The sequence below is a fragment of the Moritella sp. PE36 genome, from assembly GCF_000170855.1.
In the GTDB taxonomy this organism is placed as follows: domain Bacteria; phylum Pseudomonadota; class Gammaproteobacteria; order Enterobacterales; family Moritellaceae; genus Moritella.
Window position 1 is genome coordinate 1 of the sequence record NZ_ABCQ01000021.1, and the last position, 57,671, is coordinate 57,671.

Sequence of the window (57,671 nt, forward strand, 5' to 3'; positions counted from 1 at the left end):
TGTTGAATCGGGCTCATTGTGCCCGGATCAATGTTAATGTAAGGGTCTAGTTTCATCATTGTGACTTTTAAGCCACGAGCTTCTAAAATAGCTGCTAATGATGCTGCCGCAATACCTTTACCTAATGAGGATACTACCCCACCAGTAACAAAAACGTACTTAGTTGTCATACATAACCTGAAGTTGTTAGGGATTAAATGTGTATTATTGAATATATACCAGAAGGGACGACATTATAAACAAATCCCCCTCATCCCACAATGTTGACAAGTATAGCATTGCCCTTTTTGTATAACTGTGCGGTAGATCATATGTTGTAATTTTATTTCACTTTTTGCCATAGGAATTCCATTTCACTTACAGAACAATCACTTAGCGACTTACCATTCTGTAATGCAAGTACTTCTACCTGTCTAAATCTTTTTTCAAACTTTTCATTTGCCTTACGAAGTGCTTGCTCAGGATCGTGTTTTAGATGGCGTGCAACGTTCACTACAGAGAACAATAAATCACCTAACTCTTCTTCGAGTTTATCATCATCAATGACCGCGGCATCGGCTTCAGCCACGACCTCCTCAACCTCCTCATAAACCTTTGATAATGCTTGCTTATAACCATTAAAATCAAAGTTTACGGTAGCGGCACGCTGCTGTATTTTCGCGGCGCGAACCAGAGCCGGAAAGGCATTAGGAATGTTGTCTAATGCACTGTGTGGAACTGCGTTTTTATGATTTTTTAAGCGCTCTTCGGATTTTTGTTTTTCCCATGCAACAATAATTTCAGATTTAGATTGTAGTTTTATTTCACCAAAAACATATGGGTGACGCCGAATTAATTTCGCTGCAAGCTGTTGAATAACGTCATCAAAGCTGAATAATGCCTGTTCCTGTCCTAATTGTGTATAATAGAGTACGTGATAAAGCAGATCGCCGATTTCACCTTCCAGGCCTTTAATATCATTACTTTCAATGCTATCAACCACTTCATATGCTTCTTCTAACGTAAACTTAGCTATCGAGGCAAAATTTTGCTGCAGGTTCCAAGGGCATCCTGTATCTGGATTACGTAATGCCTCAACCATATGGCGTAAATCATTAATCGTGTACTTTTCTTTCAAAATAAATCCTATTAATTCAATTTTTAAATAAAATCCCGAGATCTTGACCCATTAGTTTAAATGCAGCCATAAACTGAGACTAAATGATTTATCAGTGAGTATATAATGATATGCATTACGTTTGGAGGGGTAGCACTAAATGAACAGAGTTGGATTAATAACACGCTATAAGAACTTATAGCGCGTTAGGATGACAATTAAGCCGTCAATTTTTTACTTAAATCGACCTCATCGAACGGTTGTGGTTGCAGGTATTTACTTAAATCAATCTCATCGAGTTGTTCAGGCGGCAGATATTTTTGGGCATATTTAATATGCGTGCCGCTTTGTAAAAACAGCCTAAATAACTCGATATCAAAATGTTGATCCAAAGCCATCTTATACATGATATCCACGGCAACGCTGACCGGTTTGGCTTTCTTATAAGGACGGTCAGATGCCGTCAGGGCTTCGAATATATCGGCGATCACTAAGATACGCTCAGGAATAGAAAGGTCATCGCCAGTCAGTTTACGTGGGTAACCCGTACCGTTTAATGTTTCATGGTGGGTTGAAGCATAACGTGGGACACGACTTAGTTCAGGTGGAAACGGGAGATTCTCCAACATCTTAATCGTACTGATCATGTGTTCGTTGATCTTATATCTGTCTTCCGCCGTTAACGTACCGCGACTAATCGTTAAATTATAGACTTCACCTAGGTTATATTGATGCTCTGGCACGTCCATTTTAATACCAAACTTAGGATCAAATTCCACTTTGCGATCTCGCTTAACAATATGCTCAGCTTTATCTGACAGTAATTTTTCAATCACAGGCAATTGGGCATTCAACGACTCTTGTTTCACCAGTTCTTCAACCGAAGAAAGGCCTAAATTATCATCGAAATGACGTAGCCATGTTTGTTCTGATAAAACCTTCACCCGGGCAATTTTATCCTCACTCATAAACTCGCCGCCAACATTCGATGCCGCAATAAACGCAAAATCATCGGTCAGTTTTTGCTGCTTGGCCTTAAGCTCAGCATCGATCGTACTTTTATGCGCTGGTAAGACGATTTGTTTTTTTAATGCGGCGATTTCAGCATCACGCCACAACACTTCAAACCGCGTTCTAACTTCGTGAATACGGTTGTAATTTGCCTCTAACTTGGTGCCCTTATCGACAATATATTCAGGGGTCGTGATCTTGCCACAATCATGCAGCCAAGCTGCAATTCTAAATTCACGTTTCTCATCCGCGTTGGCAAATTTAAAATCTTTAAATAACGCGGAATCACATTGCTCAACAACATCCGCTAACATCATGCCAAGCTCTGGCACACGATTACAATGACCAGCCGTGTACTTCGATTTATCATCAATCGCTTGCGCAATAAGCTTAATAAACGCTTCTAAAAATTCATCTTGTGCGGTTTCATATTGTTGTAAGTCTTTAGACATCTCCAACATCGCTTCAGATAACTCCCAGATCTCTTTTATTGGCGTATCCACTAATTGCACTTCACCATACTGCCGCTCTTGTACTTTTTTCGTTTCAACGCGTAATTGTCGGATTGGTCTTACAATGGGTGCGCCAAACCACCAAGCAAAAGGCAACATCAATAAAATAAACATAACGGTCGCTAAAATAGCTATTTTTAGCTGCTCATTGACCTTCTTGTAGATCACTTTTTTGGGGATGACAACCGCGAAGAACTCTTCCGATTGAGAGCCAGCCTTAACAGGACTGATATAAACTAAACTTTCTTGCCCATCGATAACACGCTCAAGAATTTGATCATGATTACCTTGTGCTCCCGTTAGCGATACTAAGTCTTGATAAGGCACCATCATATTGTCGTATATAACGTTCTCCCCAAGCCATTTACTCGCCAGTGCAGCGCGTTGGGTATCACTAATATTTTCGATTGCAGCATTAATGATGGGAATAAGGTCGTGATTCTCTGCTTTCAACAAGATGTAAAACGCGGAAGGAAATTGCTCGGCCAGATCGATAATATCATTATGCAATTTGAGGTTTTTATAAAAGTATTGTGATAATCCCGAAATGAGTACCGGTTTAACATCCAGTAATGCGTCTGTTTGTCCCTGCGAAACAGACTTAAATGCCGCATTTCTATCCGCAAATTCAATTAACTCAATGTCAGGAAAATCTTGACGTAATTTTGCTGTAATAAACCAACCCGATAAGATAGCCACTTTCTGTCCTGTCAATTCGGCATAATTATGAATATCCGCACTACCCGTACGAGTCACTAAGGCAAAATTAAAATCATAAATAGGATCACTATATACACCTGAATATTTATTATTCTGATTTTTCTGTAACGAATGCAATCCATCGAGAGAACCATTGTTATACTTGTCGATCAACTCGAACCAAGAAAAACCATTGATAAACTCAAAATCAATGCCCGTCATTTCCTCAATCAACAACAACATATCGATAGCATACCCTTGCGGTTTTCCGGATAAAGAAAAGTCCAGCGGCGCCCAGTCATTATGATTTGAAATCTTGATTTTAGCGGTGTTGCTGATAGTGCTACGCTGCAGCGTTGTTAACGCCAACATAGCCGATTCGGGAATGACAATGTGCTTAGCCGCTTGACGACTTGACGATATCACTTCACCCGATGTTGTGTATAGATAAGACTCAATTTCGCTAGTATCATCGAAATCGAATGAATTATTCGACAATTTTTCTGCGATAGAAGACAACACAATATCAATACCTAGGATACTGCTATACGCTTGGTTATGACTATGGTTATCTTTAAATTTAAGTGAATAAGTTTGACCCGTTATTTTTAAATGTTGAAATAAATAGGGTTTAGTTTTAAATACCGAATCGGTATTAGCAGCCTCATACCAAGGTCTTTCGGTTGGGAAATAGTTACTTTTGGTCGTATTCATCTCTCGTAATACAAATTCACTATCGTAATAATAAGTTTCACGTATTCGATTCTGCCGATCACCCGTTATCTTGATAACAACCCAACGATCATCGCTATTCGCGGCAATTTTCTCTCGTACAATTGGCGATGATTCAAGGTTGATCACTTGGTAAAAGTCCTCATTTTCGGAGCCAATATAGATACTGTAAAATAATTTATTTTCGGTCATCATTTCAGCGAGAATATTACGCAGGTCTTGCTCATTCGATTGAACATCAAGAATATGGCTAATAGAAACCAATAAGCGCGCTGCATTAGAAGCATCGCGTTCTAAGGTCTGTATATATGCGGATAAATCGGACGATGCCTTAGATAAATTTTGCACCGTGTGTTCCACCGCCATTTTTTTACTGAAATGGTATTGCAAAGACACTGCTACCAAGCCAGTAATGAGGGTCGCAATTACAAACATGGTACCAACAGTAAAGCGAACTGAAAATGTCTTTCGTTTCATTAGTATTCTTCCTTGAATTTAATTACTTCATGCGGAGCTGTAACGTATAAAGATCATGCTATTAATAGGATATGCTAGTCTAAATAAATGAAACACACAGACATATTGTTGAATATAATGAGAAAAACAAAGAAAATTAGGGGTATGTCGAATTAAATATTGATAAAATTTGACTGGGTAGTCAGTTCTAAACGAATAGATATTGTTAATGCAGAGTTAGAATCGATTTTTGGTGCAGCGCTATCGGATGTGGTAATAATATAAAGCAGAGTAAATATTTGAGTTTACTCTGCTTTATATAATAAAGCAGACCTATTGATTTATTTTAAGCGCCTCGCGTAAATAACACCTTTCACTTGGCTCATACGATTAATTAAATGGCTTAAGGTATCAATATTATATAACTCGATATTGATCTCGAGTGTCGCCGTTTGCTGCTTAGAATCAGTACGGGTATTCATACCAACAACGTGAATACGATCATTGGCAAAAATAGTCGTTAAATCACGTAGCAGGCCACTGCGATCACTGGCATGCACCACTAGCGTAACACCGTAACCACCACTAAAATCCCCCCCCCAAACTGCATCAATAATACGTTCTGGTTGGCGATTACTTAAATCAGCATACTGTAAACAACCATTGCGGTGGATCGAAATTCCACGGCCTTGGGTGATATAACCGACAATGTCATCACCTGGGATAGGCTGACAACAGTTAGCAATATGGGTCATCAAGTTACCCATGCCTTCCACCACGATATGGTCTTTGCTGTGTTTTTTCTTCGGCTGATTTTGCGATTTTAGTACTTGTTGATCAACAAGCTCGAGTGCCAGCTTATCTTCCTCTTCGGCACTGGGTTGTAATAACAACACTTTAATATGGTTAATAACTTGGTTAAGACGTGCATCACCACTGCCCACCTGGGCTAATAAATCATCCATCGTATTGGCATTAAAACGTTCGAACGCACAGTTCGCATCAGACAGGTGTAACTTGAGCTTATGCAACTCGCCTTCCAACATGTCTTTGCCTGCCGCGACATTTTTATCACGATCAAGACGCTTAAAGTAAGTATTGATCTTAGCGCGGGCACGTGCAGATTTTACATAACCTAAGTTTGGTAATAACCAATCACGACTTGGGCTGGGATTTTTCTGAGTGATGATCTCAATCTGATCGCCCGTTTGCAGTTCATACGTGAACGGCACAATACGACCACTGATCTTGGCACCGATACAGCGATGACCCACCATGCTATGTACATAATAAGCAAAATCAAGCGGCGTTGAACCCTGTGGCATATCAACCACATCCCCTTTTGGGGTGAACACATAGACACGATCATCGAATACTTGACTGCGTAACTCATCGACTAAGCTACCGCTTTCCGCCATATCATCCTGCCATGCTAATAATTTACGTAACCAAGCAATTTTCTCTTCGTAGCTGCCTTTTTTGGTGGTATCAGCGCCTTCTTTATAGCGCCAATGTGCAGCGACGCCTAATTCAGCATCATCGTGCATTTGCTTGGTTCGGATCTGTACTTCAACCGCTTTACTTTCATCGCCAACTGCGACAACAGTATGGATAGACTGATAACCATTGGCTTTTGGATTTGCTACATAATCATCAAATTCACTGGGAATAGGACGGAATAAATTATGGATCACACCCAACGCGGCATAACAATCCTGTAATTCGTCCGCGATCACACGCACTGCGCGCACGTCATAAAGACCGTCGAAATCCAAGTTTTTCTTCTGCATCTTTTTCCAGATACTGTAGATATGCTTGGGACGACCGTAGACTTCGACTTTACCGCCAGCCGCTTCAACACCGGTTTTAACTTGCGCAACAAAGCGGTCGATAAATTCTTCACGATCGAGACGACGCTCAAGTAACAGCTTGGCAATTTGTTTGTAGGTATCGGGGTGAGAATAACGGAATGACAGATCTTCCAGTTCCCACTTAAGCTGACCGATACCTAAACGGTTCGCCAACGGCGAGTAGATATCTGAGATTTCTTTTGCTGCCAGTACGCGTTCTTCTTCAGATGCATTCTTTACCTGACGAAGATGACAAATACGCTCTGCTAATTTGATCACAATCGCACGCACATCGTCCACAATCGCCATTAACATGCGGCGTAAATTATCGATTTGTGCTTCAGATGGTTTTTGTGATTTTTCTTGCAGTGTACGGATCGCGTCCATTTCGACAACCGCAACTAATAGGGGTAATAACTTGCTACCAAATAACGCTTCAATTTCGTCATTATCATATAATTTGGCATCAAAAAATGGATATAACAAGGCCACCTTTAAGGTCTCCATGTCCATATCCATGGTCATTAATATTTCGATCATTTCAACCCCGTAAGCAAGCAACGGGAAACGGAAATCAGCTTCATCCTCGAGGGATTCAGCTGCTTCTTTTAATGCTAATTGAGAATATAACTCAAATAATTCATCTTGCTCTGTCGAGGTGAGTGCTAGCGAAGACGTCCAAGTCTTCGCATCAAAGTCTTCCGGGTTGGTCAAATGAGAATCACGTACCGCAACCATGTCTTAATTCCTAACAAGAATAAACCAAAATACACGTTATACCTAAGTTACTTCAAAATGTTATATCAGAACATCTTGAAGTAGCTTGGGTATATATCTAAACGCGTTCAAATAACGCCATTGATTCAACATGTCCTGTCTGTGGGAACATATCAATCATACCAAGGCGGGTTAATTTATAATGCTTTTCCATCAACAACTTCGAGTCTCGCGCTAATGTCGCTGGATTGCAAGATACATAGACAATTCTTTTCACTTTAAGTTTATGTAAATATTGCACTGTTTCAGCAGCACCAGCTCGAGCAGGATCTAATAATACTTTATCGAAACTGGTTTTTGCCCAAGGTAATTTAGAAAAATCGGAAGATAAGTCTGCTTGATAGAATTGCGCATTAGTAACATTATTGGCTATCGCATTCGCTTGCGCCTGACGCACCATCCCATCAACACCTTCAACACCAACAACCGAATGGCATAAACGTGCCAGCGGTAAGCTGAAGTTACCACCACCGCAGAACAGATCTAATACTCTATCTTCAGGAGTTAATTCCAACCAATCTATCGCTTGTTTTACCATCTGGTTATTCACCACAGGATTAACCTGAATGAAGTTACCTGGGGTAAAACTGAGCTTAAATTCGCCATCAGCCAATTGATACCATGCTGCGGGTATATCAGGGGTTAATTTAACCACTGAGTCAGGCTCAGGTTGCAGATAAATACTCAACTGATGTTCACTCGCAAAGGCTTGCAGTAAATCTTGGTCTTTATCTTTTAACGGTTTCAAGATACGGAATAAGCAAATAACGCCCGAATCTACCGAAAACAGCTCTATATGACCTAAATCACGACGTACTGTAAGCGTAGCAAGTAATTGGCGTAGTGGTTGGATCAATACTGACAAGGCTGGCTCTAATACTGGGCACTCGTTAATCGCAACCAGAGATTTACTGTTTCGTTCACGGAAGCCAAAGACTAATTGCTTGGCCTTGCGGTCAAACATCACACTTAAACGTGCAGTACGGCGATATTGCCAAGGTTGCGATAAAATCGGCTCTGCAAAATTAATATCATCATTTTTACTGAAGTGTTGCAATAAGCTAAACAACGCCGTTTGTTTATAATCAGCCTGAACTTCGCTATCGAGTATTTGCAAACTACAGCCGCCACACGTTGCATAATGCGGACACGCCGGTTCAATTCGTTGTGCTGATGGGGTTAATACTTTTCTTAAGGTCGCTTTTGCGTATTGCTTTTTTTGCTCAATAATATTCACTGATACTCGTTCACCTGGTAGTGCACCAGCAACAAATACCGCTTTGCCATCAAGACGACCCAAACCTAGACCTTGGTGATCTAGCTTATCAATAGTGATCTCGACCGCTTTACTCGTAATTTTTTGTACTTTTTTTGCTTTATAAATTTGCGCCATATTGATATACAACTATTGCCTATGTCATCATTAGGGTATTATTCTAACCTGCTTTCCCGCTTTATACTTTAAATAACTTCGTAGATGGCATTAAACCCGATACCAATAAGATGACTTTATGACTAAATACGGACTTCGTGCCAAAGTAATGGCGCTGACGATTTTACCGACAGTTTTGATCGGTACACTATTAGCCAGCTATTTCACTTTTAACCGCTATCAGCAACTAGAGACAGTGCTTATTGAACAGGGCATCAATATCATTGAACCACTGGCGATCGCGAGTGAGTACGGCATGTTACAAAACAGCCGAGAATCACTGAAAAAATTGCTCGGTTTAACCCACCGCAAGTTTGCGCCGACGATTAAAAGTATTGCCATTTTTGATAGCAATAATAAGCTGTTTGTAACCAGTAATTATCACCGTAATTTTTCCGTGCTCAAGAATCCCGACAACAGAAAGTTACCGGAAACGACCCACGTCGAAGTGCTTGATGATTACATCATCCTGCGTTCCCCCATTATTTCCGAAATTGACTATAACAGTTTCCCGTTAAACTTAGAAAACCCGGAGCAGATCCTCGGTTATTTATCTATCCAGCTGATACGAGACAAAGCGATTTTACTGCAATACCGTGATACCACGGTCTCGGTATTTATTGTGTTACTGGGCTTCTTTACCGCGCTTATTTTCTCTTGGCGACTGGTTAAAAATGTAACCCAGCCCATTACTGACATGGTGAAGGTGGTCGATCGGATCAGAGAAGGTCGACTCGATGCCCGAGTCACAGGGGATCACACAGGTGAATTAGCACTGCTCAAGAATGGTATTAATTCGATGGCCAAATCGCTATCGGCTTATCATGAAGAGATGCAACAAAATATTGATCAAGCGACCTCTGATTTACGGGAAACCTTAGAACAGATTGAGATCCAAAATATTGAATTGGATATGGCAAAAAAACGCGCGCAAGCAGCGGCACGGGTAAAATCTGAATTCTTGGCCAATATGAGTCATGAGTTAAGAACCCCGCTTAACGGGGTGATCGGTTTCTCTCGCCAGTTATTAAAAACATCGCTGAGCCCGAATCAAACCGATTACTTGCAGACCATTGAAAAATCAGCCAAGAATTTACTTAGTATCATTAATGATATTCTTGATTTCTCTAAACTTGAAGCGGGTAAACTCACGTTAGAGCAGATCCCATTCAACCTACGCGACACCATTGAAGAAGCCGCGATCTTATTAGCCCCAACCGTGCATGATAAAGGCCTGGAATTATCACTCCATGTTGATAAGAATGTACCCGATGGCATTATTGGCGACCCGTTCCGTTTCCAGCAAGTGATCACCAACCTGCTGGGCAATGCGATCAAGTTTACTGAAAACGGTAACATTGATATTCATATCGAATTACTGGAATGGACGGGTAATAGTGTCACCATCCAAACCAATATCCGTGATACCGGCATTGGTATTTCGGAGCAACAACAAGCACAATTATTTCAAGCCTTTAACCAAGCTGACACCAGTATTTCAAGGCGTTATGGCGGTACCGGTTTAGGTCTGGTTATTACCCAGCGTTTAGTTGAGTTTATGGGCGGTGAGGTCTCGCTCGATTCTGACTTAGGCCAAGGGTCTAACTTTAAATTCTCGCTAAAATTCAATGTAACCGCTAACTCATTGTCAGAACCACTGCCAATAAGTGATTTTAAAGGTAAGCAGGTATTATTGTATGAAGTCGATAACTACTCAGCTCGCTCGTTAATATCCTTGCTTAATAGCTGGGATCTGGACGTATTACATTGTGCCAATGAGGCTGAATGGCAGCACTATATCAATCAACCTTACTACTGTGTTGTTATTGCACAAAATGATGAAAGCAACTTAACCTCTATGTATGACAAGATGAGTCAGTGTCATGACATTAATGCTGCTGTCGTGGTATTAATTAATTCATCTGATCCTTGCTTACAAGAAGAGATCATTCGCGTGGGGGCAAGACATTGCCTGACTAAACCGTGTAATCATCGTAAATTAGTGAATGCATTAGCTTATTTAGAAAAACCTGATGAACAGCCAATACCACAACTGAAGATTGAGAAACCGAAAGCCAAAGTTGATCTGTCTATTTTAGCGGTTGATGATAATCCTGCAAACCTTAAACTGATTAGCGCGATGCTGGCCGATTCGGTGACTAAGATTGAAGTATGTAGCAATGGTGCGAAAGCCGTGGCGAAAGCCAATGAAATGGATTTTGATATTATCTTTATGGATATCCAAATGCCAATAATGGATGGTATCAGTGCCTGCAAAGCGATTCGTTCGGGCACGCGCAATCAATCGACGCCAATCATTGCCGTTACAGCACATGCAATGAGTGGTGAACGAGATCGCCTACTCAGTAAAGGCATGGATGATTACTTAACCAAGCCGCTGGATGAATCCATTCTAAAACGTATCTTACAACAATGGAGCAGCTTGTCGCATGATAACACCGCTGTAAAAAATCATATTTTAAATTGGCCACTGACCTTACAACGATCTATGGGTAAAGAAGACCTTGCAGTAGACATGTTAGAAATGTTTATCAATAGTCTCCCTGACATCAGCGAACACCTTGAACTTGCACTCGCACGTCGTTTATCACGCTCAGAATTTAAGAAAATAATCCATAAATTCCATGGGGGTGCGGCATGCTGTGGGGTATTACCCATTCAGAATTTAGCCGATCAGATTGAACGCGGATTACGCAAGGGTGCAGAAATTGAAGAAGTAGAACCTGAGATCTTTGAACTGCAAGAAGCCATTGAAACCGTGATTAAGGAAGCTCAGCCGTACTTGCCGAATTAGTGTATTGATTCACTAGTCAGTCTAAACAAACAAAAAAGGAGCCATTGGCTCCTTTTTTATGCTGATGTCATGTAATACGAATACCGTACAACGTTCCTAGCGGATGCTAGGTTTAGCTATTATTACGCGCTTCTTGCATAATAACTTGCATGTCTTTTACCGCTTTACCTAAACCATCAAATGCCGCACGGGCAATAATTGCATGGCCGATATTCAATTCATAAATTTCTGGAATAGCCGCAATCGGTTGCACGTTATGGTAATGCAAACCATGACCCGCATTTACTTTCAATCCTGCGTTATGCGCATAGCTCACGCCAGCTGCGATCTTCTTCAATTCAGCTTGTTGTTCGCCTTCAGACTCTGCATCGGCATAGGCTCCGGTATGCACTTCAATGTATGGCGCGCCACTGGCAACCGCAGCATCAATTTGTTCTTTATCGGCATCAATAAATAGCGAGACTAAAATACCGGCTTCGCTTAAACGTTTAACCGCTTGGGTGATCTTATCTTGTTGACCAAGTACATCTAAACCACCTTCAGTCGTCAGCTCTTCACGCTTTTCTGGCACTAAACAAACAAATTCAGGTTTTATCTCACAGGCAATATCGAGCATTTCAGCCGTCACCGCCATTTCTAGGTTCATGCGAGTTTGAATAGTTTCTTTCAATACACGTACATCACGATCTTGAATATGACGACGATCTTCACGTAAATGCACCGTAATACCGTCTGCGCCATTGAGTTCAGCGACAGCTGCAGCATGTACAGGATCAGGGTAAGTCGTGCCGCGAGCTTGGCGTAGGGTTGCGATATGGTCAATGTTGACACCTAAAAAGATCTTATTCACGTTTCATTCCCTTATTGATAAATAGTTATCTGTTTTTTAGAGGCTTGTTAATAAATGGTTATCCGCTGTTCATGGCTTATTAATAAATAGTTCTCTTCTTTTCAGCGGCTTATTAATAAACAGTTCTCTGCTTTTCAGCGGCTTGTTGCCCAAATAGGGTAACAACATTTGTCGACAAAAGCGTTTTGCCGCGGCTAAATTATCTTGGTTAAACTGTCGTTGCTCAAAGGCGAGTAAATCTGCACCTAAAAATGAGTGTCCCACTGCAACTTTATAAATAGATGGCACAATCCCAACATGTGGTACGTATTTATACATACGTTCCGGGAACACGGCATCCATGGTATCAGCACAATAGCTTAACGCACCAATGTAACCTAAACATTGCATTAAATTAAATTCAAATTCACGCAATAACGGTTCAAGGGGTTGTTGTTTGGCTAACGCTAATAATGCATTTTGATAATGGGAGAATAGTTCGGGATTCGCTTGTTCACTGGCGAGTAAGCGATAGAGTAATTCATTGAGATAAAAGCTAGCATAGAGATGCCGACCGGAGAGCGGTAATGAATTAGATACCGCCTCGACCTGACGCATGGATTTTAATCCACCTTTGCCGGCATAGGCGATATTAAGTAAGGTAAACGGCTGTAAAATTGCACTTTGACTATTTTTACGCCCTCGCCCTGCTCGTCCCACTAACGAAATTTTACCATCGTTAATGGTAAAGAAGTCGATGAGTAAACTCGACTCCTTAAAGGGACGACGGTGCAGTACAAAGGCGTTTTGTAAGTCCATGCAATAACGCTATTTACACTTCATCTCCGTAACCTAAGCTACGAAGTGCACGTTCATCATCTGCCCAACCAGATTTCACTTTCACCCAACATTCTAAGAATACTTTATTATCAAACAAAGTTTCCATATCACGTCGTGCTTCTGTACCAATGGTTTTTAACTTCGAGCCTTTGTTACCAATAACCATACGTTTTTGAGTATCACGCTCAACTAAAATTAACGCATTGATATGGTACGTACCATTTTCACTGACTTTAAACTGCTCGATCTCAACTGTGGTTGAGTAAGGCAATTCTTGACCGGTGAAACGCATCAGTTTTTCACGAATGATTTCAGATGCCATGAAACGTGAAGAACGATCGGTAACATAATCTTCAGGGAAGTAAAAATCACCTTCTTGTAACTGCTTCGAACAAATACCACGTAGCATTTCTACGTTGGTACCTTTCGTTGCAGAGATAGGGATAATCTCGGTAAATTTAAACTTCGCCGCCAATACCTGCAGATGCGGCATTAGTTCTCGATCTTTATCTTTGATCGCATCGGTTTTATTAATGGCCAAGTAAATTGGGCAGTTAATATCACGTAGCTTATTGAGTACCATCTCATCATCGTCGGTCCAACGGGTACCATCAACAACAAAGATTACGGCATCAACATTCATATCTTTTAATGAACTGCTTGCAGCACGGTTCATTAAACGGTTGATTGCACGTTTTTCATCTATGTGTAGACCCGGTGTATCAATATACACAGTCTGACGATTGTCTTCAGTATCAATACCGAGAATACGGTGACGAGTCGTTTGTGGTTTACGCGAGGTAATACTTACCTTTTGTCCCAAAATACGGTTTAGTAACGTTGATTTACCTACGTTAGGACGACCAACGATAGCAATAAAGCCGCTATAAGTCATATCACTCATTGTATTTGCTCCAATGCTTTTTGAGCTGCTTCTTGTTCTGCTTTACGACGACTAGTACCTTTACCTTCAACAGGGTGATCTAGGCCTTCAATAACGCAATGAATAGTGAACTCTTGATTATGAGCTTCACCCCTAACTTCCACCACTTGATAAAGTGGAAGTGGTTGCTTACGTCCTTGCAGCCATTCTTGTAATTGTGTTTTCGCGTCTTTCTGACCGATACCAGGTTCGATCGTGGCTAAACGTGATGCATACCAAGCCAGCACACGTTCACGCGTTTTCTCAATATCACTATCCAGATACATAGCACCAATCAGGGCTTCAACTGTGTCAGCGAGAATAGATTCACGACGGAAGCCGCCGCTTTTTAATTCACCAGGACCCAAGATTAAACATTCACTTAGTTCAAACTCACGGGCGATCTCAGCGAGCGTTAACCCTTTCACTAAGGTTGCACGCATCCGGCTTAAATCGCCTTCTGGCACCTCAGGAAACTGACGGAATAATGCATCAGAGATGATAAAGCCAAGTACCGAATCGCCTAAAAATTCAAGACGTTCGTTATGTTTATAATAAGCACTACGATGCGTCAGCGCTTGTTGCAGTAGGCCAGCGTCTTGATACTGATAACCTAATACTGTTTGTAATCTTTCTAATATAATTGTCATAATTATTTTAACTTGCCAATACGACTAAAGCGTATACCTGTTGGGATCCAACCAGGTAATAAAGAATCTGGGTCGCGTTCAAATTCGAAACTAGTCCAAATGAACACAGCCTTACCAACTAAATTTGCTTCCGGAACAAAACCCCAAAACGGCTATCAGCACTATTATCACGGTTATCACCCATCATGAAGTAATGACCATCCGGTACCACCCATTCATATTGACGGGTTGGCGGATTATCTTGCTGATAAAAATCACGCGCTAAGTCAGGACGGCTAGGGTTAATTAAAATGTTGTGTTTAACATCCCCTAGTTGCTCTGTATATTGCTGTAATTCAACCATTTGATCTTTAAATTTGCCAATTTCGACTAAACTAAGATCGAGTTTTTTAAACCCTGCGCAGTTTGTTCCGCTGCATGCTTGTTGAATGAAAACCTGCTTTCCACGATAGGCAATACGATCACCCGGTAACCCGATAACACGTTTAATGTAATCGACCGTCGGTTGTGGAGGGTATTTAAATACCGCTACATCACCGCGTTCAGGCTTACCTGTTTCGATAAGTGTAGAACGTAATACCGGATCTTTAACGCCATAACTAAATTTTTCAACCAAGATGAAGTCGCCAACCAATAGTGTTGGCATCATAGATCCGGATGGAATTTGAAATGGTTCATATATAAATGAACGTAAAATCATTACCGCCGCAATCACCGGGAAGATCGATTTTGCATTTTCAACAATAAACGATTCTTGCCCTAATTTTGCAATAGCTTCCGCGGGTAATTCCGCTTGAGATTGAGCAAACGCGACTTTTTCAGCGCGGGCTTTTTCCCAAATCAGTTTATCTAACGCCCAAATAATACCGCTAACGAAAGTAACTAATACCAATATCAGTGAAAAATAGGTTGCCATTAATCTAGTCCTTTCCGATATGCAACACAGCTAAGAAGGCTTCTTGCGGAACTTCAACATTACCAACTTGCTTCATGCGTTTCTTACCGTCTTTCTGCTTCTGGAGCAGTTTTTTCTTACGGCTAATATCACCGCCATAACACTTGGCGATCACGTTTTTACGCATTTGCTTAACGGTACTACGGGCAATCACTTGCGAACCAATAACCGCCTGGATGGCAATGTTAAACATTTGACGAGGAATAAGTTCCTTCATCTTTTCAACCAGTAAACGCCCACGATTCATCGAATTTTCACGATGCGTGATCATGGCTAATGCATCAACACGATCGGTGTTAATCAATACATCAACACGTACCATGTCAGCAGGACTAAAGTGGATGAACGAGTAATCCAGTGACGCATAACCACGGCTTGTCGATTTCAAACGGTCAAAGAAGTCCATCACTACTTCACCCATCGGGATCTCGTAAGTTAATGCCACTTGCTTACCGTGATAATCCATCTTCGTTTGTACACCACGCTTGGCAATACAAAGGGTAATTACATTACCTAGGTATTCTTGTGGTACGAGGATGTTGCATTCTGCAATGGGTTCGCGGATCTCTTCGATGTCATTGATTGCCGGTAATTTTGCTGGGCTATCAACGTAAATAACTTCACCTTTTTTGGTTTCCACTTCGTAGACAACCGTGGGTGCAGTCGTAATCAATTCAAGATCGTATTCACGCTCTAAACGCTCTTGAATGATTTCCATGTGTAATAAACCTAAGAAACCACAACGGAAACCAAAACCAAGTGCGGTTGAACTCTCTGGTTCGTAGAATAAAGACGCATCGTTGAGACTGAGTTTACCCAGTGCATCACGGAACGCTTCATAATCGTCAGAGCTAATTGGGAACATGCCCGCATAAACCTGAGGTTTAACTTTACTAAAACCCGGTACTGGCGCATCCGCAGGGTTGCGAGTCAAGGTTAGCGTATCACCAACCGGTGCCCCTAAAATATCTTTAATACCACAAATAACAAAACCTACTTCACCACAGTGAAGCACGCCAGTATCAGTCTGTTTTGGTGTGAAGATACCGACTTTATCAATCAGGTGCGATTGACCTGTCGACATCACTGTGAGCTTATCGCCTTTGCGTAATGAACCATTGCTAATACGTACTAGCGATACCACACCTTGGTAGTTATCAAACCATGAATCGATGATCAGGGCTTGCAGTGGTGCATCTTCCGAACCTTTTGATGGACATGGAATTTCTCTGACAATTGTTTCAAGTACGTCTTCGATACCTAAACCAGTCTTGGCAGAGCAACGCGTTGCTTCCATTGCATCAATACCGATGATGTCTTCGATTTCTTCTGCTACGCGATCAGGATCGGCAGCGGGTAAATCGATTTTATTAAGGATTGGCACAACTTCCAAGTCCATTTCCATCGCGGTATAACAGTTTGCGAGTGTTTGTGCCTCTACGCCTTGACCAGCGTCGACAACAAGTAAAGCACCCTCACAAGCTGCTAATGAGCGAGAAACCTCATAGCTGAAGTCCACGTGTCCAGGTGTATCAATAAAGTTAAGTTGGTAAGTTTCACCATCTTTGGCTTTATAGTTCAGGGTCACGCTTTGCGCTTTAATTGTAATGCCACGCTCGCGCTCAATATCCATTGAGTCAAGAACCTGTGCAGCCATTTCACGGTCAGATAAACCACCACAAAATGAGATCAAACGATCTGATAAAGTCGATTTACCGTGATCGATATGAGCAATAATTGAAAAATTACGAATGTGTTTCATGAGTTAGATAATATCCAATACTTAGTAGATATGACACTTAATGAGGCGGATTTTAACGGATTTAAGGGATGACTGCTATCTTTCAATTGCTTTTAATCAGCACGCCATTGCCCTATCACTTCCGATTGAGCCACGACACCTAGCATTTTAGGTTTAAAATCAAAGCGTTGATCGAATATAACGCTTAATTTTCGCGTGCAACTAAAACCAATGTAGCCACCAACAAAAGCCGCGAGAATAACCAAGCCTTCACCTTCAAATTGGAAAACTTGGGATAAATACTGACCCAGACCCAGTGACAGTAAAATTGTCGCTAATGGCAGTAAGTAAACCAGCATTGCACTGGTGACTAAATTTTTTTCACGTAAACCAATTTCGATCTTATCACCGGCAACAACATCTGCTGTTTTAGTGACGGTAAAACGGTGTGTCCGATGGGGGAATGCTTTGGCGACCATACCGGTGCCGCAGTTATCGCTGGCATGACAATGGTTACAAGCAGATTGGCTCTCGCACTGTACCGAAACCTGATCACCAATGACACTTTTAACGATAGCTGTTTCAATAATCATGCGGATAAAACCTTGTTTAAAACAATCTTGACCGACTAACACGATACCTGTTTTATATCGTTAGCCCGCCATGATTGTTAGCATAAATTAGTTATCAAGATTTCGAACGACGGAGTCAGCAATTTTTTTAGCGGTCATGCTCGGCACTTCGCCGACGACGACTATCTCAATATCATCTGTAATCTTAGATTGTAAACTAATTTGTCCCGATACACCTAATCCTTGACTTAAACTACCCGCTTTCGCATTGGTGTTGACGTAGATTGAGATATCGACAAGTCCATCAGAAAACTGCATGTAGTCAATTATCTGACCAATACCAACGATCTGGTGTTTATTGCTCACAATCTGTTTAAATCCATCTGGCATCCAAGCGGCTTTCCATTCCGATTTAGTCGGTTCAGGCAGCAATGCTTGTGTTTGTACTGCAGATAACACGGGGGGTAATTTTACCGAGTTTAGTTGCTCTAACCAAGGCGTCACATCCGGGAATTGATATAACGAAATCGCCATCACTTGGAACACCACTTCACCACTGTCTTTGATCATATCAATACGCAGCGGCAGATTGGTGGTTACATCAATCCAAATTAAATAACCAAAGCGGTATTTATCGTTTGGTACCACCCGCACAACTTGGCTTAAACGTCCTGTCACGCGTGATTTACCACCGACATAAATCGCTTGGTATAAGCTGTCATCAAGTGTCAGTTCAGTCGCCATTAAATTGAACAACAGTCCCGGAATTGCCGTTGATGATAACGAATAACCCGGCTGTTCGGCTTCAAAAAAACTAGTGATGTCACCACGACGTAAGTATTCTCGAGGATTGCCATTTAATGATAATAAATGGCCCACAGAAACATCATCAATCACCCCGTGACTGTAACGCATCGGGGTAATTCTTCCGCGTTCAATCTCGACATAAGACAAATCATAATTTAACTGTTTAAACGCCGTTTTCATGTTGTCTAACAAGGCATCCGCAGATAATTGCGGCGGCGCTGCTGCAACGTTATTCACAGCATTACTCTTTACTACCTTGTCATCACCAGCCGTAACTTCACTCCACGCGACAGGAGTAAAGAGCGCAGACAATAAGATCCACAAACCAACACTTTTTTTGAACATTACTGGCTCACTATTATTGCTGGATGCGTTTTTGTAATTGATGATCAAGCACAAATGCATTAATGCGGCGTACTTGCTCTACTTTTTCTTCATCGGTAAATTCAGGCGGTACTTGACGCGAATCTGGCGACTCAATACTCAAACTGACGGGTGAGGCAATACCGGCAAACGGCATCACATTCAACGCAGGTTCAAGCCCTGTTATCGGCGCTTCGGTATTACTATATTGCACACCCGTAATCACCATTAATGCCACTGACGCCGCAATGGCGAATTGGCCACCGGTTTTTAGCCAAGGCTGGATTACTTTTTGATAGAAAGAGCTATCGTTGGCACTTTCTTTTGGCATTATCAGTGCCGGTTCTTCAGCGATAGCCGCGGTGATAGCACGGGTTAGATCTAAATTAACCGTAGCAGGTGTTTCACCACGCATCACATCACCAATCATGTGGTAATGCTGCCAGCTCGAAGCTAATGCTTCATCCTTACCGAGTTCATCAAGTAATGCTGCATCAATATATTCATTGTCTACAATGGAAGATAAACGTTCTTTTTCTATCATAATTAATACCTAAATTTACTCATCCGTAATCTGTGTTTAACTTACTGTTGAAGTAACGGTTTTAATTTTACTTCAATCGCTTCACGTGCTCTAAAAATACGTGAGCGAACAGTACCCACTGGGCAGCTCATGACAATACTAATATCGTCATAACTCATGCCTTCCATTTCACGCAATGTTATCGCGGTACGTAATTCATCAGGTAACCCGTCAATGACTGAAAAAATAACCGCTTTCATTTCTTCAGCTAGAATAATACGCTCTGGTGTTGATGACTCACGCATGCCATCGTTACCATCGTAAAACTCCGCATCTGCGGCATCAATATCGTTAGCAGGTGGTCGTCTACTTTGCGCAATTAAATAGTTCTTAGCGGTATTACTGGCAATACGATATAGCCAAGTATAAAACGCACTATCACCTCTAAAATTCGGCAACGCGCGATACGCTTTAATAAACACTTCCTGAGTCACATCGGCAACGTCGCCACTTGCTGAAACGTAGCGTGAGATCAGGTTCGCAACTTTCTGTTGGTATTTAGTCACCAATAAATTAAATGCGGCTTTGTCACCGCCTTGAACTCGCTCAACTAATTGCAAGTCCGTCTCTTTTGCACTCATTAGTAACTCATAACCTCTTATTATTCTGATGACACTAGTATTACTAATGCGTATTTTTCAGACTACGTTATATAAATAAAGTTCGTTTTAACGCCAAATAAAGTGCGACATTAGGCCAATTAAATCAAAATAAGGTCAAATAAATCAAAATACCTTTTTATTGCCCGAGATTTAAAGCTTATAATGCCCAACTTAAAGTTATATCTTGCAGTAACTTGGCTATAGACATAACAGCATACTACAAATCGAGTGGAAACTATGAGAACAAATGCGGAATACCAAAGCGATGTACTGATTATCGGCAGTGGTGCAGCTGGACTCTCATTGGCCCTAAAACTCGCTGACCAAGCTAAAGTGATGGTGCTCAGTAAGAGCAGCTTAACAGAAGGTTCAACCCTTTATGCACAAGGTGGTATCGCTGCCGTTTTTGATGAAGCGGACAGTGTAGAAGGCCATGTTGCCGATACGCTTATCGCCGGTGCCGGTTTATGTGATGAAGATACCGTTAGCTTTACGGCCAGCAGCGCAGCCGCCAGCTTAAACTGGTTAATCGACAAAGGCGCACCGTTTGATCAGGTCGCTGACGATAATGGTGAACAGCACTATCACCTAACTAAAGAAGGCGGTCACAGTCACCGCCGAATTCTGCATGCCGCCGATGCCACAGGTAAAGTAGTACAAACCACGCTAATCGACAATGTCTCTCAACATCCTAATATCACCCTAATGGAACGCTTTAACGCGGTGGATCTGATTTCAACTAAGCAGCTTAATCAAGCGACCAACCGTATTGTCGGTGCTTATGTGTGGAATCGTGACGCCGAAAAAGTCGAAGTGATTAAAGCGCGCTTTGTTATTTTAGCCACAGGTGGCGCAAGTAAAGTTTATCAATATACCACTAACCCTGATGTCTCGAGTGGTGACGGTATTGCGATGGCATGGCGCGCAGGTTGCCGTGTGGCCAATATGGAATTCAATCAATTCCACCCTACCTGTTTGTTTCACCCCGATGCGAAAAACTTCTTATTAACAGAAGCATTACGTGGTGAAGGCGCTTATTTACGTCATGCCGATGGCACCCGCTTTATGCCCAGTTTCGATGAACGGGCAGAATTAGCACCGCGTGATATTGTTGCCCGTGCTATCGACTTTGAAATGAAACGTTTAGGTACTGATTGTGTGTATTTAGATATCAGTCATAAACCCGCGGAGTTCGTGATTAGTCATTTCCCGACTATTTATGAGCGTTGCTTGAAGTTAGGTATCGATATCACCACAGATCCTATCCCAGCAGTACCCGCGGCACATTATACCTGCGGCGGTGTAATGACTGACTTAACCGGTCAAACGGATATGCGTGGCTTATACGCGATTGGCGAAGTGGCTTATACCGGTTTACACGGTGCTAACCGTTTAGCCAGCAACTCATTATTAGAATGTATTGTGTTTGCCCACGCCGCGGCAGAAGATATCTTGTCGAAGTTACATAAAAAACGTAAAGATTACCGTATTCCAGCATGGGATGAGAGCAAAGTAACAGACTCAGATGAAGAAGTGATAATTCAACATAACTGGCATGAACTGCGGTTATTCATGTGGGATTACGTCGGTATTGTCAGAACGACCAAGCGTCTAGAGCGTGCCCAACGCCGGGTTAATCTGTTGCAACAAGAAATTGATGAGTACTACAGTAACTTCCGCGTCAGTAATAACTTATTGGAATTAAGAAACCTGGTGACGGTGGCTGATTTAATTATCCGTTGCGCACTCGAACGGAAAGAAAGTCGCGGTTTACACTATACGCTTGACTACCCAGAGCAGTTTGACGAGCCACAACCGACTATCTTACAACCTAAGGTATAGTTTGTTCGTCATTCGCCGTTAATCACAAATCAGACACAAAAAGCAGCTACTCAGCTGCTTTTTTTTTATCATGCCGCTACTTTAATATTTTAATCGTGCGCACGAGACGACGGTAATCAGCATCGTCGATGGCATCTCGCATAATGTATAACGACTGAGTGTGTCGCTGGCTTAGGCTGGTATAACTTAACTGAATAAAAAGATCGGCACTGCGAGAATCTTTGCTGAATGCAAATAACTCACCACCCGCGTCAAACTGGATGTAACCATTGGTGAAATAGACAAAGCAGGGACGGCGTAGCCAATGTTGCCAACAGAGATAACTACACAAGGCAATAATGACTACGGTATAAACCAATTGTAATGCGACAAGGGTCAGCCAATTTAATAACAAACCAAGCACCACACTATGCATTGCAATACACAGCAACAACCAGTATTTAGATGGGCGTAACGTGACGCTACACTTTAACTCTTGAGACAATTTTATCCATCATATAGGCTAACTCTGGGTCTCCACACTTTTTATGACCCATTGCCCAAGCAAATAACTCGGGATCTTCGCCTTCTAACAAGCGTTGGAAAATAAATTTATCTTCATCTGATAAATCATCATAAGCTTCATCCACAAACGGACGAAATAATACATCTAATTCCAGCATGCCACGGCGACATGCCCAACGTAAACGCGCCTTTGAATCTAACTTAGTCATTTTTTTCCCTTATCCTACAGTCCATAGGGTTATTCTATCACAAAAATAAACAAGATCTTCTAAAGACAAATGCTTGCGTTCACTCTACCATAGAGAAAACTAGCCAGAGAAGAGCAAACAATGACCCAATTTAATAAACTGACCCTAGCATCAACCGATGCATTACCAAATGTGATCGTAAGCGAACTATCGCACTGGGGATTAATGACTGCAACAGGTGAGCAGCGTTTAAGTTATTTACAAGGCCAATTGACTTGTGATCTGGTGGGTTTAGAAGATCAACAAACAACTTGGGGTGGTCATTGCGATCCAAAAGGCAAGCTGTGGTCAACATTCCAAGTTGCTAAAAAAGGCGATTCGTTTTATTTCATCATGCGTAAAGACGCACTGGCGATCACCTTGCCGGAACTAAAAAAATACGCGGTATTCTCAAAAATAGAACTGACCGACGCCTCTGCATTCTGTAACCTCTACGGTATCGCAGGCGCACAAGCTGAACAGTGGCTGAATAAGACCTTCGCAATTACCCTAGGCGAAGAAGCTGTCACTCATTTACCGAATGGTTTTGTCATGCGACTTATTGGCGATACCCCACGCTTCTTAGTATTATTACAAAAAAGCGACGCCTCACTACAACAGATCAGCCAACACTTGGCAGAAGCAGCAACCGATGACGGTTCATTCTGGGATGCTCTAGATATCCTCGCAGCAGCACCGATTGTAGGGGCAACAATGAGCAGCGTACAGATCCCACAAGCATTCAATCTACAAGCTTATGATGGCATTAGCTTTACTAAAGGGTGTTACACAGGCCAAGAAACTGTTGCTCGCGCTAAATACCGTGGCACCAACAAACGTGCAATGGCAATCTTAAGCGGTGCTACTGCAACGGAAGTAAACAGCGGTGATAGCATTGAATTACAACTGGGTGAGAACTGGCGCAGTAGCGGTAAAGTCAACTTAAGCTATCGTTATAGTGACGGTGTGCAGCTGATCTCGAGCGTTATGCCAAATAACCTTGAGGCGGATAGTGTGTTTAAAATTACCGATAACGAATCAACATTAGCCTTCATGCCATTACCGTATTCATTGGTAGAAGCAGACTAACTAATACTTAATGTCTGTAAACCACAGTGCAGGCATTAAGAACAAAACCCAGAAAATAAAAAGCCAGTCACATCACGTGACTGGCTTTTTTATCATTAAGCTTTAACTACATAACTAATAAATAGTTAACTAATTAGCTATTTGCTTGTGGACGCATTGCCGGGAATAAGATCACGTCACGAATAGTATGTGTATTAGTAAACAACATAGCTAGACGGTCGATACCAATACCTTGGCCAGCAGTTGGTGGTAAGCCGTGCTCTAGTGCAGTGATGTAATCCGCATCGTAGTACATTGCTTCATCATCACCCGCATCTTTGGCGTTAACTTGTGCTTTGAAACGTGCGTCTTGGTCTTCAGCATCGTTAAGCTCAGAGAAACCATTCGCAACTTCACGGCCACCGATGAAGAACTCAAAACGATCAGTGAAGAACGGGTTGTCATCGCTACGACGTGCTAGTGGCGAGATGTCTGCTGGGTAGCCAGTAATGAATGTTGGCTGAATAAGTTGTGGTTCAGCTGTTTCACCAAAGATCTCTTCCAGTAATTGACCACAAGTCCAGAATTTCTCTATCTTCATGTTCAGTGATTTCGCAATAGAAACCATTAACTCACGATCTTGAACACCTTCATTAGTCAATGCTTGGATAACTTCGTGCTCTGGGTTGTACTGTTTGATTGCATCTAACATGCTAATACGTGTGTATTTGCCACCGAACTCAACCATGTGGTCGCCGTAAGGCATAGCTGTCGCACCTAGCACCTCAACCGCTACCGTGCTTAGCATTTCTTCAGTGAAATCCATAAGGTCATTGTAATCAGCGTAAGCTTGGTAGAATTCCATCATTGTGAATTCTGGATTGTGACGCGGTGATAAACCTTCGTTACGGAAGTTACGGTTAATTTCGAATACACGATCAAAACCACCAACCACTAAACGCTTAAGATAAAGCTCAGGTGCTACACGTAGATACATTGCTTGATCAAGCGCGTTATGATGAGTGATAAATGGACGCGCAGTTGCACCACCCGGGATCACATGCATCATTGGCGTTTCAACTTCCATGTAATCTTTTGATACCATGAAGTTACGGATGGCTGTTACTAGCTTAGAGCGTACGATGAAGGCATTACGTGATTCTTCATTAACGATAAGATCAACATAACGTTGACGGTAACGCATTTCTTGGTCCGTTAGACCGTGGAATTTTTCTGGTAATGGACGCAGTGCTTTAGTAAGTAGCACGTAGTCAGTCATTTCAACGTAAAGGTCACCTTTACCAGATTTGTTTAGCGCACCAGTAATACCAACGATATCACCAATATCTAGACCGCCAAGGTCCGCTTTTTGGGCTTTTTGCACGTCTTTCGAGGCGTATGCTTGAATGCGACCAGCTGTATCTTGGATAGCAAGGAAAGGACCACGTTTAGCCATAATACGACCCGCGATGCTTACTAGGTGTTGCATTTCAACTAATTCTTCTTTGCTTTTCTCGCCAAATTCAGCCTGTAAATCTGCCGACTTATGTTTTACGCGGAAGTCATTAGGGTGGCCATTTGCTTTACAGTTGGTGCGGATATGATCTAATTTCGCGCGACGTTCTGCAATCAGTTTGTTTTCATCTTGTAACTGTTCAGTCATTGTTTAACCCTATTTTTTTACAGGCCTGATTTCAGGCTGGCTTCAATAAATTTGTCTAAATCACCGTCTAAAACGGCTTGTGTATTGCGTGTTTCAACACCAGTACGTAAATCTTTTATGCGTGAGTCATCCAATACGTATGAACGGATCTGACTGCCCCAACCGATATCTGACTTCGCATCTTCGGCGATTTGTTTTTCCGCGTTTTGTTTTTGCATTTCATGATCAAATAATTTTGCCCGCATTTGTTTCATTGCCGCATCTTTATTCTTATGCTGCGAGCGATCATTTTGACATTGTACAACAAGATTAGTGGGTAAGTGAGTAATACGTACCGCAGATTCCGTGGTATTTACGTGCTGACCACCCGCGCCCGAAGCACGGTAAACGTCAATACGTAAATCAGATGGATTCAAATCAATCTCGATGCTGTCATCAATTTCTGGATATACAAATATCGATGCAAACGAAGTATGACGACGGCCACTTGAATCAAACGGTGATTTACGCACTAAACGGTGAACACCGGTTTCGGTACGTAACCAACCATAAGCATATTCACCACCCAACCGGATAGTGGCACCTTTGATCCCGGCTACATCGCCAGATGATACTTCGATCAGCTCAACTTTAAATTTGTGTGCCTCACCCCATCGTAAGAACATACGTAATAGCATGTTTGCCCAATCTTGTGCTTCGGTACCACCAGAGCCAGATTGGATATCAAGATAGCAATCATTTGCATCATGTTTGCCAGAAAACATACGACGAAACTCAAGTTTAGCCAGTTGTGCTTCTAAACCGATAATTTCATGTTGTGCTTCAGCAAATGTTTCTTCGTCTTCAGCTTCAACTGCCAGTTCAACCAAGCCTTCAACGTCATCACAACCCGTGCCGAGATCATCAATCGTTTTGACGATCAATTCTAACGACGCGCGTTCTTTACCTAATTCTTGGGCGTATTTAGGGTTATTCCATACTTCCGATGACTCTAATTCCGCAGATACCTCTTCTAGACGCTCTTTACTCGCATCGTAGTCAAAGGTACCCCCGAAGCAGCTCAGCGCGTTCGCCTAGCTCCTTTAATTTATTCAGTACTGGATTTACTTCAAACATGATTCTGCTCTATTTTATTTGTATTCAGCATTTTGCTAAAGATATTGTACTCAGCATGCTGCATGCGGATATCGATATATGCATCAGCATACTGCTAAGTATATAATTCTAACTATGGGATTTTGCACAACAGCAAATTTTACCGAATTCACTCGCGGATATACAGAGGAAGATTAAGAAAACAGCAAATTAATCGATAATATAAGAAAATAAATAGGAATAAATAAAAACGAGGGGAAATCTGACGACATAAAATAGCCAAAAGCCACGCTACTGGAGCATGGCTTGAACATCATGGCAACCAACGAGGTTAGCTGACTTGACTACATTGGTTATTATTTTCTGCTAATACTTGCAGTATATCACCACGACGAATGAGACCAACCAATTGGCCACCTTCAACCACAGGGTAGACACTCAAGTTGTCTTTGGTCATGCGAATGGCAATATCAATAATACTGTCTTGTGGTGATACGCTAACGACATTTTTACTCATCACATCGTTCACAATCGCAGGTTTATCACAGTGGTAACTGCCACTAATAAGTGCTTGTAAGCAATCTGATTCAGAGACGAAGCCAATCACTTCATTTGTCGAATTCACCACCGGCACCGCATTAATCTGGTGTTTAGCAAACAAATCAACCACGGCGACCAGTGACGTACCACATGGAATACTCGGAGCATTAATTTTCATTTCATTCATTACGCGTTGCATAGTCATGGTCTATATCCTTATCTTAAAGCTGGATTGCTGTAGAAGAGGTAATAACTATAACGGCAAACAATAGATAGCTAAAGACGATTAAAACTAACACTTCAATCGCTAAAAGCTATCACTTAACGTAATGGCTGTAAATGCTCAACCATAAACTGCAAGCTGCGCTTACCACGGAACTCGTTCACATCAAGTTTGTAGGCTAACTCAATCTTCTGTACGGAGGCATCAGGCCATACTTCCAAATCAACATTAAAAGCGATCGCATCCACCAATGGTCCACCCTGCTCTGGCTCTAACATCATTTTTAAATGTTTTTTACCCACAAGACGTTGTTCACGTAATTTGAAGATGCCATCAAAGATCGGCTCAGGGAACATCTGTCCCCAGGGCGCCGCTTCTTTGATTAGTTCCGCGGTTGGTAATGACAGTTGCTCACTCAGTAGTTCGCCATCACTTAATACCACGCCTGTTAACTGCTCTTCCGTTAATAGTTCCTGCACTAAGGCGTTAAACTGTTTGGCAAACTCATCATAACAATCAAGCCGTAAAGACAAACCAGCCGCCATCGCATGGCCACCAAATTTCAAGATCATGCCCGGATTACGGATATCGAGTAACTCTAAAACATCACGTAAGTGCAAGCCAGGTATTGAACGGGCTGAGCCTTTTATTTCCCCTTCGCCAGCATCAGCAAAAGCGATAACAGGGCGGTGGAAGCGCTCTTTAATACGTGATGCAACTAAACCCACCACACCTTGGTGCCAGTCATCTTGAAATAAACAAATACCGTAAGGTACTTGTCCGGCATCAAAATCGACACTTTTGAGAATAGCCAAGGCTTCTTGCTGCATCGAACTTTCAATTTCTTTTCGCTCTTCATTCAGGCTATCCAGCTCGCCAGCAAAACGGCGCGCGTTATTGAGATCTTCACACAACAGCGTGGCAACGCCAACTGACATGTCATCGAGACGTCCCGCCGCATTCAATCTTGGTCCTAATGCAAAACCGAGATCGCTGGCGCAAAGCTGAGCTTGATTACGATTGGCAATTTCGATCAAGGCTTTAATGCCGGGGCGACATTTATCGGCGCGGATACGCTGTAAACCTTGATGCACTAAAATACGGTTATTAGCATCTAACGGCACCACATCGGCAACCGTACCCAATGCCACAATATCCAGCAGGCAAGCTAAGTTAGGCTCGGTTATACCTTGTTTAGCAAACCAATCTTGTTCACGCAATGCGCCGCGCAATGCCAACATGACGTAGAAGGCCACACCAACGCCAGCAAGATTTTTGCTTGGAAATGTACAGCCGTGTTGATTGGGGTTAACAATAGCATCTGCATCCGGTATTTCGTTGCCCGGCAGATGGTGATCGGTCACAAGCACTTTAATGCCTAACGCTTTTGCGGCAGCAACACCGGCAATACTGGAAATACCATTATCGACAGTCATGATCAATTGCGCACCATTAGTTGCAGCAAGATCAACAATCTCAGGACTTAAACCATAGCCAAACTCAAAGCGATTAGGGACTAAAAAATCAATATTACGATAACCTAGCATTTTAAAAGCAAGCATCGACAATGCCGTACTCGTGGCGCCATCCGCATCAAAATCACCAATAATGATGATCCGCTGATTTTTCACTAACGCGCTGACTAATAACTCACACGCGGCAGTCATGCCTTTAAGCTGATTGGGACGTAATAAGTTTTTAACCCCTTTCTCTAATTCTTGATCAGACTTCACACCACGACTGGCATAGATTTGACGTAATAATGCAGGTACCGCTGCTGATATACCGTCACAATCGACGTTATCGCGACGTTTAATTTGTTTTTTCAAGATTTCTCCACGCTGGCTAGAATACTAAGAAGCTGTGCAGCAGGCACATAACCCGGTTGCATTTGTCCATTTTCAAACACAATAGCAGGCGTACCGGTCACGCCTAAACGACGACCAAGTTCATATTGTTGTGCAACGGTATTGGTACAACTTTCAGGAACAACCTTGCCACCACGTTTGGCATTATTCATCGCTTGCACGCTGTCTTCAGCGCACCAAATTGACACCATATCTTGGTAAGTCTTAGAGTTGAGACCACCGCGTGGAAAGGCTAAATATTTAACGCTAATACCAAGCTGATTCAGTTGCGCGACTTCGTTATGTAACTTACGACAGTAACCGCAATTAATATCGGTAAATACCGTGATGCTGTGCTTTTCATTTTCAGCTGGGTAGTTAATTGTATCACTTGCGAATGCTTGTATTGCTTGCTGGCGTACTTTACCCATTGCTTGTTCGGTTAGATCCGTGACCCCATTATCATCAACTTGATAAAGTGAACCTTGGATAAGATTAGTGACATCCGCGTTAACATAAAAGATACCTTGGTCGGTCGCAACTTCAAACAAACCAGGAATAACACTGTCGCTTACACTCGCTACTTTAAAGTTAAGTTTTTCAGCTAATAAGCGTGAGATATCTAGCTGGTCGGCAGATAGTGCAACGTCTGTCGCTGGCGTAGTATGTATTGTTGTCGGCACAGGCGGTGTTGCTTGTTGCGGAGCACTATTAACCCCAAATACAAAACTCCCCACCAAACCTGCAGCGATTGCTGTAATCATTAATTTTTTTAACATATGTTCTCCGCTCTTATCCTTAATGGATATCTATACCCGATAAATTAACAGAATTCATTATTTATCACTAGCCCTAATCCTTGCGAATGCCGTGGCAACACTCCCAATTACGCACGAGGATGGTGTTCACTATGCAACTGCTCTAATCGTGCGGTTGCCACATGGGTATAAATTTGTGTCGTGGATAAATCACTATGACCAAGTAACATTTGTACGACACGAAGATCGGCGCCATAGTTCAATAAATGGGTGGCAAACGCATGGCGCAAAGTGTGCGGAGACAAATGCGTTGTGATCCCAGCGACTTGTGAGTAATGCTTAAGACGATGCCAGAAAGTTTGCCGTGTCATAAAATTGCCACGTCTGGAAGGAAACACCACATCAGACGTTAACCCTTTTAATAACGTCGCGCGACCTTCGGCAATAAAGCGCTCAGTCCAATACACAGCTTCTTCACCCATAGGCACTAAGCGTTCCTTACCGCCCTTACCGGTCACACGCACTAACCCTTGGCGTAAGCTCACTGACTCCATACTCAAGCCAACTAATTCTGATACCCGTAATCCTGTGGCATATAACACCTCCATCATGGCCTTATCACGTAATTGGATCGGATCGTCTAATTCTGGTGCGGCTAATAATGCATTCACTTCTGCTTCAGATAAATCGTCCGGTAAACGCTGCGGTAGTTTCGGGCTAATGAGTAAGGCGGTCGGATCATCATCGCGCATCTGCTCACGATAGAGATATTGATAGAAGCGACGGATCGCACTCAACTGGCGCGCGGTACTACTGGCTTTGTAGCCTAAATCAAAACGGCTTGCCATAAATGCTTGGATTTCAAGCCGATCTACGGTTAATAATTGCTGCTTGTGTTGCACTAACCAGTGATGATATTGGTTTAAATCATTACGATAAGAGCTCAGGGTATTGTCTGACAACCCGCGCTCGTGCCACATAATATCTAAAAACTGTTCTATAATTTCAATTTTTTCCAAGCCTGTGCCCTATGCTTTTATTTCCATTACTGTGCGACCAGTATAACAACACTGTATAAATAAACATGAATTATAGTACAATTATCTCATGCTACTATGCGTAACGATGAGCAACTGATCGCTCAGAGCATGATCAACACATCGTATTTATTAACACATAGTATGATTAGCAACACTGTCTTTGGATGTAGATAATGAAAATCGGTTTATATTACGGCTCCACCACTTTTTATACCACCATAGCTGCGGAAAAGATCCAAGCTGAAATTGGTGCAGAACTTGTCGACTTACATGACATAAAAGACTCGGGTTTTACTGACATAGAAACCTATGATGTCGTTATATTCGGTATTTCAACTTGGGATTATGGCGAACTTCAGGAAGACTGGGGCGATCTGTGGTCTGATATTGCAGGGATCAACCTGGCTGGGAAAACCGTCGCGCTATTTGGTCTTGGTGATCAAGTTAACTACAGCGAATGGTATCTGGATGCGATGGGCATGCTATTTGACGAGTTACAAGGTAAAGGCATTCACTTTATCGGCCAATGGCCAAACCAAGGTTATGAATTCGTGGCTTCAAAAGCGTTAACTGAAGATGAAAGCCAGTTTTTCGGTCTTGCCCTCGATGAAGACAGCCAGTACGATCAGACTGATGAACGGATTGCCACTTGGTCCTTACAAGTACTCGAAGAAATTGCAGCACACTATTCATAATATATAAGTCATAACACATAAGTAATTAGCATGTTATACCCAAACTACTTCAAGATGCACAATCAGCATTTTGAAGTAGCTTGGGTATATAATAAGTTAACGCCATAAAAAAGGCCGTTGCGATCTAAGATAGCAACGGCCTTTTTGTTATTCATTGACCAGCAATGGTTATTTTATTACAGCAGAACCTTTCATGTAATTAAAGAAATCACTCTCTGGAGAGATAACTAATACATCAGACTTATTACTAAAGCTCTTAGAATAAGCTTCTAGACTACGTAAGAAACCATAAAACTCGACATCTTTATTGTACGTATCAGCATAAATCTTCGCCGCGTCTGCATCACCTTCACCACGTTTTTGACGTGCTTGACGGTTGGCTTCAGCAAGCATTACGGTTACTTTCGCATCCACTTCTGCTTTTAAGATCTCAGCTTGTTCATAACCTTGCGAACGATGTTCTTTCGCTACAGCATGACGCTCTGCACTCATACGTTGGAAGATAGAGTTACTTACTTCCTGCGGTAGATTGATCTGCTTGATCCGTACATCTTCAACCAGGATACCCAGCTCAGATGAACGTGCCATACGTTTCAATGCCGTTTCCATTACTTCGCCGCGTTGGCCAGAAACGATATCTTTAATCGTACGGTTACCAATTTCATTACGTAGTCCATTGGTAATTTTACGTTGTAATAAAGACTCTGCTTGTAAGAAGTTACCGCCATTGGTTGCGAGGTAAAATTTCTCAAAGTCTTCAATACGCCATTTCACGTAAGAATCGATAATTAAATCTTTCTTTTCAGAAGTAACAAAACGATCAGCGTTGCCATCAAGCGTTTGTAAACGAGCGCTTAATACGCGAATTGAATCGATAAAAGGTACTTTAAAGTTCAGACCAGGAAGATAAATCTTCGCTTCCTCACCTGTTTTAAGTACTTTACCAAAACGCACTACTAGCGCACGTTCACCTTCGTTTATCACAAAGAAAGACGAAAAACCAAGTAATAGCACAAGTACTAAAATAACTGCTTTTAATTGATTCATAGCTTAGTTTCTCCCTGTGTTAAAACGATCAGGACGAACATTACTATTCGTATCTGGATACTGATAACGGTTATTTGATTTCGCTGGTTGTTGCGGTGCTTGTACTGTGTTTGCCGAACGAGTCGGTTTACTGTCCGCATTAGCGCTCATGATCTTATCTAATGGTAGATATAGCATGTTGCCAGTACCTTTAGTATCAACCACAATTTTCGTTGTATTTGAATAAACCGTTTCCATTGTTTCTAGGTATAAACGTTGGCGCGTTACTTCCGGTGCAAGCTGATATTGTGGCAGTAGGCTATTAAAACGTGCAACTTCACCTTGTGCTTTTAACACAATTTGCTGTTGGTAAGCTTGGGCTTCTTGCTCAATACGCTTCACTTGACCACGTGCTGTTGGTTCAATTGCACGCGCATAAGCTTCGGCTTCACGGATATAACGTTGTTCATCTTCTTGTGCCGCAATCGCATCATCGAATGCATCTTTAACTGCTTCCGGTGGGCGTGCAGACAAGAAGTTGACATCAACAAGTTCAATACCCATATGATACTCATCAATGATAGCTTCAATGTTGTCACGGGTACTTTGACGTACAACTTCACGACCTGTTGTGATCACATCATCCATTGTCGTATGACCGATAACGAAACGTAATGCACTGTCAATCGCTTGATGTAAGCTATCATCCGGATTTGTTACGCTAAACAGATATTCACGCGGATTAATAACGCGATATTGAATATCCATTTTTACGTCAACAACGTTTTCATCTTTGGTTAACATTGAACCAGCTGCAGGCATAGAGCGAATGCTTCTAACGTCAACAGGGATCACACGGTCAACAAACGTCGGTAACCAAGATAAACCCGGTTCAACTGTTTGTGAATACTGACCGAAACGTAATACCACGCCACGTTCAGCTTCTTTGATCGTATAGAAACCACTGACAGCCCAGATCACGGCAAGTACACCAAGCACCAGAGAGACACCAACTTTATTAAAGTTAGCACCACCAGTGAACTTACCGCCTTTACCGCCACCGAACTTGCTGGTTAGCTTTTTAAATACTTCGTCAAGATCAGGGGGTCCCTGCTCTTTACCTTTTTGTCCCCAAGGGTCGCGATCTTTATTACCGCCATTTCCGGGCTCATTCCAAGCCATTTGCATCTCCATTACCAGATAGTTTCGAGAAAATATTCATTATATCAGCCTAATGCTGAAGGATAAAATCTTCAATGTTATTACATTTATGTTTTTTCAAACGTTGCCAGTCAATCATAGTCATTCTAATGTCGAGTAGCCAGTCACCATTTTCAGCAAACGCTTCATGCTCAATACAATCAAGATTATAGAGATGACTGACGATATTACCCTGCATTGCCGATAACTGTAGCTTGACCACTTGCATGGTACTTGCCAATAATTCCGTCAATGCTTGATATAAAAACGCTGTACCGTCGCCTGACATTGCCGATAGCCATACGTTAACAGGCTTGCCTTCATCATCATAATCGATACGACAACGACCATCATCAAGCTTATCAACTTTGTTGTATACCATTAAAACAGGCACTTCACCGGCATCAATCTCGGTTAATACCGAATTTACTTCGATGATATTACCGCGCATGTTTTCATCTGCACAATCAATTACATGTAAAAGTAGATCTGCTTCTCGCGTTTCCGTCAATGTGGCCTTAAAAGCAGCGACTAAATCATGTGGTAAGTGACGAATAAAGCCAACGGTATCCGCTAACACCACTTCACCAACATCGGCAACCGTAAGACGACGTAATGTTGGATCTAACGTCGCAAACAATTGATCAGCGGCATACACTTTAGCATCCGTGAGACGATTAAACAGCGTCGACTTACCCGCATTGGTATAACCGACTAACGAAATTGTCGGTATTTCACGACGTTTACGTGAGCGACGGCCTTGGTCACGTTTGGTGACCACTTTGTCTAAACGACGTAAAATACTGTCCATACGCACGCGCAATAAACGGCGATCCGTTTCCAGCTGAGTTTCACCTGGACCACGCATACCGATACCGCCTTTTTGGCGTTCCAAATGCGTCCAACCACGAATTAATCGAGTCGACATGTGGCGCAGTTGCGCTAATTCAACTTGTAACTTACCTTCATGGGTACGAGCTCGTTGCGAAAATATATCTAAAATCAGGCCTGTACGGTCAACAACACGACATTCCAGTAACGCTTCTAAGTTACGTTCTTGGCGTGGCGCTAAGGCATGGTTAAAGATAACAATATCTGCTTGATAAAGCTTTACTGCTTCAGCAATTTCTTCTGCTTTACCGGTACCAACAAAATATTTAGGATGTGGTCTTGAACGCGAACCTGTTACCACAGATAACGCATTTACACCGGCAGAGGAAACCAGCATTTCTAATTCATGCAGGTCTTCTCGGTTGCCTTCATCACTAAAGTTAACGTGCACTAATATGGCACGTTCACCTGCTTCATGGCGATCAAACAACTTCACGACTCCCTATGAGTATATGACTCACAAGATTTTTTATGTTAAATTTCAAAAATTTATTTATCACTTTCACCGTCAGGTTGCAGGCCATGTTGTAACGGACGCGCCGGTACCACAGTTGAAATGGCATGTTTATATACCATTTGGCTGACGGTATTTTTGAGTAAGATAACGAATTGGTCAAATGACTCAATTTGGCCTTGTAACTTAATGCCGTTAACTAAATAAATTGCAACTGGAATCCGTTCGCGACGTAATGCATTCAAAAACGGGTCCTGTAATGATTGTCCCTTAGCCATTAATAGTTTCCTTTTAAAAATTCGATTTTTATTATAATGAAAAAAATAACCAATAATTATCAGTATACAACTTTAAAATAGACTCTAGCCAACTGATAATAAAACTTTTTCTAAATTGTCATCTGCTTTGGAGTCTAACCAAGTTAGATCGTTCCAACTTTTTAACCACGTCATTTGACGTTTTGCCAGTTGTCTTGTTGCCACTACACCACGGAACACCATCTCATCATGATCCATCTTGCCATCAAGGTATTCCCACATTTGGCGATAACCCACGCAGCGCATTGATGGTAAATCAAGGTGTAGATCGTCACGTTGATGTAACGCTTGCACTTCGGTTTCAAAACCCGCCTCTATCATCAACTTAAAACGCTGTTCTATACGCTCATGCAACACCGCTTTATCGGTTGGTGCAATCGCAAACTGGCTGACGTCATAAGGCAGTGATTCACCTTTTTGTTGGGTTAATTCAGTCAATGACTTACCCGTTAGTCGGTAAACTTCAACGGCACGGCAAACGCGTTGTGCATCATTTTTATGTAAACGCGCAGCTGATTCGGGATCATACAAAGATAATTCGTGATGTAATGATTCCCAACCACGCAGTTTTGCTTCCGCTTCAATAGCCTGTCTAATTGCAGGCACAGATGTTGGCACCGGCGATAAACCTTCCAGTAATACTTTAAAATAAAGCATAGTGCCACCAACAAGTAGCGGTATTTTTCCTGCATCTGTGATCGCTTGCATATGTTTTAGTGCATCTTCACGAAAATCAGCCGCTGAATAAGTCATTGCCGGATCAATAATATCAATTAAGCGATGCGGTGCTTGGGCAAGTTCTGCCGCTGTTGGCTTCGCAGTGCCAATATCCATGCTTTTATAAATCAACGCAGAATCCACGCTGATAATTTCACATGGCAGCTTTTTCGTTAACTCAATAGCAAGATCCGTTTTACCTGACGCCGTTGGCCCCATTAAAAAGATAGCTTTTGGTAATGGTTTAGTTTGCTGTTGAGTCACAATTAAATCTCTCTATTACAGACATATAGTCAAGTTTCTCAAATAGTTTAGAACTGTATTGCTGTTGTACACAGCTATCCTGTTCGATAAATTGGCTATATATTTGAGTCGCTTGTTCCCAAGTGAATTTGGTCAATCCGTGACTACCTTGTATTGCAAGCCAATGACACAAGGGGGCAACATCTGAGGCTGTCGCCTGCTCGGATAGATGGACTATCTGTTGCAATAACTCTGGTAACACAGCAGATAAATTCGCTTGGCGTAATTGTGCTGGCACCTTTCTAACGATAATGGTGGCGGCATTGCTATAATTCAACTCTAAACCCAGCCGATTGAGCAAATTTTGCTGGTTTTTTGCTGTTTCGACAAAGTTTTTGTCTAATTTGATCGATATTGGCAATAACAGTGGCTGCGATATAACCCCTTGTTCCCAGGTGGCCAGCAATTGTATTTTGCAGTTTACTTGCCACATTGCCAGTACATCAGCGAGCAACAGTGCATCATCATCTTGCACTAATAAATAATTATCGCTGACTAAACTGAGTAATTTAACGCGGGCAGTATGTTGCTCATTCGACTGAGTATTCGACGCAACTTGACGCCCTTGATTAACACTGGTAGTCGTGTTCCGCGCTGCTTGCTGCAATTCCGTTATTTCAGCCTTGCTGGGCTGTAACAAGTGATTGTATTGCTTGATAGCACCTGCTGAAGGCTTATCAGGCATATATTGACGCTGCTGAGCATAACTCGACGACGTTGCACTTGTACTCCCCTGGCGCTTATCTGTAACGCCATAACCATGCTTATTTTGCATCGGCATAACATCACCATATGCAGCTGTACTTATGCTTGCATTTACATTGTAGTCCGCGCTATCAGCAATCCCCGCATGCACCATACCATGCTCAGTAGTCTGCTCGCTAGCATTGCCATTACTGGTAATAGGGGCTTGCCCAGGATAACTAATCGCTTCCTGAACAGGCAACTCTGCCGCAGGCATTGATGGGCTAATACCTTCAGTAATAGCTTTAAACACACCTTGAAAAATAAAGTCATGTACCAGACGCGCTTGATGAAAACGCACTTCATGTTTAGCCGGATGTACATTTACATCGACTTCCCGTACCGACACTTCAATAAACAATACATACGCTGGCGGCGCCGCAATACCCGTCGCTTCTTCATAAGCTTGACGCAAGGCATGATTGATCAGCTTATCACGCATCATACGGCCATTAACGTAGCTGTATTGCACATCCATTGGCGCATTATCATGCGGTAAACCAATCCAGCCCCACAGTTTAATATCACTGTGTTCACAGTCCAACGCCATGCAATTGGCCATGAAATTGGTGCTAGTAATACTGGCGACACGGCGCTCTTGCTGCTCGACAGTGCTCGCGGGTCGATAACTGCGGATCACTTTACCGTTATGCTTTAAAGTGACCTGTAAATCAAAGCGACTTAACGCAATACGTTTCACCAATTCATCAATATGATTAAATTCGGTTTTATCCGTACGTAAAAATTTACGTCGGGCGGGCGTATTAAAAAATAAATCAACGACTTCAACTGTGGTACCAATCGGATGCGCAGCCGGTTTTATCTTCACCTGCATATCTCGCCCTTCGGCATAGGCTTGCCATGCTTCGGTTTGCGCTTGAGTGCGAGAGGTAAATGTAAGCCGAGACACCGAACTGATACTCGCTAATGCTTCACCACGAAAACCTAGACTATCAATCGCTTCCAGATCATCCAAGGTCGCAAGCTTACTGGTGGCATGGCGGCTTAATGCCAGACCCAGTTGGTCTTTCTCGACACCGCTACCGTTATCACGAATACGGATCAGCTTGGCGCCACCCTTCTCAATATCAATGTCAATACGCGTTGCGCCCGCATCGATACTGTTTTCAATCAGTTCTTTAACTACCGATGAAGGGCGTTCTACCACCTCCCCAGCCGCAATTTGGTTCGCTAATCGAGGTGGTAATATTTTAATTGTCATGACACACCTAACTCGTTGGTATTTTCAATTGTTGGCCAATATACACGGTATTCTTAGTTAAATTATTTAACTGTTTGATACGTGTAACCGATGTACCATAACTGTTAGCAATGACAGACAATGAGTCACCTTTTTTAACCACGTGAATACTATTGCGCATATACGCCAAATAGGTATCTTTTGGCGGTGCGTTACGGAAATACAAGTAACTACCTTGGGCAATGGCGTTAGCAATCTTACGCTGGTGACTGCGGGTGGTTAACTTTTTACCTTCTCGATAATTAGTCACAAAACCCGTTTCAACCAGCAAAGAGGGGATATCCAGTGATTTTAAGACCGCCAAGCTTTGCTCGTACGGCTTAGATTTATGCATATGTGTGACTTTGGCTAATTCATTATGGATCAGTGACGCGATGTTATAACCTGCACCTTGTGAATATTGTCGACCAAGATCGAGAAACATGTATTGTAAATCATCAGTACCATCACTGTTTTTAATCGCATCACCCACACCACCTAACAGTCCGTTGACATTATCGTTACGCAGATTTTTGTTAAATTCATAGTTCGCCCGACCTTGCGACAAGATCAGCGTTGACGCACCCGATGGTTGTGATGAGGTAAAACCGTCGGCATGCACAGACACTAACAATTCAGCTTTATACTTACGCGCAATCGCAGAGCGTTCATTCAGTGAGATATAACGGTCGTCTTTACGGATCAAGACCGCTTTAATGCCTTTTTTCTGATTTAAAATAGCGACCGTTTTTTTAGCAATCGCTAAGGTAATGTCTTTTTCAACAAACTTTTTAAAACCGATAGAACCCGGATCTTTACCACCATGCCCGGCATCAATAGCGATCACAACATCCCTTTGAGGATGCTTAATCAGCGCCTTTCTCGTGGTTTTTTTAACTGCTACAGGGCTCTTTTTCTTTATAACTGTTTTTAAAGACTTTATCGGTTTGACAGGTAAATCAATAACTAACCTGTTTTTTGCGGTCTTACTACCCGCTAATTCAAAAAATCGATAGTTAATTGGTTGAGCAAGATGAAAAATAATCCGTAAATCGCTAGATTTAGTGGATTTAGCTTGTTCAACACGGGTAATGTTACTGCTTAACCTTGCTAGCTTACTCACATAAGCCTTATTACGCGTACCTGCAAAATCCACCACGATCTGGGTCTTTTTGTTACGGTCGTAAAGGTTGAATAACGGTTTCTTTGCCAGATCAAAAACAATCCTTGTTTTATCCGCATGCTCAACAATGCGTATCGCATTCACCGTATTGGCAGCATAACTTAATGGCATAAAGCACAAGTACATTATGCTTAATAGTAAAATCCGTTTAAACATTGTTATCCTAAATTCATCTTAGCTAATTTATTGACCATTATTATCCCTAATTCACTAATGCCTTTCACCACAACTTCACGCTGTTCACCGACATAAGTAAGGGTGACTTGTAAATCTTCAACAGGTAAAAAACCTTCACCACGCTGTGGCCACTCAACTAAACACAGGCAATTATCGGTAAAATAGTCACGAATACCCATAAATTCTAATTCTTCTGGATCAGCCAGACGGTAAAGGTCAAAATGATAGACATTCCAATCGGCTAATTCATACGGTTCAACTAATGTGTAAGTTGGGCTTTTCACATTCCCTTGATGACCCAGTGCTTGTACAAAACCACGGGTGAGTGTCGTTTTACCCGCGCCCAAATCACCGTGTAAAAAAATGGTAGTAGCACTATCGCATAAACGCGAAAGGCTTGCACCAAAAGCAACGGTTTCTGATTCGTCTGCTAAGAAAACTTTTACTGTATTTGTCATCTAATTTAACTACCTTAAACATTAAAATAAAACGCTATATTGAGTTGTGCTCGCCACAGACTCATTCCCGAACCAAGAAATATCTCAGAGTGAAGACATCGACTAATGAAATTGGACAGGTATGTAGATTCTACAAATTGTCGAGCCCAAAGAAAACCACAATATGATAAACTTTACCTCAATTTACTCATAGACAGATAATAAACCATGCCTCCGATAGACTATCAACAACTTACACAAAAAATTAAAGTCTGGGGCGCAGAACTTGGTTTCCAACAAGTCGGTATTACCGATACCGATTTATCAACCTACGAACCACATTTCCAAACCTGGTTAGATAATGGTTATCATGCTGACATGGATTATATGTCGCGTTACGGCACCATGCGTACTCACCCAGAAGAACTTTATCCAGGCACGATCCGCGTTATTTCAGTACGCATGGATTATCTACCACCCGATGCATTAATGGCGACCACCTTAAAGCAGAAAGACAAAGGTTACATCAGCCGTTATGCCCTCGGGCGTGATTACCATAAAATCATCCGCAAACGCCTTAAACACTTAGGCGAAAAAATCAGTGAGCATTGTGAAACGCTCGATGCCCGGCCGTTTGTTGATACCGGCCCTTTACTCGAGCGCCCGTTAGCCGAAAAAGCCGGATTAGGCTGGACAGGTAAACACTCACTCATTTTAAACAAAGAAGCGGGTTCATGGTTTTTTCTTGGTGAGATATTAATAAACTTACCACTACCTGTTGATAAACCTATTGAAAATCAATGTGGTAAATGTACAGCGTGTTTACAGATTTGTCCAACACAAGCCATTGTCGCACCTTACAGCGTGGATGCTAATCGCTGTATTTCTTATCTGACTATTGAGCTATTTGGCGCTATTCCAGAAGAGTTTCGACCTTTAATCGGTAATCGCATCTACGGTTGTGATGATTGCCAGTTGATCTGTCCGTGGAACCGTTTTGCAGCGCTTACCGATGAACAAGACTTTCACCCGCGCTCAAATTTGCATTCGCCCGATCTATTAGCACTGTACGCATGGGAAGAAACTTATTTCTTAAAACAGACAGAAGGCTCACCGATCCGTCGCATTGGTCATGAACGTTGGTTGCGGAATATTTCCGTGGCACTGGGTAATGCCGCTTATTCAGCAGAAATTGTCGAGGCGTTAGAAACTAAATTTGTTGAAACAACTGAAATGGTGCAAGAGCATATTACCTGGGCGCTACAACAGCAACAGGCAAAAGCAGACAACATCATTCCAGTATTACAAATCGATAAGACCAAAGATAAGTTAATCCGCATGATTGAAAAAGCACTGCCACGTGATGCCTAACACAGCGGTTATACCCAAGTTACTTCAAGATGCTATATCAGAGACGAGAGTAAATAACAAAAAGCGCGCAAAGAACAAGTCCCAGCGCGCTTTAACATAGCGATGAATTAGCTATGAATTAACGATTATTTATCAGTATCCATTTTGGCTGTAATAACGTCAGCAGCCGTTTTCTTTTCCAGCTGCTCAGTTTCCCATTTTTTTGCTTTATGGATCAAGCCAGTAATACTTGAGCCTTGTACCAAAATTGAAAACACCACCACTGAGTAAGTCATCACCAAAATAATTTCTCGAACATCAATGTTCTTTTCTGGAATAATAAATACCCCAGCCGGAATTGCTAACGCCATTGCCAGCGCTAAACCGCCACGTAATCCCCCCCAAGTCAGGATCGTCACAGACAATGGGTTGTAACTGCGGAAACGGTTAAAGAAGAGATAAGAGAATTTCACACTTAAATAACGTGCGACCAATACCAATGGAATAGCAAATACCATCAAGATCCAATCTTCTTTGTGGAAGCTAAACAACAACATAGCCATACCGATCAGCAAGAATAGAATACCATTTAAGAATTCATCGACTAATTCCCAAAAGTGATCCAAGTGGTACTCACTTTCTGGCGAGAAGCCTTTTTGACGCGTCCAGTTACCAATCATAATTCCGGCAACGACCATGGCTAATGGACCAGAAACATCGATCACGTCAGCAAATACATAACCCGCGGTTGGGATAGCAATGGTCAGTAATAATTCCATTGAGTGATCATTGGTCGAACTGATTAGATAATGGAATACTAAACCAAGTACCAGCCCATAGATGATGCCACCAATCGCTTCATGCATGAATAGCTGGGCCACACTGCTCACGGTTGGCGCTTCACTACCAAATGCCACCGAAAACAGGGTCATAAAGATCACCAAACCAAAACCATCATTAAATAATGACTCACCTTCGATTTGCGTAGAGATACGCTGTGGGGCATCCAGGTTCTTAACAATCGCCAGTACAGCAATCGGATCGGTGGGCGAAATAAGCGAACCAAAGAGTAGACAGTAAATGAAGTCTAATGGAATACCGACTAGCTGACAAAAACCCCATAACACCCCACCAATAAAGGCGGTTGAGAATAAGGTGGCAACAAGCGCCAAGACCGTAATTTCCCACTTTTGGTCTTTCATGTGTGCCAATTTAATGCCTAAACCACCGGCAAACAAGAGGAAACCCAGGATGCCTTTTAATAAAAAGCTTTCGAAATTGATATTATTTAATTGCTCTGTAGCAATGGCCTCTAAATGAAACCAGCCACTTTGACCTGCAATCACAATACCTAAAGACAGTATTATTGATCCCGCAGTTATCGCAACTGTAGTTTGCATTTTGCCAATTTTGCTATTAATAAATGCAATAAAAATGGCAATTGCACCGAGAAAACATAAGGTACTGTATACCGACATGCTAAACCTCAAATTGGGGGAGTGTAGTTATAATAACTAAGGATAGTTTTGTGGGCTACACAATGTTCCTGTTGCTATAAAAAATCAAGCTTTTTGAGCCATATAGCCAGCCCCAATTCGAAATAGAATTAAAACTCTACCGTTATGTCAAAATGATATATAAATGTAGAATTTGCGCGCTTTAAAAAGCGCTATTAACGTTTTTTAGGTACCCAGGCCCAGATAAATTCAGCATTAATTGGCTCATTGCCTTCACTGTCCGTGATCACGACAGGTACCGATATATCACCTTTTTCAGTATCACGAATATGCTTGATCTGCTCGTCACTGAGTGTGGCAACCGCAGTTAAATCACCCGCAGCACGGCGAACATAATCGATATTCATATTTTTTAATAATGGAATACGGTTGTCGGGTACATGCATAGCAATTAAAAAACCCGTCGCAGACTCGCCAAGTAACGCCATTGCCGCGGCATGGATACCACCAATATGATTTTGCACGCGTTTACGGTTTTTTAAGCTAAGTTTAGAGCCAGAAAAATCTAATTTTTCGACACGTACTTTTGACGTGCCAGCAAATTTAATAACTTTGCCAAATACTAACGACAATGCAGGGGCATGGCAGCCTTTTGGAAGTAGCGTTACTTTCTTAACGATTTTACTGAGTTTATTTTCGGCTTTCATATCAATCCTTGAAGTTATATTAGTTTCCAAAACAAATACTTAACTTAGCTTATCTTAATCTAGGCAGAAAGCAGTAAGTGACTAAGTACTATAACATTGATTAAATAAGTGCTATTGGTCTAAATGACATGGGCGTAGAATTAACGGTAATGAGTGGATAGATTTTAGATTTTAGATTTTAGATTTTAAATTTTAAATTTTAAAATAATGGGAGTAGTAAATAAAGAGAGAGTAAAGAGATAATAAAGAGATAAGGAAGAAATTGGAGCGGTACAAGAGGCTCGAACTCTTGACCTCAACCTTGGCAAGGTTGCGCTCTACCAACTGAGCTAGTACCGCTTCGTTTTGCTTTTTTGTCATAAAACAGAGTTTCACAACTGTATCTCAATCATCATGGTATGAAGAAAGAAATTGGAGCGGTACAAGAGGCTCGAACTCTTGACCTCAACCTTGGCAAGGTTGCGCTCTACCAACTGAGCTAGTACCGCTTCGGTCTGATTTAAAGTTTCAGGAACTGTATCTGTCTACTCATTGGTGTGAGAAGAGAGATTGGAGCGGTACAAGAGGCTCGAACTCTTGACCTCAACCTTGGCAAGGTTGCGCTCTACCAACTGAGCTAGTACCGCATCTGTCTGATTTAAAGTTTCAGGAACTATTCGATTTATTCGAGTGAATGAACATTCAAACAAATCTGAATTTGGAGCGGTACAAGAGGCTCGAACTCTTGACCTCAACCTTGGCAAGGTTGCGCTCTACCAACTGAGCTAGTACCGCTTCATTTTGATTTAGAGTTTCTCAACTGTATCTCAATCATCATGGTATGAAGAAAGAAATTGGAGCGGTACAAGAGGCTCGAACTCTTGACCTCAACCTTGGCAAGGTTGCGCTCTACCAACTGAGCTAGTACCGCTTCATTTTGATTTATAGTTTCTCAACTGCATTTCTATCATCATGGTATGAAGAAAGAAATTGGAGCGGTACAAGAGGCTCGAACTCTTGACCTCAACCTTGGCAAGGTTGCGCTCTACCAACTGAGCTAGTACCGCTTCGTTTTGATTTAAAGTTTCTCAACTATTCGACTCACTCAAATGAATTAACATTCAAACAAATCTGAATTTGGAGCGGTACAAGAGGCTCGAACTCTTGACCTCAACCTTGGCAAGGTTGCGCTCTACCAACTGAGCTAGTACCGCTTTGATATTCTATTTGGTATTCTAAGATAAGATTGGAGCGGTACAAGAGGCTCGAACTCTTGACCTCAACCTTGGCAAGGTTGCGCTCTACCAACTGAGCTAGTACCGCATCTCATCTTAGGTGCCGAATTATATAGAACCGACTGGTTTTTGCAAGCCTAGACCGAGGCTTTATTATAAAAAAACCGGATATTGCCGAATGTTTCTACTATAAGGTCGTAAAATTATCTAACCAGTAGTATCAATGCTTAAATTTTAAACATATGTTGGCGATAATGCTGTAATTCACCAATTGATTCACGAATATCATCCAATGCTAAATGCAAACCTTGTTTGTGAAAACTCGATACAACCTCAGGGCACCAACGGCGACCTAATTCTTTAATCGTGCTCACATCGACATTACGGTAGTGAAAATAATCATTTAATTCCGTCATATATTTCACTAAGAAACGACGATCTTGGCCAATACTGTTACCACATAATGGTGATTTACCAGCTGGAACCCACTTGTGTAAGAATGCTAATGTTTGCTCAACAGCCTCTTTTTCAGTGACTTCACTCGCCAATACCCGTTTAACTAGACCTGAATTAGTGTGATGCGTTGTGCACCACTCATCCATCTTATCAAGTTCCGCTTTATCTTGATGAATAGCGAGTACAGGTCCTTCTGCAAGAATGTTCAGTTCACTATCCGTAACGATAGTGGCAATTTCAATGATCAGACATTTTTCTGGATCAAGACCGGTCATTTCTAAGTCAATCCAAACTAAATTATTTTCATTAAATTGCGTTGCATTGTCGGCAAGTGGCATAGAGGTGATCCTAATAGTTGTCGTTTAATCGTATGTTTAAGGTTATTATACCCAATCGACCTCGAAATGCGATGTTCAGCAACAGCTGTACTATAATACGCGTTGTTACAACTCAGGAATGAATTTACCCGTGGCTAAAAAGAAACATCTAACCCAAGGTCAAATACGTCGCGTACGTAGCAACCAAACTAAACGTCTAACCAAGCCAGATACACGAGAATGGGATGATGCGCTTCTCGGCAAAAAGCAAGAAGGTGTGATCATTAGCCGTTTTGGTCAACATGCTGATGTAGAAGATGAGAATGGTATCATTCATCGCTGTAATCTACGTCGTTCTATTGTGAGTTTAGTCACTGGTGATCGTGTTGTTTGGCGCTTAGGTAATGAACAGCTACAAGGCATTTCTGGTATTATCGAAGCGGTACACGAACGCAGAACCGTATTGACCCGTCCCGATTTCTACGATGGTATTAAACCGATTGCGGCGAATATCGATCAGATCGTAATTGTATCTTCCGTGGTGCCAGAATTCTCAACCAATATTATCGACCGTTATATTGTTGCTGCCGAAGATGTAAAAATTCGCCCAGTGATCTTATTGAACAAGATCGATTTATTAAGCCCCAATGAATTATTCACCATTAACCAGCAGCTCCAAACTTACCGCGATATCGGCTACGAAGTATGGCAAGTATCATCAACTGAAGGTAAAGGTTTAGGTGAATTACAAGGTCTATTGAAAGATAATACCACTATCTTTGTTGGTCAATCAGGCGTGGGTAAATCATCATTGGTGAATGCCTTAATGCCCGAATTACATATTCAGGTGGGTGATGTATCGGTAAAATCGGGTCTAGGTACCCACACCACCACCACAGCGCGTTTATATCATTTCCCATCAGGTGGTGATCTTATTGACTCACCAGGTGTACGTGAATTCTCGTTATGGCACATGAAGCCCGAAGAGATCGCCAATGGTTTTATCGAATTTAGAGATTTTTTAGGTGAATGTCGCTTCCGCGATTGTAAACACAAAAATGATCCCGGTTGTGCACTGCAAGATGCAGTCGCAAAAGGCAAGATCAAAAAAGTTCGCTTTGATAACTATGTTCGTATTTTAGAAACCATGCTCGATAATCGTCCTGAACGTCATATCCCAGTGCGTAAATAATTCGCACACATTGATGTCATAACAACACCAAATAAGTGTTATCTTGTTAGCATAAATAGCATAACAACACTTATCTGGTTAAACTCATCACGCAAATTCTGACAACAGCTAATTCTGACAACAATAGTCAAACTTGTTACAATAGCGTTAATTCTATTTAACTATCAATTATTCAACTATTTAAGAGGCTCTCAGGTGCTAGACAAGCTTAAAGTTATTGCCCAATACTGCTTTCCTCAACACGGTTTATCTCGTCTTACTGGTTTATTTGCCAATGGTGCTCACGGTAAAGTAACAACCTATGTGATCAGCTGGTTTATCAAACGTTACAATGTAAACATGGATGAAGCAAAACATTCAGATCCTGCACATTTCCAAACATTTAACGACTTCTTTACCCGTGAATTAAAAGCAGACGTACGCCCAATCAATGCTGACGACAACATGTTATGTCAACCAGTAGATGGCGCAGTAAGCCAAGCAGGTCCAATTACCCAAGGTCGCATTGTACAAGCTAAAGGTCATGACTACAGTGTGTGTGAATTACTTGGCGGCGATCGTCAATTAGCGAACAAATTTGAAGACGGTGACTTTGCAACGGTTTACTTGTCGCCACGTGATTACCACCGTATTCATATGCCAATTACCGGTACCTTAAAAGAAATGATTTTTGCACCGGGTGATCTGTTTTCAGTAAATCCACTGACGGCGCAAAATGTACCTAATTTATTTGCCCGTAACGAACGAGCTATCGCTATCTTTGATACCGAAGTTGGTCCGTTTGCCCTGGTATTAGTTGGCGCAACGATCGTCGCCTCAATTGAAACAATTTGGCACGGCACAGTAGCACCATCAAAGAATAAAGAGATCGTTCGTTGGACCTATGAAAACCAAGCGCCAATCGTGATCGAAAAAGGCGCAGAAATGGGTCGCTTTAAACTGGGCTCAACGATTGTCGCGGTGTTTGCCAAGGATGCCGTTGAATTTGTTGACGAATTACAACCAGAAGCAGCAACAGTCATGGGTGAAGCATTTGCCCGTATTAAACACAAATAAGATTACCTAAGCATAACCGCTAGGATAATATTACCCGTTACCAACGTAAGTATAGTAACGGGTACTATTCCCCTTCAGTAACATATACTAACCCTGTATATTCCGCCCGATAACCACCGCTATTGTCACTGAGTCACTACGATTAACGATGCCAATTGATCTGGCTAACCATTGCAAGGATGTAAGCAATTAATGGAACAACGTAAACAAGGGCTTTGGGCTCTCCACTCTGCGACGCTATTACTTGGCGGCACCACATTATTCTCTAAACTTATTCCCTTAACTGCGCTTGATATCACCATTCTTCGCTGCGTTATTGCCAGCACTGTGCTGTGTTTATTACTCAAAGTCACCAAACAACCACTGCGATTAAATAAATTAAGCGATTATGGCTGGGCGGTATTATTAGCCGCACTAGTGGGTGCACACTGGGTAACCTTCTTCTTAGGCATGCAATTGTCGACCATTGCGATAGGGCTTATTGCCTTCTACACTTATCCTGTCATGACAGTGTTTTTAGAGCCTTTATTTAATCGAGAAAAAATCCAAGGTCAAGATATCGTCTCGGCATTAGTGGTATTAACCGGCATAAGCTTATTGGTCCCAGAACTGTCTCTAGAGAACGATGTGACACTCGGTATTATCAGCGGTATTAGCTCTGCATTTCTGTTTACTTTAAGAAACATTCTCTACAAACGTAAGCTCTCGCATTACAGCGGACCCCATACCATGTTTTATCAAACATTATTCACCGCGTGTATGCTTTCGCCATTTTTGAGTGTAGACTTAGCGGAAATAAATAATGACAATTGGACGTTATTAGTGGTGTTAGGGATCTGCTTTACCGCAATGCCGCACACACTGCTAGTCACAGCATTACGTTACCTAAAAGCCAAAACAGTGGGTCTTATCGCCTGTTTACAACCGCTTTATGGTAGTTTGCTAGCGATCCCTTTTTTAGGTGAAGTCCCCAATGCTGCAACCATCACAGGTGGCGCATTAGTGGTCTCAGCCGCCCTCTTTGAAACATGGAATGCAGGAAAAAAATAGGTCGATTAACGCAGTTGGAAAACGGATACACCGAACGTCACTGGCATGATAACTCGACCTTATGAAATATTATGATGACTAAAAATTATGTAATTTTACTTATTCTATTTTCATTATTTATTACGCCCGTTCAGGCACAGCTTAGTTATGGTGAGATCCAGCTTAACGACACCATCTCTCAGCTGAAAGAACGCGCGCCAACGCCTTCAATTAAGTTACAACTCAAGTATTACCAACAAGCATTAAAAGCGTTAAGCGAAGACAGCGATGCGCGTCAAATAGCCTCAAATTATCAAAAGATCATTGATGACTATCCAGTAACATCGCAAACATTAAAAGCCCGGATCAGCAACTACACATCGGCCAGTTTTGCCGATGCCCGTGACTGGCCAGTCAATAAAATCGAGCAAGAGATAGCCAGACAAAACTCGAGTCAGACCGCGTTAAAAAAACAACAGCAAGCACGCAGCAGCGAACTCACTACAATTGGCATTCGGATCAGTTCATTTCAGACTGATATCGAACGCTTACGCGGTAAATTAACCACAACTCAAAAAGACCATGATAAATTAGTTGGTCGCGGTGACATTAGCTTAAACGAGGAACAAGAAGCCTTACGCATTGCCCTGCAAATCGAACAATCATCACTATCAACCCAGATCCAAATGCTGGAACTTGAACAGCTCAGCGCCAGTAACCGCAGTGAATTAGCTCAGCTCAATCGTCGTTTAAACTTGTTAGAACAAAAAGACGTCAGTAACTACTTAGCGTCGTTGACCGAGTTACGCAACAACATATTACGTAAAGAAACCGCCGACGCGATTGCGCGGAGTAAACAGATCAATGATTCATCACTGATTAGTTCACCCTTTTTACAGCTGCAGTTAGAAATCAACCAAGAACTGTCTAGCGCACTGGAAATTGTATCGGCAAGAAACGAAACCATTCAAGATAAGCAGCAAGCCGTCACCCAACAAGTTGATGCGCTCACCACCATACTCATTAATTTTAATGAACAAGTCGAATGGTTAAAAATAAGTTCCGCGTTTGGCGAGAATTTACGCGCGCAGGTAAGTAGCTTACCGACTGAACCACCGCTGGACAAATTAGAAAATGAGATTGTCGATAGCCGTTTAGCCCGTTTTCGCTACCAAAAAATGCGTACGCAATTAGACAATCTGCCATTAACCACCAAGACGCTAACGACTGAAGAGCATGCGAGCTTGTTACGTTTTATAGAATTACGTCGATTATTACTCGGTCAGCTAATTAGCAGTTTAGATAACCACATCTACGAACAAGCGAAGTTAAAAGTCAGCTATAGCAAAATGAATAGCACACTCGTGAAAATTAAACAGCAAGCGGATGAACACTTATTCTGGGTACCAAGCATTCCATTACTGGGTACGCAAAGTATTACCGAGCTCTTTACCAGTATGCTTTGGCTCACGTCAATCGAGAACAGCATTACTATCCCACAAGCCATATTTTCTTCGCCATTAGGCACGCTAAGCTTGGCCGCATTGCTTATTTTAGGTTTTACTTATTTACGCACACCACTGAATAAATTTTTCACCAAACATATTGCCGAGACATCACCGAAAGTCGGTAAAGTGACACAAGATAAGTTCGCTTATACACTACGAAACCTGGCTTATTCATTGGCAGATGCGCTGCTCTTACCTATCTCGCTATTGATCATTACCGAATTGATGATAAATGCATGGCAGTATCCGTTTGCCGTTAATATTGGCCATGCCTTACAAGACTCACTGTTTTTATTAGTCATCTATCTGTTCATCCGTAATCTGACTCGTCATAAGGGCCTATTACAGATCCACTTGAAAATAAGTAAAGAGCGCATCGCCAAGATTTGGGGCTACTACCAAGTCCTGTTTTTTATCTCTTGGCCTGCTTATATCATCCAAGTGCTGTGTTACCAATATCCAGAACAAGCGTATGACGGTTCACTCGGTCGCCTTGCCTTTGTCATCACTTGTGGTGCATTGGTGCAATTCTATTACCGTTTGTATCGTGAAAAACTGCCCCTAACCTACCAGAAAAAGAATAATGGTAAACCACATATTGTCCACCATACCATCTGGACAGCGTTTATTATCGCGCCGATAGCGTCTGCGATCATGGCGATCATGGGTTACCTTTCTACCGCCCAAGTCTTGTTAAAACAGATGGAGTCATCACTGTTAATGGGGCTGTTCTTTTTATTAAGCTATTATTTGATCCGTCGCGGCATGCATTTGCAAAAACGCCGTCTCGCCTTTGAACGTGCCAAAGCGAAACGTATCGATATAATTGCTCAGCGGGCGAAAGAAGTTGAAAAGGGCGAGCAAAATAGCAGCCAAGAAAGTCATTTTGATATCGAAGAGCCGGAAATCGATTTAGATCAAATCAGTGCGCAATCGCTGGGGCTGCTACGCACCTTGTTAACGCTATTATTTGTGGCATTAAACGCACTCTTCTGGTCCGAAATTCAACGTGCCTTTATCTTCTTAGATACCATCACTTTATGGGATGCGTCCAATACCTTAAATGGGGTTGAATATATCGATCCTATTACCTTAAAAAGCTGTTTGTTAGCCATTATTATTTTTGTACTCACGCTGGTATTAGTACGTAATTTATCGGGTGCCCTCGAACTCTTGATCTTGCAGCATCTTGACCTTTCTCCGGGTACTGGTTTTGCGATCACAACGTTGGCAAAATACATGACTATTTCGATTAGTTTTGTCGTTGGTTTTAACTTCTTAGGCGTCGACTGGGCGAAAACCCAATGGCTAGTAGCCGCATTAACCGTAGGTTTAGGGTTCGGTTTACAAGAGATTTTTGCTAACTTCGTATCCGGTTTAATTATCTTATTTGAAAAACCGATCCGGATTGGTGATACCGTTACAATCCGTGAGTTAACTGGCACTATCAGTAAAATTCAAACCCGTGCTACCACGATTGTAGATTGGGATAGAAAAGAAATTATTGTGCCGAATAAAGCCTTTATCACTGAACAATTTATTAACTGGTCACTGTCCGATTCCATTACCCGGGTGATCATTAATATTGGTGTTGAGTTTAACTCTGATATCGAGCTAGTGACAAAACTGCTATTAGAAAGTGCAGAAGAAAATAACTTAAGCCTTGATAATCCTGGGCCAGAAGTATTCTTTATTGAGTTTGGCCAACATGCATTATGCTTTGAAGTACGCTGTTATGTGGCAGAAATGGGTCATCGTTTAACCATGACACACGCACTCAATACCCGCATCAACCATGTCTTTAAAGAACACAATATTCGTATTGCATTACCACAGCTCGATCTACGTGTAAAAGATGGGTTTAAAGTCAGTGATAGTAGCCATATCATGAGTATGAAAAAAGGCAGCTTGAGATAAGTTTAAGCTGCCGGTTAGAGGCTTTATGCCCGAGGAGTTGGAAAGGCAATCACCTCATCAAGGCTATTGGCATCCGTTGCTAACATCACCAATCGATCAATACCTAACGCGACGCCAGCACAATCAGGGAAGCCAGCAGTTAGCGCATCAATCAAATGATGGTCAATAGGCTGCTCTGGTAAAGCCATCGTCTTACGTTTGCTATTATCCGCTTTAAAGCGTCTTAATTGCTCTTTCGCATCCGCTAATTCATGGAAGCCATTCGCTAGCTCAATGCCTTTAAAATACACTTCAAAGCGCTCTGCAACACGGGAGTCTTGCGGGCTAATACGCGCTAATGCCGCCTGAGATGCCGGGAAATCATAAATAAAACACGGCACATCTTGGCCAATTTGGCTCTCGACACCCACATAGAATAATAGTTGTAAGATGGTGTCTCGATCAGGTTCATTCTCTAACACGTCATAAACCCCGTACGGTTTTGCCGCTTGGCGTAATTCATCCATCGATGCGGTTAACGGGTCTAACTGTAAGAATTGCTTAAATGCATTTTGATAAGTGAAGCGCTGCTCTTTACCCGACCCTAATACCAAGGTCAGTAACTCAGACATTTCATCCATCAGTTGAAAATGATCAAAACCAAGTCGATACCATTCCAGCATAGTGAATTCGGGATTATGATGACGGCCCGCTTCTTCATTACGAAACGATTTACTTATTTGATAGATACAACCACTACCTGCTGCTAGCAATCTTTTCATGTGAAATTCAGGTGATGTTTGCAAATATAAGGTCAGACCTTGGCTATAACCTGGGCCAACAAATACCGTGCTAAATGCATCTAAATGTACATCGGTAACAGCGGCTTGACTCAGGGCTGGCGTATCAACTTCTAATACATCGCGTGTCGCAAAAAACTCACGGATGACATTTAATACCTTAGCCCGAGCACGTAATGCATTAAAACTTGCACTCGGTTGCCAATTTAATTCACTCATATCTACTCCGGTTATCATTACCTAAAACGTTTACCTGTTTTCCAAAAACTAAAATGCCAGTCATAGACTGGCATTTTATCGTTCATTAACGCTAATTAAGTTAGCGTAAAATCAACTTATTTTACACGGCTAACGTATTCGCCAGTACGTGTATCAACTTTCACTACTTCACCGATTTGGATGAATAGAGGTACACGCACAACGGCACCTGTAGTTAATGTTGCAGGTTTACCACCCGTACCCTGAGTATCGCCTTTTAGGCCAGGATCTGTTTCTGTTACTTCCAATTCAACAAAGTTTGGTGGTGTAACAGCAATTGGGTTATCGTTCCACGTAGTAATAACGCAGATATCTTGTTCAACAAGCCATTTAGCCGTATCACCAACCGCTTTTGCGTCAGCTTCAACTTGCTCAAACGAGTCATTGTTCATAAAATGGAAGTATTCGCCATCGTTATATAGATACGCTAATTCTGATTCCATTACGTCTGCTGCTTCAACAGTTTCGCCAGACTTAAATGTTTTTTCTAAAATTTTACCAGAAATTAAACGACGAACTTTAACGCGGTGAAATGCTTGGCCTTTGCCTGGTTTTACATGATCATGATCGATGATAGAGCAAGGCTCATTATCAAGCATGAATTTTAAACCACCTTTAAAGTCACTGGTTTTGTATGTTGCCATGTTATCCTCATGAAAAAATAGATTTCAATAATTAGAGTTCAATAATGCCGCAAATGATAACCCGAAATGGAGCAAAGATGCAGGAAAATTGGAAAAAAGACTTAGCAAGTGCCATTTCAGATCCTAGAAAGCTACTTTTTATACTAGAACTTCCCGAGGTATCTTTCCAATCAGATTTTGCAGCAAGGCAGTTATTTCCTATGCGCGTACCGCAATCATTTGTGGATCGCATGGAAAAAGGCAACCCGAAAGACCCGCTATTTCTGCAAGTTATGCCTAAGCAGCAAGAGTTTATCCAACAGGCAGGCTTCATTAAAGATCCGCTTGATGAACATGAAGCGGTGGTGCCAGGATTACTGCACAAATACACCAACCGAGTCCTGTTTATTGTCCGCGGCGGTTGTGCAATCAACTGTCGTTATTGTTTCCGCCGTCATTTTCCGTATCAAGACAACAGTAATAACAAGCACGAATGGCAACAAGCGATAGACTATATCCGCGCTAAACCCGAGATCATCGAGGTCATTTTTAGCGGCGGCGATCCGCTCATGGCCAATGATGAACAACTAGGTTGGCTGGTTGCACAATTAGAACAGATCCCACATCTTAAACGTCTGCGTATACATACCCGGTTACCCGTGGTGATGCCGACTCGTGTTACCGATGAATTGGTGACACTGCTAAAACAATCAAGCTTGCGTTGCAGTGTGGTCTTACACATTAACCACCCCAATGAATTAGCCGCAGAGTTACCTGCAGCATTAGCGAAATTCACCACTGCCGGGATCAGTTTATATAACCAAGCAGTGTTATTAGCAGACATTAATGACAATGCTGATGATTTAGTGGAATTACACGAGCGCCTGTTTGATAATCGAATTCAGCCTTACTATTTACATCTGCTCGATAAAGTCGAAGGTGCTAGTCACTTTGATGTGCCTGAAGAAAAAGCGGTCGCGATAATGAATGAATTATTATTACGGTTACCGGGGTTTTTAGTGCCCAAGTTAGTCCGTGAGATCGGGGGTGAGAAAAGTAAAACGCCTATTTCGATTTAGGACTGATCATTAGGTAATAAAAAAGGAATGACCACCAGGCCATTCCTTTTAACTCGCTAAACTTAAGTCTAGTGACGATTAATGCAATTTAAGTGTTGGGCGTAATACCCGATTCAAACTACCCACTAACATCATAAGTCCTGTTTTCACATAACCGTGTAAGGCAACTTGGTGCATACGGTACAGTGAAATATATACCATTCTGGCAATACGACCTTCAACCATCATGCTGCCTTTGGTTAAGTTGCCCATTAAGCTACCCACAGTACTAAAGCTACTTAACGATACCAACGAACCGTGATCATGATACACAAACGGTTTCAGTGTCGAGCCACCTTGCATCAATATCATGATGTTTTTAAATGCAATCGTTGCCATTTGGTGTGCAGCTTGTGCGCGTGGTGGTACCAATGACCCATCTGCTTGTGTGCAAGATGCCAAATCACCAATCACAAAGATACTGTCATCACGGCTGGCTTGTAAACTCTCTTGAACCACGATTTGGTTAATACGATTGGTTTCTAATCCCGCAATATCTTTCATAAAATCAGGTGCTTTAATACCTGCAGCCCATACCATTAATGATGCTGTAATTTGCTCACCATCTTTGGTTACTAAGCCTTTACTGTTCGCTTCTGTCACCATGGTTTCGGTGCGCACATCGACACCAATTTTAGTTAATTCATGGTGCGCAGCTGCAGAAATACGTGCCGGTAATGCCGGTAAAATACTCTTACCCGCTTCAACTAATGTCACGTTTAACGATTCTTGATTTACATTCGTAAAACCATAAGCCGATAATTGTGATGCGGTATTATGTAATTCAGCAGACAGTTCAACCCCCGTCGCACCCGCGCCGACAATCGCGATATTTACTTTGGCATTTTTATCTTTGCTAGCACCATGCAACAAGAATGCATTCAATAATTCTTTGTGAAAACGATGTGCTTGATCTGGACTGTCTAAGAAAATACAGTTTTCTTTAACACCTTTGGTATTAAAGTCATTACACATACTGCCTATCGCTAATACCAAGTAATCGTATTGTAAGGTACGTTCGGCAATCAGTAATTCATTACAATCATTATATAAAGGGGCAAGGATGACGGTTTTAGTATCACGGTCTAAACCTGAAAAACACCCTAGCTGAAAATCAAAACCTTGATTCTTTGCATGGGCAGCATAACTTAATGCATCGATACCGGTATCAAGTGAGCCAGTCGCCACTTCATGTAATAACGGTTTCCATAGATGGGTTTTATTACGATCCACCAGCGTAATGCTCGCGGTGCCTTTTTTACCCAATTTACGACCCAGTTGCGTAGCAAGCTCAAGGCCACCCGCACCACCTCCGATCACAAGAATTTTTTTCATCTTATTACGTCCTCATAGATATATCAGTTAACAACTGTGAGGACAGCTTTTAACTGATACAACTAAGCAGATGTGAGTCTTGCTAAATCATTCCGTTGACCAAGCATTAAAGCATAATTTTCAGGTCTAAATCTAGCAAAATTGAGCTAGATCACATTCAGAATATCAATGATCGAGTGTACCGCCATTTAATATAATTGAAAATGGAATAACCATTCTCTACATATTGTGTCTTGTTCTGATATCCCTGATCGTCTCTGATATAGCATCTTGAAGTAACTTGGGTATATAATACCGACCCATTTATCGATAAGAACCCAGCGCAATGACAAATCAACAACTTCATGAACAGCTAACTGCACAGCTTAAAGGCTTTTACCATCCAGCTATCGAAGCGGATGAGTTTTTAACGTTAATCAGCAAACGTAAACTGGGTAAGTTTAGCGCGATCTTTGCAGCTGACAGTGGCTTTAAAGCAAACTCAAACCGATTCCTACCTTATATGGAAGAATTAGTTGAAAATCAGCAAGCATTACCAAAAACAGATGAAGAAGGATTTGATGTCGCCATCGCTGCATTCCTAGGTAAATTACAACAAATGCATAATGTACTTGGTCAGTTCTCTGAGCAATTAAAAGAGAAAAAGAATACACCGAGTAATATTGGTGAATAGTTTCTGTTAATAATACTGGCTAATAGTAGCGGTGAATAATACCAGTTTCTAATGCCATTCATCTTATGAATGGCATCTTCATTTACCCTCTTTCTACGCAACCCACCCCCCCTATCGCTCGCGTAATCTGCAAATAAAAATGCAATATATAAAATATATAGTTATAAACCATTATAACAAACAATATAGATACCTCTAAATGTATACCCTTTTGTTATAACGGGTGAAAAAAACGCTATTTTATAGA

The 57,671-nt window shown here is 41.9% G+C and carries 46 protein-coding genes, 8 tRNA genes and 2 pseudogenes; 11 read left to right on the forward strand and 45 right to left on the reverse strand.

What is annotated here, in order from left to right:
• The 5 genes and pseudogenes from pyrG to rlmD all read right to left on the reverse strand — a co-directional run.
• Window positions 1–170 (reverse strand): annotated as a pseudogene (pyrG, locus tag PE36_RS24080) (CTP synthetase); the annotation flags it as partial.
• 152 nt (window positions 171–322) lie between these two features.
• Window positions 323–1,117, reverse strand: a complete 795-nt coding sequence (mazG, locus tag PE36_RS12900) for a nucleoside triphosphate pyrophosphohydrolase (protein ID WP_006032484.1) — start codon at window positions 1,115–1,117, stop codon at window positions 323–325.
• A gap of 197 nt (window positions 1,118–1,314) precedes the next feature.
• A complete protein-coding gene (locus PE36_RS12905; RefSeq protein WP_006032485.1) occupies window positions 1,315–4,527 on the reverse strand; it encodes an HD domain-containing phosphohydrolase in 3,213 nt (1,070 codons plus the stop codon).
• A 320-nt stretch (window positions 4,528–4,847) separates the two neighbouring features.
• Window positions 4,848–7,094: a GTP diphosphokinase gene (gene relA / locus PE36_RS12910; RefSeq protein ID WP_006032486.1), complete on the reverse strand. Its 2,247-nt coding sequence runs from the start codon at window positions 7,092–7,094 to the stop codon at window positions 4,848–4,850.
• 97 nt (window positions 7,095–7,191) lie between these two features.
• Window positions 7,192–8,526 carry a 23S rRNA (uracil(1939)-C(5))-methyltransferase RlmD gene (gene rlmD / locus PE36_RS12915; protein WP_006032487.1) on the reverse strand — a complete coding sequence of 445 codons (1,335 nt, stop codon included), beginning with the start codon at window positions 8,524–8,526 and terminating at the stop codon, window positions 7,192–7,194.
• 118 nt (window positions 8,527–8,644) lie between these two features.
• Between rlmD and barA the strand changes: the two genes are divergently transcribed.
• Complete coding sequence (gene barA, locus PE36_RS12920; protein WP_006032488.1) at window positions 8,645–11,380, forward strand: two-component sensor histidine kinase BarA; 2,736 nt, start codon at window positions 8,645–8,647, stop codon at window positions 11,378–11,380.
• A gap of 112 nt (window positions 11,381–11,492) precedes the next feature.
• Here the strand turns inward: barA and pdxJ are convergent, their stop codons facing one another.
• The 10 genes and pseudogenes from pdxJ to rpoE form a co-directional block, all read right to left on the reverse strand.
• Entirely contained in the window at window positions 11,493–12,230 is a 738-nt protein-coding gene (gene pdxJ / locus PE36_RS12925; protein ID WP_006032489.1) for a pyridoxine 5'-phosphate synthase, read from the reverse strand.
• 69 nt (window positions 12,231–12,299) lie between these two features.
• Window positions 12,300–13,028 carry a DNA repair protein RecO gene (recO, locus tag PE36_RS12930; RefSeq protein ID WP_006032490.1) on the reverse strand — a complete coding sequence of 243 codons (729 nt, stop codon included), beginning with the start codon at window positions 13,026–13,028 and terminating at the stop codon, window positions 12,300–12,302.
• Between the two features lie 13 nt (window positions 13,029–13,041).
• On the reverse strand, window positions 13,042–13,953 hold the full coding sequence (gene era / locus PE36_RS12935; protein WP_006032491.1) for a GTPase Era: 912 nt from the start codon (window positions 13,951–13,953) through the stop codon (window positions 13,042–13,044).
• A complete protein-coding gene (rnc, locus tag PE36_RS12940; protein WP_006032492.1) occupies window positions 13,950–14,621 on the reverse strand; it encodes a ribonuclease III in 672 nt (223 codons plus the stop codon). The genes era and rnc overlap by 4 nt, the downstream gene beginning before the upstream one ends.
• A gap of 2 nt (window positions 14,622–14,623) precedes the next feature.
• Window positions 14,624–15,537, reverse strand: a pseudogene (gene lepB, locus PE36_RS12945) (signal peptidase I).
• Window positions 15,538–15,541: 4 nt separating this feature from the next.
• A complete protein-coding gene (gene lepA / locus PE36_RS12950; protein WP_006032494.1) occupies window positions 15,542–17,338 on the reverse strand; it encodes a translation elongation factor 4 in 1,797 nt (598 codons plus the stop codon).
• 92 nt (window positions 17,339–17,430) lie between these two features.
• The gene (locus PE36_RS12955; protein ID WP_043994513.1) at window positions 17,431–17,910 is read right to left on the reverse strand and encodes a SoxR reducing system RseC family protein; all 480 of its coding nucleotides are present in this window, start codon (window positions 17,908–17,910) and stop codon (window positions 17,431–17,433) included.
• Window positions 17,911–17,997: 87 nt separating this feature from the next.
• The gene (locus PE36_RS12960) at window positions 17,998–19,041 is read right to left on the reverse strand and encodes a MucB/RseB C-terminal domain-containing protein (protein ID WP_006032496.1); all 1,044 of its coding nucleotides are present in this window, start codon (window positions 19,039–19,041) and stop codon (window positions 17,998–18,000) included.
• A 13-nt stretch (window positions 19,042–19,054) separates the two neighbouring features.
• Window positions 19,055–19,603, reverse strand: a complete 549-nt coding sequence (locus PE36_RS12965; protein WP_006032497.1) for a sigma-E factor negative regulatory protein — start codon at window positions 19,601–19,603, stop codon at window positions 19,055–19,057.
• A gap of 41 nt (window positions 19,604–19,644) precedes the next feature.
• Window positions 19,645–20,223, reverse strand: a complete 579-nt coding sequence (gene rpoE, locus PE36_RS12970) for an RNA polymerase sigma factor RpoE (protein WP_006032498.1) — start codon at window positions 20,221–20,223, stop codon at window positions 19,645–19,647.
• Between the two features lie 258 nt (window positions 20,224–20,481).
• Here rpoE and nadB point away from each other — a divergent pair, with 258 nt between their 5' ends.
• Window positions 20,482–22,086 (forward strand): L-aspartate oxidase, encoded by a 1,605-nt coding sequence (gene nadB, locus PE36_RS12975; protein ID WP_006032499.1) that lies wholly within the window; start codon window positions 20,482–20,484, stop codon window positions 22,084–22,086.
• Window positions 22,087–22,162: 76 nt separating this feature from the next.
• On the opposite strand, the gene PE36_RS12980 is transcribed toward nadB, so the two are convergent.
• A complete protein-coding gene (locus PE36_RS12980; RefSeq protein WP_232286582.1) occupies window positions 22,163–22,570 on the reverse strand; it encodes a protein YgfX in 408 nt (135 codons plus the stop codon).
• Window positions 22,548–22,799 carry a succinate dehydrogenase assembly factor 2 gene (locus tag PE36_RS12985; RefSeq protein WP_006032501.1) on the reverse strand — a complete coding sequence of 84 codons (252 nt, stop codon included), beginning with the start codon at window positions 22,797–22,799 and terminating at the stop codon, window positions 22,548–22,550. The genes PE36_RS12980 and PE36_RS12985 overlap by 23 nt, the downstream gene beginning before the upstream one ends.
• 120 nt (window positions 22,800–22,919) lie before the next feature.
• Between PE36_RS12985 and ygfZ the strand changes: the two genes are divergently transcribed.
• Window positions 22,920–23,906: a tRNA-modifying protein YgfZ gene (gene ygfZ, locus PE36_RS12990; RefSeq protein WP_006032502.1), complete on the forward strand. Its 987-nt coding sequence runs from the start codon at window positions 22,920–22,922 to the stop codon at window positions 23,904–23,906.
• A gap of 133 nt (window positions 23,907–24,039) precedes the next feature.
• On the opposite strand, the gene lysS is transcribed toward ygfZ, so the two are convergent.
• From lysS to xerD, 6 genes are all read right to left on the reverse strand, one after another.
• Window positions 24,040–25,548: a lysine--tRNA ligase gene (lysS, locus tag PE36_RS12995; protein ID WP_006032503.1), complete on the reverse strand. Its 1,509-nt coding sequence runs from the start codon at window positions 25,546–25,548 to the stop codon at window positions 24,040–24,042.
• Window positions 25,549–25,565: 17 nt separating this feature from the next.
• A protein-coding gene (prfB, locus tag PE36_RS13000) for a peptide chain release factor 2 (RefSeq protein WP_198138616.1) occupies window positions 25,566–26,664 on the reverse strand; the annotation gives its coding sequence in 2 pieces (ribosomal slippage) (window positions 25,566–26,588 and window positions 26,590–26,664; 1,098 coding nt in all).
• 310 nt (window positions 26,665–26,974) lie between these two features.
• A complete protein-coding gene (locus PE36_RS13005) occupies window positions 26,975–27,388 on the reverse strand; it encodes a CBS domain-containing protein (protein ID WP_006032505.1) in 414 nt (137 codons plus the stop codon).
• 116 nt (window positions 27,389–27,504) lie between these two features.
• Window positions 27,505–29,235 (reverse strand): single-stranded-DNA-specific exonuclease RecJ, encoded by a 1,731-nt coding sequence (gene recJ / locus PE36_RS13010; RefSeq protein ID WP_006032506.1) that lies wholly within the window; start codon window positions 29,233–29,235, stop codon window positions 27,505–27,507.
• Window positions 29,232–30,032: a bifunctional protein-disulfide isomerase/oxidoreductase DsbC gene (gene dsbC, locus PE36_RS13015; RefSeq protein ID WP_006032507.1), complete on the reverse strand. Its 801-nt coding sequence runs from the start codon at window positions 30,030–30,032 to the stop codon at window positions 29,232–29,234. The genes recJ and dsbC overlap by 4 nt, the downstream gene beginning before the upstream one ends.
• Before the next feature lie 107 nt (window positions 30,033–30,139).
• Window positions 30,140–31,030: a site-specific tyrosine recombinase XerD gene (gene xerD / locus PE36_RS13020; protein ID WP_006032508.1), complete on the reverse strand. Its 891-nt coding sequence runs from the start codon at window positions 31,028–31,030 to the stop codon at window positions 30,140–30,142.
• Between the two features lie 194 nt (window positions 31,031–31,224).
• Here xerD and fldB point away from each other — a divergent pair, with 194 nt between their 5' ends.
• On the forward strand, window positions 31,225–31,746 hold the full coding sequence (fldB, locus tag PE36_RS13025; protein WP_006032509.1) for a flavodoxin FldB: 522 nt from the start codon (window positions 31,225–31,227) through the stop codon (window positions 31,744–31,746).
• A 168-nt stretch (window positions 31,747–31,914) separates the two neighbouring features.
• Here fldB and hflC read toward each other — a convergent pair whose 3' ends face one another.
• From hflC to tsaE, 8 genes are all read right to left on the reverse strand, one after another.
• Window positions 31,915–32,793 (reverse strand): protease modulator HflC, encoded by an 879-nt coding sequence (gene hflC, locus PE36_RS13030; RefSeq protein WP_006032510.1) that lies wholly within the window; start codon window positions 32,791–32,793, stop codon window positions 31,915–31,917.
• Window positions 32,794–32,796: 3 nt separating this feature from the next.
• Complete coding sequence (hflK, locus tag PE36_RS13035; RefSeq protein ID WP_043994503.1) at window positions 32,797–33,954, reverse strand: FtsH protease activity modulator HflK; 1,158 nt, start codon at window positions 33,952–33,954, stop codon at window positions 32,797–32,799.
• Window positions 33,955–34,003: 49 nt separating this feature from the next.
• Window positions 34,004–35,293, reverse strand: a complete 1,290-nt coding sequence (gene hflX / locus PE36_RS13040) for a ribosome rescue GTPase HflX (protein ID WP_006032512.1) — start codon at window positions 35,291–35,293, stop codon at window positions 34,004–34,006.
• Window positions 35,294–35,352: 59 nt separating this feature from the next.
• Window positions 35,353–35,595, reverse strand: a complete 243-nt coding sequence (gene hfq / locus PE36_RS13045) for an RNA chaperone Hfq (RefSeq protein WP_006032513.1) — start codon at window positions 35,593–35,595, stop codon at window positions 35,353–35,355.
• An 84-nt stretch (window positions 35,596–35,679) separates the two neighbouring features.
• The gene (miaA, locus tag PE36_RS13050) at window positions 35,680–36,570 is read right to left on the reverse strand and encodes a tRNA (adenosine(37)-N6)-dimethylallyltransferase MiaA (protein WP_232286584.1); all 891 of its coding nucleotides are present in this window, start codon (window positions 36,568–36,570) and stop codon (window positions 35,680–35,682) included.
• Window positions 36,571–36,595: 25 nt separating this feature from the next.
• The gene (gene mutL, locus PE36_RS13055; protein ID WP_006032515.1) at window positions 36,596–38,620 is read right to left on the reverse strand and encodes a DNA mismatch repair endonuclease MutL; all 2,025 of its coding nucleotides are present in this window, start codon (window positions 38,618–38,620) and stop codon (window positions 36,596–36,598) included.
• A gap of 7 nt (window positions 38,621–38,627) precedes the next feature.
• Window positions 38,628–39,977 (reverse strand): N-acetylmuramoyl-L-alanine amidase, encoded by a 1,350-nt coding sequence (locus PE36_RS13060; protein WP_043994504.1) that lies wholly within the window; start codon window positions 39,975–39,977, stop codon window positions 38,628–38,630.
• A gap of 2 nt (window positions 39,978–39,979) precedes the next feature.
• Window positions 39,980–40,456 carry a tRNA (adenosine(37)-N6)-threonylcarbamoyltransferase complex ATPase subunit type 1 TsaE gene (tsaE, locus tag PE36_RS13065; RefSeq protein WP_006032517.1) on the reverse strand — a complete coding sequence of 159 codons (477 nt, stop codon included), beginning with the start codon at window positions 40,454–40,456 and terminating at the stop codon, window positions 39,980–39,982.
• A 207-nt stretch (window positions 40,457–40,663) separates the two neighbouring features.
• On the opposite strand from tsaE, the gene queG reads away from it, so the two are divergent.
• A complete protein-coding gene (queG, locus tag PE36_RS13070; RefSeq protein ID WP_006032518.1) occupies window positions 40,664–41,806 on the forward strand; it encodes a tRNA epoxyqueuosine(34) reductase QueG in 1,143 nt (380 codons plus the stop codon).
• 125 nt (window positions 41,807–41,931) lie between these two features.
• Here the strand turns inward: queG and PE36_RS13075 are convergent, their stop codons facing one another.
• From PE36_RS13075 to orn, 11 genes are all read right to left on the reverse strand, one after another.
• On the reverse strand, window positions 41,932–43,263 hold the full coding sequence (locus tag PE36_RS13075; RefSeq protein WP_006032519.1) for a sodium:proton antiporter: 1,332 nt from the start codon (window positions 43,261–43,263) through the stop codon (window positions 41,932–41,934).
• Between the two features lie 194 nt (window positions 43,264–43,457).
• Entirely contained in the window at window positions 43,458–43,949 is a 492-nt protein-coding gene (locus PE36_RS13080) for a DUF4442 domain-containing protein (RefSeq protein ID WP_006032520.1), read from the reverse strand.
• Window positions 43,950–44,212: 263 nt separating this feature from the next.
• Window positions 44,213–44,288: transfer RNA gene (locus PE36_RS13085), tRNA-Gly, on the reverse strand.
• 73 nt (window positions 44,289–44,361) lie between these two features.
• Window positions 44,362–44,437 (reverse strand) — tRNA-Gly (locus tag PE36_RS13090).
• Between the two features lie 62 nt (window positions 44,438–44,499).
• Window positions 44,500–44,575: transfer RNA gene (locus PE36_RS13095), tRNA-Gly, on the reverse strand.
• A gap of 72 nt (window positions 44,576–44,647) precedes the next feature.
• A tRNA-Gly gene (locus tag PE36_RS13100) sits at window positions 44,648–44,723 on the reverse strand.
• Between the two features lie 60 nt (window positions 44,724–44,783).
• Window positions 44,784–44,859: transfer RNA gene (locus tag PE36_RS13105), tRNA-Gly, on the reverse strand.
• 60 nt (window positions 44,860–44,919) lie between these two features.
• Window positions 44,920–44,995, reverse strand: a tRNA-Gly gene (locus PE36_RS13110).
• Between the two features lie 71 nt (window positions 44,996–45,066).
• Window positions 45,067–45,142 (reverse strand) — tRNA-Gly (locus tag PE36_RS13115).
• A 33-nt stretch (window positions 45,143–45,175) separates the two neighbouring features.
• Window positions 45,176–45,251 (reverse strand) — tRNA-Gly (locus tag PE36_RS13120).
• 139 nt (window positions 45,252–45,390) lie between these two features.
• A complete protein-coding gene (gene orn, locus PE36_RS13125) occupies window positions 45,391–45,957 on the reverse strand; it encodes an oligoribonuclease (RefSeq protein ID WP_006032522.1) in 567 nt (188 codons plus the stop codon).
• Between the two features lie 130 nt (window positions 45,958–46,087).
• Between orn and rsgA the strand changes: the two genes are divergently transcribed.
• From rsgA to mscM, 4 genes are all read left to right on the forward strand, one after another.
• Window positions 46,088–47,128, forward strand: a complete 1,041-nt coding sequence (gene rsgA / locus PE36_RS13130) for a small ribosomal subunit biogenesis GTPase RsgA (protein ID WP_043994505.1) — start codon at window positions 46,088–46,090, stop codon at window positions 47,126–47,128.
• Window positions 47,129–47,323: 195 nt separating this feature from the next.
• Window positions 47,324–48,184, forward strand: coding sequence for an archaetidylserine decarboxylase (gene asd / locus PE36_RS13135; RefSeq protein WP_006032524.1), 861 nt, complete (start codon window positions 47,324–47,326; stop codon window positions 48,182–48,184).
• Between the two features lie 192 nt (window positions 48,185–48,376).
• Window positions 48,377–49,234, forward strand: a complete 858-nt coding sequence (locus PE36_RS13140; RefSeq protein WP_006032525.1) for a DMT family transporter — start codon at window positions 48,377–48,379, stop codon at window positions 49,232–49,234.
• 71 nt (window positions 49,235–49,305) lie between these two features.
• On the forward strand, window positions 49,306–52,638 hold the full coding sequence (gene mscM, locus PE36_RS13145; protein ID WP_006032526.1) for a miniconductance mechanosensitive channel MscM: 3,333 nt from the start codon (window positions 49,306–49,308) through the stop codon (window positions 52,636–52,638).
• A 23-nt stretch (window positions 52,639–52,661) separates the two neighbouring features.
• Here mscM and epmA read toward each other — a convergent pair whose 3' ends face one another.
• Both epmA and efp read right to left on the reverse strand, forming a co-directional pair.
• Window positions 52,662–53,636: an elongation factor P--(R)-beta-lysine ligase gene (gene epmA / locus PE36_RS13150; protein ID WP_006032527.1), complete on the reverse strand. Its 975-nt coding sequence runs from the start codon at window positions 53,634–53,636 to the stop codon at window positions 52,662–52,664.
• A gap of 116 nt (window positions 53,637–53,752) precedes the next feature.
• Window positions 53,753–54,319, reverse strand: a complete 567-nt coding sequence (gene efp / locus PE36_RS13155; RefSeq protein WP_006032528.1) for an elongation factor P — start codon at window positions 54,317–54,319, stop codon at window positions 53,753–53,755.
• A 44-nt stretch (window positions 54,320–54,363) separates the two neighbouring features.
• On the opposite strand from efp, the gene epmB reads away from it, so the two are divergent.
• Window positions 54,364–55,377 (forward strand): EF-P beta-lysylation protein EpmB, encoded by a 1,014-nt coding sequence (gene epmB / locus PE36_RS13160; RefSeq protein ID WP_006032529.1) that lies wholly within the window; start codon window positions 54,364–54,366, stop codon window positions 55,375–55,377.
• 78 nt (window positions 55,378–55,455) lie between these two features.
• Here epmB and PE36_RS13165 read toward each other — a convergent pair whose 3' ends face one another.
• Window positions 55,456–56,751, reverse strand: a complete 1,296-nt coding sequence (locus tag PE36_RS13165) for an NAD(P)/FAD-dependent oxidoreductase (RefSeq protein WP_006032530.1) — start codon at window positions 56,749–56,751, stop codon at window positions 55,456–55,458.
• Window positions 56,752–57,076: 325 nt separating this feature from the next.
• Between PE36_RS13165 and PE36_RS13170 the strand changes: the two genes are divergently transcribed.
• On the forward strand, window positions 57,077–57,424 hold the full coding sequence (locus PE36_RS13170) for a hypothetical protein (protein WP_006032531.1): 348 nt from the start codon (window positions 57,077–57,079) through the stop codon (window positions 57,422–57,424).
• Window positions 57,425–57,671: the final 247 nt, after the last annotated feature.

Bases quoted from the DNA above. Each gene is read 5' to 3' on its own strand.
- PE36_RS12905 (WP_006032485.1), bottom strand. From the start codon at position 4,527: ATGAAACGAAAGACATTTTCAGTTCGCTTTACTGTTGGTACCATGTTT.
- relA (WP_006032486.1), bottom strand. From the start codon at position 7,094: ATGGTTGCGGTACGTGATTCTCATTTGACCAACCCGGAAGACTTTGAT.
- rlmD (WP_006032487.1), bottom strand. From the start codon at position 8,526: ATGGCGCAAATTTATAAAGCAAAAAAAGTACAAAAAATTACGAGTAAA.
- barA (WP_006032488.1), top strand. From the start codon at position 8,645: ATGACTAAATACGGACTTCGTGCCAAAGTAATGGCGCTGACGATTTTA.
- recO (WP_006032490.1), bottom strand. From the start codon at position 13,028: ATGGACTTACAAAACGCCTTTGTACTGCACCGTCGTCCCTTTAAGGAG.
- era (WP_006032491.1), bottom strand. From the start codon at position 13,953: ATGAGTGATATGACTTATAGCGGCTTTATTGCTATCGTTGGTCGTCCT.
- rnc (WP_006032492.1), bottom strand. From the start codon at position 14,621: ATGACAATTATATTAGAAAGATTACAAACAGTATTAGGTTATCAGTAT.
- lepA (WP_006032494.1), bottom strand. From the start codon at position 17,338: ATGAAACACATTCGTAATTTTTCAATTATTGCTCATATCGATCACGGT.
- PE36_RS12955 (WP_043994513.1), bottom strand. From the start codon at position 17,910: ATGATTATTGAAACAGCTATCGTTAAAAGTGTCATTGGTGATCAGGTT.
- PE36_RS12960 (WP_006032496.1), bottom strand. From the start codon at position 19,041: ATGTTCAAAAAAAGTGTTGGTTTGTGGATCTTATTGTCTGCGCTCTTT.
- PE36_RS12965 (WP_006032497.1), bottom strand. From the start codon at position 19,603: ATGATAGAAAAAGAACGTTTATCTTCCATTGTAGACAATGAATATATT.
- rpoE (WP_006032498.1), bottom strand. From the start codon at position 20,223: ATGAGTGCAAAAGAGACGGACTTGCAATTAGTTGAGCGAGTTCAAGGC.
- nadB (WP_006032499.1), top strand. From the start codon at position 20,482: ATGAGAACAAATGCGGAATACCAAAGCGATGTACTGATTATCGGCAGT.
- PE36_RS12985 (WP_006032501.1), bottom strand. From the start codon at position 22,799: ATGACTAAGTTAGATTCAAAGGCGCGTTTACGTTGGGCATGTCGCCGT.
- ygfZ (WP_006032502.1), top strand. From the start codon at position 22,920: ATGACCCAATTTAATAAACTGACCCTAGCATCAACCGATGCATTACCA.
- lysS (WP_006032503.1), bottom strand. From the start codon at position 25,548: ATGACTGAACAGTTACAAGATGAAAACAAACTGATTGCAGAACGTCGC.
- PE36_RS13005 (WP_006032505.1), bottom strand. From the start codon at position 27,388: ATGACTATGCAACGCGTAATGAATGAAATGAAAATTAATGCTCCGAGT.
- dsbC (WP_006032507.1), bottom strand. From the start codon at position 30,032: ATGTTAAAAAAATTAATGATTACAGCAATCGCTGCAGGTTTGGTGGGG.
- fldB (WP_006032509.1), top strand. From the start codon at position 31,225: ATGAAAATCGGTTTATATTACGGCTCCACCACTTTTTATACCACCATA.
- hflC (WP_006032510.1), bottom strand. From the start codon at position 32,793: ATGAATCAATTAAAAGCAGTTATTTTAGTACTTGTGCTATTACTTGGT.
- hflK (WP_043994503.1), bottom strand. From the start codon at position 33,954: ATGGCTTGGAATGAGCCCGGAAATGGCGGTAATAAAGATCGCGACCCT.
- hfq (WP_006032513.1), bottom strand. From the start codon at position 35,595: ATGGCTAAGGGACAATCATTACAGGACCCGTTTTTGAATGCATTACGT.
- miaA (WP_232286584.1), bottom strand. From the start codon at position 36,570: ATGGGGCCAACGGCGTCAGGTAAAACGGATCTTGCTATTGAGTTAACG.
- mutL (WP_006032515.1), bottom strand. From the start codon at position 38,620: ATGACAATTAAAATATTACCACCTCGATTAGCGAACCAAATTGCGGCT.
- PE36_RS13060 (WP_043994504.1), bottom strand. From the start codon at position 39,977: ATGTTTAAACGGATTTTACTATTAAGCATAATGTACTTGTGCTTTATG.
- tsaE (WP_006032517.1), bottom strand. From the start codon at position 40,456: ATGACAAATACAGTAAAAGTTTTCTTAGCAGACGAATCAGAAACCGTT.
- queG (WP_006032518.1), top strand. From the start codon at position 40,664: ATGCCTCCGATAGACTATCAACAACTTACACAAAAAATTAAAGTCTGG.
- PE36_RS13075 (WP_006032519.1), bottom strand. From the start codon at position 43,263: ATGTCGGTATACAGTACCTTATGTTTTCTCGGTGCAATTGCCATTTTT.
- PE36_RS13080 (WP_006032520.1), bottom strand. From the start codon at position 43,949: ATGAAAGCCGAAAATAAACTCAGTAAAATCGTTAAGAAAGTAACGCTA.
- orn (WP_006032522.1), bottom strand. From the start codon at position 45,957: ATGCCACTTGCCGACAATGCAACGCAATTTAATGAAAATAATTTAGTT.
- PE36_RS13140 (WP_006032525.1), top strand. From the start codon at position 48,377: ATGGAACAACGTAAACAAGGGCTTTGGGCTCTCCACTCTGCGACGCTA.
- mscM (WP_006032526.1), top strand. From the start codon at position 49,306: ATGATGACTAAAAATTATGTAATTTTACTTATTCTATTTTCATTATTT.
- epmA (WP_006032527.1), bottom strand. From the start codon at position 53,636: ATGAGTGAATTAAATTGGCAACCGAGTGCAAGTTTTAATGCATTACGT.
- efp (WP_006032528.1), bottom strand. From the start codon at position 54,319: ATGGCAACATACAAAACCAGTGACTTTAAAGGTGGTTTAAAATTCATG.
- epmB (WP_006032529.1), top strand. From the start codon at position 54,364: ATGCCGCAAATGATAACCCGAAATGGAGCAAAGATGCAGGAAAATTGG.
- PE36_RS13165 (WP_006032530.1), bottom strand. From the start codon at position 56,751: ATGAAAAAAATTCTTGTGATCGGAGGTGGTGCGGGTGGCCTTGAGCTT.
- PE36_RS13170 (WP_006032531.1), top strand. From the start codon at position 57,077: ATGACAAATCAACAACTTCATGAACAGCTAACTGCACAGCTTAAAGGC.